General features: G+C 50.0%; 36 protein-coding genes and 1 tRNA gene (2 of these 37 only partly in view). 13 read left to right on the top strand and 24 right to left on the bottom strand.

The window, feature by feature from the left end; genetic code table 11:
• From SPK40_RS05800 to SPK40_RS05840, 9 genes are all read right to left on the bottom strand, one after another.
• Positions 1-654 carry the start of a flagellar biosynthesis protein FlhA gene (locus SPK40_RS05800; protein WP_330959731.1) on the bottom strand. Its footprint begins 1,380 nt before the window's first position, so the window shows 654 of its 2,034 coding nt (coding positions 1-654); it begins with the start codon at positions 652-654; its stop codon lies beyond the left edge, outside the window.
• Positions 655-677: 23 nt separating this feature from the next.
• Complete coding sequence (gene flhB, locus SPK40_RS05805; RefSeq protein WP_330959732.1) at positions 678-1,727, bottom strand: flagellar biosynthesis protein FlhB; 1,050 nt, start codon at positions 1,725-1,727, stop codon at positions 678-680.
• A gap of 10 nt (positions 1,728-1,737) precedes the next feature.
• The gene (locus SPK40_RS05810) at positions 1,738-2,520 is read right to left on the bottom strand and encodes a flagellar biosynthetic protein FliR (RefSeq protein ID WP_330959733.1); all 783 of its coding nucleotides are present in this window, start codon (positions 2,518-2,520) and stop codon (positions 1,738-1,740) included.
• Positions 2,517-2,780, bottom strand: coding sequence for a flagellar biosynthesis protein FliQ (gene fliQ, locus SPK40_RS05815; RefSeq protein ID WP_248139653.1), 264 nt, complete (start codon positions 2,778-2,780; stop codon positions 2,517-2,519). Before fliQ ends, SPK40_RS05810 begins: the two co-directional genes overlap by 4 nt.
• Position 2,781: 1 nt before the next feature.
• Positions 2,782-3,870, bottom strand: a complete 1,089-nt coding sequence (locus SPK40_RS05820) for a tetratricopeptide repeat protein (RefSeq protein WP_330959734.1) — start codon at positions 3,868-3,870, stop codon at positions 2,782-2,784.
• A 48-nt stretch (positions 3,871-3,918) separates the two neighbouring features.
• Positions 3,919-4,449, bottom strand: a complete 531-nt coding sequence (locus SPK40_RS05825; RefSeq protein ID WP_248139650.1) for a tetratricopeptide repeat protein — start codon at positions 4,447-4,449, stop codon at positions 3,919-3,921.
• A 214-nt stretch (positions 4,450-4,663) separates the two neighbouring features.
• Positions 4,664-6,355, bottom strand: a complete 1,692-nt coding sequence (locus tag SPK40_RS05830; RefSeq protein ID WP_330959735.1) for a radical SAM protein — start codon at positions 6,353-6,355, stop codon at positions 4,664-4,666.
• A 502-nt stretch (positions 6,356-6,857) separates the two neighbouring features.
• Entirely contained in the window at positions 6,858-7,988 is a 1,131-nt protein-coding gene (locus SPK40_RS05835; RefSeq protein WP_330959736.1) for an SPASM domain-containing protein, read from the bottom strand.
• 610 nt (positions 7,989-8,598) lie between these two features.
• Positions 8,599-25,068 carry an interleukin-like EMT inducer domain-containing protein gene (locus tag SPK40_RS05840; protein WP_330959737.1) on the bottom strand — a complete coding sequence of 5,490 codons (16,470 nt, stop codon included), beginning with the start codon at positions 25,066-25,068 and terminating at the stop codon, positions 8,599-8,601.
• A 483-nt stretch (positions 25,069-25,551) separates the two neighbouring features.
• Here SPK40_RS05840 and SPK40_RS05845 point away from each other — a divergent pair, with 483 nt between their 5' ends.
• Entirely contained in the window at positions 25,552-26,400 is an 849-nt protein-coding gene (locus tag SPK40_RS05845) for an iron-containing redox enzyme family protein (RefSeq protein WP_248139641.1), read from the top strand.
• Positions 26,397-27,041: a hypothetical protein gene (locus SPK40_RS05850; RefSeq protein WP_248139639.1), complete on the top strand. Its 645-nt coding sequence runs from the start codon at positions 26,397-26,399 to the stop codon at positions 27,039-27,041. Before SPK40_RS05845 ends, SPK40_RS05850 begins: the two co-directional genes overlap by 4 nt.
• A gap of 442 nt (positions 27,042-27,483) precedes the next feature.
• Here SPK40_RS05850 and SPK40_RS05855 read toward each other — a convergent pair.
• Both SPK40_RS05855 and SPK40_RS05860 read right to left on the bottom strand, forming a co-directional pair.
• Positions 27,484-27,574 (bottom strand) — tRNA-Ser (locus SPK40_RS05855).
• 150 nt (positions 27,575-27,724) lie between these two features.
• A complete protein-coding gene (locus SPK40_RS05860) occupies positions 27,725-28,624 on the bottom strand; it encodes a DMT family transporter (RefSeq protein WP_330959738.1) in 900 nt (299 codons plus the stop codon).
• Between the two features lie 105 nt (positions 28,625-28,729).
• Here SPK40_RS05860 and SPK40_RS05865 point away from each other — a divergent pair, with 105 nt between their 5' ends.
• Both SPK40_RS05865 and SPK40_RS05870 read left to right on the top strand, forming a co-directional pair.
• Positions 28,730-30,205 carry an aminotransferase-like domain-containing protein gene (locus SPK40_RS05865; RefSeq protein ID WP_330959739.1) on the top strand — a complete coding sequence of 492 codons (1,476 nt, stop codon included), beginning with the start codon at positions 28,730-28,732 and terminating at the stop codon, positions 30,203-30,205.
• Complete coding sequence (locus tag SPK40_RS05870; RefSeq protein ID WP_330959740.1) at positions 30,202-31,338, top strand: PQQ-dependent sugar dehydrogenase; 1,137 nt, start codon at positions 30,202-30,204, stop codon at positions 31,336-31,338. Before SPK40_RS05865 ends, SPK40_RS05870 begins: the two co-directional genes overlap by 4 nt.
• Before the next feature lie 36 nt (positions 31,339-31,374).
• Here the strand turns inward: SPK40_RS05870 and htpX are convergent, their stop codons facing one another.
• Entirely contained in the window at positions 31,375-32,253 is an 879-nt protein-coding gene (gene htpX, locus SPK40_RS05875; protein ID WP_248139632.1) for a protease HtpX, read from the bottom strand.
• Between the two features lie 298 nt (positions 32,254-32,551).
• Here htpX and SPK40_RS05880 point away from each other — a divergent pair, with 298 nt between their 5' ends.
• A complete protein-coding gene (locus tag SPK40_RS05880) occupies positions 32,552-32,707 on the top strand; it encodes a hypothetical protein (RefSeq protein WP_248139630.1) in 156 nt (51 codons plus the stop codon).
• Between the two features lie 144 nt (positions 32,708-32,851).
• Positions 32,852-33,511 (top strand): hypothetical protein, encoded by a 660-nt coding sequence (locus tag SPK40_RS05885; RefSeq protein ID WP_330959741.1) that lies wholly within the window; start codon positions 32,852-32,854, stop codon positions 33,509-33,511.
• A gap of 59 nt (positions 33,512-33,570) precedes the next feature.
• Here SPK40_RS05885 and bioD read toward each other — a convergent pair whose 3' ends face one another.
• From bioD to bioB, 4 genes are read right to left on the bottom strand one after another with little or no spacing between them, the layout of a single operon-like run.
• Positions 33,571-34,269, bottom strand: a complete 699-nt coding sequence (bioD, locus tag SPK40_RS05890) for a dethiobiotin synthase (RefSeq protein WP_330959742.1) — start codon at positions 34,267-34,269, stop codon at positions 33,571-33,573.
• Positions 34,262-35,089 carry a malonyl-ACP O-methyltransferase BioC gene (bioC, locus tag SPK40_RS05895; protein ID WP_248139624.1) on the bottom strand — a complete coding sequence of 276 codons (828 nt, stop codon included), beginning with the start codon at positions 35,087-35,089 and terminating at the stop codon, positions 34,262-34,264. Before bioC ends, bioD begins: the two co-directional genes overlap by 8 nt.
• Positions 35,058-36,254: an 8-amino-7-oxononanoate synthase gene (gene bioF / locus SPK40_RS05900; protein ID WP_330959743.1), complete on the bottom strand. Its 1,197-nt coding sequence runs from the start codon at positions 36,252-36,254 to the stop codon at positions 35,058-35,060. Before bioF ends, bioC begins: the two co-directional genes overlap by 32 nt.
• Complete coding sequence (gene bioB / locus SPK40_RS05905; RefSeq protein WP_330959744.1) at positions 36,244-37,293, bottom strand: biotin synthase BioB; 1,050 nt, start codon at positions 37,291-37,293, stop codon at positions 36,244-36,246. The genes bioF and bioB overlap by 11 nt, the downstream gene beginning before the upstream one ends.
• 146 nt (positions 37,294-37,439) lie before the next feature.
• On the opposite strand from bioB, the gene bioA reads away from it, so the two are divergent.
• On the top strand, positions 37,440-38,744 hold the full coding sequence (gene bioA / locus SPK40_RS05910) for an adenosylmethionine--8-amino-7-oxononanoate transaminase (protein WP_330959863.1): 1,305 nt from the start codon (positions 37,440-37,442) through the stop codon (positions 38,742-38,744).
• A 145-nt stretch (positions 38,745-38,889) separates the two neighbouring features.
• The gene (locus SPK40_RS05915) at positions 38,890-39,459 is read left to right on the top strand and encodes an LON peptidase substrate-binding domain-containing protein (RefSeq protein WP_248139617.1); all 570 of its coding nucleotides are present in this window, start codon (positions 38,890-38,892) and stop codon (positions 39,457-39,459) included.
• Positions 39,460-39,464: 5 nt separating this feature from the next.
• Here the strand turns inward: SPK40_RS05915 and SPK40_RS05920 are convergent, their stop codons facing one another.
• Positions 39,465-39,839 carry a thiol-disulfide oxidoreductase DCC family protein gene (locus SPK40_RS05920; protein ID WP_330959745.1) on the bottom strand — a complete coding sequence of 125 codons (375 nt, stop codon included), beginning with the start codon at positions 39,837-39,839 and terminating at the stop codon, positions 39,465-39,467.
• 101 nt (positions 39,840-39,940) lie between these two features.
• Positions 39,941-41,158: a sugar metabolism global transcriptional regulator Mlc gene (gene mlc, locus SPK40_RS05925; protein WP_248139614.1), complete on the bottom strand. Its 1,218-nt coding sequence runs from the start codon at positions 41,156-41,158 to the stop codon at positions 39,941-39,943.
• 275 nt (positions 41,159-41,433) lie between these two features.
• Between mlc and queE the strand changes: the two genes are divergently transcribed.
• The 5 genes from queE (at position 41,434) to SPK40_RS05950 (ending at position 51,401) form a co-directional block, all read left to right on the top strand.
• Positions 41,434-42,102, top strand: a complete 669-nt coding sequence (queE, locus tag SPK40_RS05930) for a 7-carboxy-7-deazaguanine synthase QueE (protein ID WP_248139613.1) — start codon at positions 41,434-41,436, stop codon at positions 42,100-42,102.
• Between the two features lie 189 nt (positions 42,103-42,291).
• Entirely contained in the window at positions 42,292-45,153 is a 2,862-nt protein-coding gene (locus SPK40_RS05935) for a hypothetical protein (RefSeq protein WP_330959746.1), read from the top strand.
• A gap of 212 nt (positions 45,154-45,365) precedes the next feature.
• Entirely contained in the window at positions 45,366-46,766 is a 1,401-nt protein-coding gene (asnS, locus tag SPK40_RS05940; RefSeq protein ID WP_330959747.1) for an asparagine--tRNA ligase, read from the top strand.
• Positions 46,767-47,222: 456 nt separating this feature from the next.
• Positions 47,223-48,767, top strand: coding sequence for a methyl-accepting chemotaxis protein (locus SPK40_RS05945; RefSeq protein WP_248139608.1), 1,545 nt, complete (start codon positions 47,223-47,225; stop codon positions 48,765-48,767).
• Between the two features lie 312 nt (positions 48,768-49,079).
• The gene (locus SPK40_RS05950; RefSeq protein WP_330959748.1) at positions 49,080-51,401 is read left to right on the top strand and encodes a YgiQ family radical SAM protein; all 2,322 of its coding nucleotides are present in this window, start codon (positions 49,080-49,082) and stop codon (positions 51,399-51,401) included.
• A gap of 103 nt (positions 51,402-51,504) precedes the next feature.
• Here SPK40_RS05950 and SPK40_RS05955 read toward each other — a convergent pair whose 3' ends face one another.
• The 6 genes from SPK40_RS05955 to SPK40_RS05980 form a co-directional block, all read right to left on the bottom strand.
• Positions 51,505-52,938: an aspartate kinase gene (locus SPK40_RS05955; RefSeq protein WP_330959749.1), complete on the bottom strand. Its 1,434-nt coding sequence runs from the start codon at positions 52,936-52,938 to the stop codon at positions 51,505-51,507.
• Positions 52,939-53,087: 149 nt separating this feature from the next.
• A complete protein-coding gene (locus SPK40_RS05960; RefSeq protein ID WP_248139602.1) occupies positions 53,088-53,483 on the bottom strand; it encodes an ectoine synthase in 396 nt (131 codons plus the stop codon).
• A gap of 11 nt (positions 53,484-53,494) precedes the next feature.
• Complete coding sequence (gene ectB / locus SPK40_RS05965) at positions 53,495-54,760, bottom strand: diaminobutyrate--2-oxoglutarate transaminase (protein WP_330959750.1); 1,266 nt, start codon at positions 54,758-54,760, stop codon at positions 53,495-53,497.
• A gap of 23 nt (positions 54,761-54,783) precedes the next feature.
• Positions 54,784-55,320 carry a diaminobutyrate acetyltransferase gene (ectA, locus tag SPK40_RS05970; protein ID WP_248139598.1) on the bottom strand — a complete coding sequence of 179 codons (537 nt, stop codon included), beginning with the start codon at positions 55,318-55,320 and terminating at the stop codon, positions 54,784-54,786.
• A gap of 352 nt (positions 55,321-55,672) precedes the next feature.
• Entirely contained in the window at positions 55,673-55,828 is a 156-nt protein-coding gene (locus tag SPK40_RS05975) for a hypothetical protein (protein ID WP_248139597.1), read from the bottom strand.
• Positions 55,829-55,841: 13 nt separating this feature from the next.
• Positions 55,842-57,671 carry the 3' portion of a sensor domain-containing diguanylate cyclase gene (locus tag SPK40_RS05980; protein ID WP_330959751.1) on the bottom strand. 105 nt of this gene lie beyond the right edge of the window, so the window shows 1,830 of its 1,935 coding nt (coding positions 106-1,935); its start codon lies beyond the right edge, outside the window; the stop codon is at positions 55,842-55,844.

Here is a 57,671-nt window from a genome sequence, read left to right on the forward strand (position 1 = left end):
CCCGTGCTGCGCGACCCCGACAGACACTCCCCCGATAATATCGATCAGAATGATAATAATGCCGGCAATCGCATCACCTTTGACAAACTTTGTGGCGCCGTCCATCGCCCCATAAAAGTTTGCTTCCCGCTCGATATTCGAACGCCTTTCCCGGGCTTCATGTTCATCAATCAGACCCATATTCATGTCGGCATCAATCGCCATCTGTTTACCGGGCATACTGTCCAGGGTAAATCTGGCCGCGACTTCCGCCACACGCTGCGCACCATTGGTTACAACAACGTACTGAACCACAACAAGAATGATGAAAACTATAAAGCCAATCACATAGTTTCCGGCAACCACGAATTCACCGATGGCGCCAATCACGTGCCCCGCTTCACCTTCACTCAGAATTAAACGCGTTGCAGATATGTTCAGTGAGAGACGGAACAACGTTGCAATCAGAATAATGGATGGAAACGTTGAAAAGCTGAGTGGCTTATCCGTACAAAACGTCAGTAACAGAATTAAGAGTGCAACGCTGAAGTTGATAATCTGAAGGAAATCCAGCACTCCAGGCGGAACCGGCAAAAATATCACCATCAGAATCAACACAACACCGATGATAAATAAATTACTATGCCAGTCCTTCAGCATATATTGCTTAAACAAGATGAGTTCCTTGGTTTATCACTTTATTGATGCTGAGTATTGAAATACCAGCGGTAAATCTCGGCAACCTGATCATATAACTCTGGCGGTATTTCAGCGTTGAGCTTCACTTTTTGATACAGCGCACGAGCAAGCGGAATATTAGTTTTCATCACAACCTGATGATGACAGGCTGTTTTCCTGATCTGATATGCAAGCTGCCCTTTCCCTTTGGAGACGACTTTGGGCGCGGTCATTGTTTTCGGATCGTATTTCAGTGCAACTGCAACAAAAGTCGGGTTGGTGATCACCATATCCGCTGAAGGAACGTTTGAAAGTGCGCCCAGTTTTCCTCGCAATTCTTTCTGAATCTGTTTCCTTTTCGACCTGATTTCCGGGTCACCTTCCTGGTTCTTATATTCATCTTTCACCTCTTTTTTCGACATCCGCATTTCTTTGCGAAAAGACCAGCGCTGAAATATCAGATCGAACAGGGTAAAAGGAACCATCGCCAGAATAAAAAAGACAATGGTTTGAATCAGCAGGGCATTGACCTTATCCAGTGTGCCTGACAACGAATAGCTGATTGAATCCGGTAATGTAAATATCTCATCATAGAAAATCATATACGCCAGTACCGAAACCAATGACAGCCTGAGCAGATTTTTCACCAGCTCAAACAAGGACTTTAAAGAAAATAACTTCTTAAACCCTTGGATCGGATTGATTTTCTTGATATCCGGTTTTATCGGATGAAAGCTGAAAATCCCACCCGTTTGTATGAAATTAACAATGACGCCAATTAAAATCGCCAACAGAAAAACAGGCATCGTGGCATAGATATAAGATTCAAAAATCTGCCCGATCAGCCAGCTGTCACTTTGTACCGATATGTCTGGCGCCATCAGGAAAACGTTTTGCATCACCGCCATCAGCTGCACGCCAATTTCTTTGGCAATAAACAGAACTGTGACCAATGTAATCAGCAAGCCAGCGAAAGCATTGACATCCATGCTCTTGGAGACCTGCCCTTTTTGCTTCGCTTGCTGCAATTTATACTGTGTTGCTTCTTCTGTTTTTTCTTCTGATGCCATCCCGTTGCCCTCAATAAAGCGAAAGCCAGTATGAAAAGACACCATCAAACAGCCTGTCTGTAATTTCACTGACATGTCTGGAAGAAATTCCGAGAATCAGGAAGGCGACAGCAGTTTTTGCGGGTAAACCAACAAAGTAAATGTTGATTTGAGGCATCATTTTATTACAAAGCCCTAAAAGCAGATCAACCCAAAAAATAGCAATCATCACGGGCAGTGCCAGGAGAAATGCCAGAACCATCTGTGATGAAAATAACGCGATCATCATGTCCAGCTGCGGTTCGCCGGGACCTGACAGGATCGGAAAAGACCGGATGGATGCTGCAAGTAACTCAATCACAGTGTAATGCGCGTTGGTGACAAAAAACATCAATGAGATAAAGATGATAATTGCCCGGGTCAGAATTGGTTCCGATTCCTGCATCGCCGGGTTAAAAATCCCCATCGGATTAAAACCTACCTGCATATCGAGCAATTTCAGAAACGTAAATATTGCACCGTAGGTGACAACCAAGGCGAACCAGAAAACCAGACCAATAAAGAGCTCGTTCAGGCACGCTACCGCCAATGCCGTACCCTCTAAATGCACAGCGCGTATTATTAAATTTTGATCGATGGTATGAGTAAAAATAATCACACCAATCACAACGGTGACCACCATTTTTATAAAAGGCGGTAACATCGATAATGGGTTAATACTCCTGAACACTAAAGCAGGCGTAATTCTTAAAAGAATCAGAAATAATACAATCGTATAAGATTGCCAGTCACTTAAAACAGCATTCAGTGTCACAAACTCGCCGCATAATCAAATATGTTGATTGCAAACTCCGTTAATACCCCAAGCATCCAATTCGACATCAGCATAATCACAAGTGCGACTGCAATCATTTTCGGCACAAAGGTTAATGTCATTTCCTGTATTTGTGTTACCACTTGCAAGATACTAATGATTAATCCAACGACCAATGCAACCAGCAAAATTGGACCACAAATAATAAAAGCCACATGCATTAATTCACTTAATAAGTAGCTGGCAGCATCTTTGTCCATTTTATGGCTGACGACTCAGGATTATTTTTGTCATCGCTTCCGACAGATTTTCAACGCTGAGGTCCGATTTGAATGCCATCAGTCCTGACATAATCGAGTCTGCCTCTTTGGTTTTCCCTTTCACCTGTAAATATAGCGCCCTTGCAAACAATGCAGACGGGCAATTGGCATCTAACTTCAGGGCCCGCTTCAGTTGTTCCTGTGAAACTGACCATTTTTCCCGGACAGCATTCACGATTGCCAGACCGCCATGACATTCAGCAAAATTCCGGTCTATTTTCAGACCTTCTTTGAAGCAGGATTCGGCACGGTCATAATCCTTCACCGAAAAATAACACCAGCCTAAGTTCACCCGACTGCCAACATGTCCTGGCATTTTTTGGCACGCCTTTTCATACCATTGAATTGCAGCATCGAATTGGTGGGCATACATGTATGACAGCGCCTTCATCGCCAACAGGCGTCCCATTTCCGGATGCTGTGCCAGTAATGGTTCCAGGATGATTAACGCCGTTTCCGTCTCCAGCCGGTACAGAGATAAACTAGCGCTGGTGATCAAAGCATCACACTGGCTGTTGTCCAGCTGCAACGATGTGCGGCAATGCTTTTCAGCCAGTTCATACTGCGCATCATCCAGATACAATAAGGACAGCAGTCCGTGAACTTCAGCGTGTTGTTCCGGCGTACACGTTGTGAGTAAACGATACGTTTCTGCAATCGCCTGCGAGTTATTTTCTAAATGCGCCAGGCAACGTGCTTTCAGCAGCGTATTTGCCACATCAAGTTCAGGAATCTGCGCCAGCAACTCATAAGCCGCTTCATACTTTCCGGTCTGAAAATAGGCCAGTGCACAATTAATTTTCAGACCCGGCTGAGCGTAACCGCGACGGAACAGGTCATGATAGGCCTGAACGGCGTCATCATACTGATTTAAAGCCAGACATAAGTGCCCCTTCCAACTCAGCAAATCTGCATGATCATCATTCAGTCCCAGTGACTGATCAACAATTTGCATCGCTGCCCGGAAGTCTCCCTGCTTCGCTAAGCCCCCAATCAAATCAAGGGCCAGCAACGCATTGGATGGATCCATTTCAAGAAATTCTTTTAATCGCTGAAGGGACATCGTCATCACTTACTATCAATGAACCTGGTCAAGTTTTTGGGTCACCGGTGTCGGCTCTTGCGACGCAGCCGAAATTTCCTCTAAAACACCGAGCGCTCGTTCCACGTAATAATTATCGCTTTCTGCTGTCGCGACTAATTGTTGCAGCAGTGATTTGGCCTGGACCTCTTCGCCGGTCAGGATGAGCAACAATGCTTTATGAAAAAGAACAGGTGGATAGTTTTCTTCAACGTCCAGCACACCGTCCCAACATTCTGCGGCTTTACCCAGCTCATTCATTTCCCGGTATACCATTCCCAGCTGAAATCTTTCATGCAGGCGGGAAGGTGTTCTTTCCAGCAATGCAGAATAATGCTCAACCGCTTGATGAAATAACTGAAGCTTTGCATAAACGCTGCCTAACATTGAATCCAACTCGTCTGATTCAACCTGATTATTTTTTAAATGCTTCAGCTTTTCCATGCCTTGAAAAAGGTTGTCATTTTCAAGATCAAGCGCAGCAAAAGCCAAAAGCTCTTCTGTAGAGAACATTTCAAAGTGCAGCATATTATCCTCACGCACGAATAGATAAATCAGTCTTTTCCTCAGACTATTTCAAAGATGATCTTATAGAAAAGATGAACGTCCCTCGAATTCTTCTATCACAAAACAGGATGTAATTATTACAATCAATTTCATGGAAAATAGATTTAACAATAAATATACAAGCCAAGAAAAATATCTTGCGCATTCACAACGTTAAATCAACACCAATATTCATTTATGCTTTCAATAAATGATTCAAATTTGTTAAATCTACGATCTCATCGTTAAATATCGTATCACTGATAACCCGTAATAAATCAGGAAAATGATCATGAGACCGATTTGCCACATCACGGGATAAATATTCATCTGTAGAGAACGTTCCCCAGTTCATCAATCGTGAAAAAAATGCGCAATCTGCATGGTATCTCTTGGCAAATTCAACAAAAGCAGGCATTTCATCATAGTTGTTCTGCTGCACGACAAAGCTGAATTTAATATAACCAAGTTCACCCCGCTCCTTTAACTCACGAATAAATGATAAGTTCTCCAGAAGTTTTGAGTAACTGCCCCCTCGCCGGTTGATTTCATAAGTTTCCTGACAACTCGCATCAATCGAAATCTCAACATAGTTGATTCTGTCACGGACAAAATCTGGCAATTTATGCCAGATAAACGAGTTAAACAGCTGGCCATTACAATGCAGCAAGATTGAATGCAGACTCGGAAAATTCTCCTCTTTCATCCGCGCGAGAAAATCCCGCGAGAACGGTGATCCAAAGGCGTCACCGGCGCCGGAGATATACAGCTCCTGCAAATCGGTACTGTTTGCCTCAATCTGACGCTCAATGAATTTGATATCTTCTGCTGCTTTCCCTTCTGCAAGAATCACATCATGCCGACACGACGGGCAAGACAGATTGCAGGAAGGGTCAAAACCATAGTTGATAAACTCAAATCCACTTTCTAAGTAACCGCTCTCTTGCAAGATGCCGTGTTGAACCACAGAGGGTAACTCTGTAAAGGTTTTCAGCTGTGATTCCGGATTGACCAGCTTTGGGCACACATCATGACGGCAATATCGATACGACCCGTCCAGAATCGATTTTCGAAATTCAGCTGCGTCTTCATTATTCCATAAGGTGTCGAGTGCTGCGTCTCTTGGATCTCCGACACTCGGATACCCATGCCAGGCACTACAACAAAAATAAGCGCCATCATTCACCAGAATCAGCTCACGAAATGGTGAAATACAGTAAAGGTTTTCACCATTTTGATTCTGAACCCCTTCAACCCAGTCCCAATCACGAAGGACAGGCTCATTTCTCAGATACAGTTGAATTTCTTCCAGCGCACTGAAAGCGTCCAGACTTTGCACATCATTCCATTGCAAAATTGCTTTTAATGACGCCGGATAATTCCGAAGCAAACGCAAAGTAATAAAATCTGAGGGTAGCCGATGGTGAATGACATCCGCAGTGTTATCGGTAAAAACCCTGCCATTCATGACATAGGGAAATTTATCCAGGCCATTGCCTCTGGCCCATTCAATAAAAGGACGGGCACTTGTTTTCTTCCAGGCACTAATAATGGTGTCATGCTCAGAAAATACCAAGAACTCCTGTTTCCTGAAACTTTCTTCAGGTTCAAACGTATACAGCTTCGCATGGTGTTCACTCTCAAAGTACTTGCGGATCAGCGCAGAAACAGAAGTTTCATTCGCATCCCATAATTGTCTGAGTTGCGAATTCAACCAGACACGAAGATTATTTTCTTCGTTGTCTGTGATATCCAGTACTTCTATTCTTTCCATACACCTATGACCGTGCTTAGCGTCTAAGCAACAGGTAACCTCTTTACATCCTTTGCCTGCATCATACCGACAGCATTTTGACACCACAATATTAATAATTAGATTTATACGCACCGTTCACATTATTCATTGCAACGCATTTGCAAAAGTTTTCATGTTCGGTTCCATTTATGGCAATAAAAAGTAGACTTTCTCATTTTACAGAGACTGCTATCACAAATTGTTATTTGTCTAGGCAATTTCAAAAGAAATACAATATTCCTGTGAAACATTTAACGACAGACAAAAGTTAAATATGAGTTAAATTCATGTGATGGTTTTTCACAGGGTTGATTTTTAATTCGCTCACTCAAACTAAAGCTGAAATAAATTCATACAAAAAACGCCAAAAAGATTCTCTATCAGCAAATTAATGACAAAAAAAAGCTCGATGATTATTTAAAAGGTATATTTGATTTATTTTTATTCAGAAATATAAATAAATCTCCAGGCGTGAAGAAAATTTCAGTGATTGCAATTCACCATCTTGTTGCAAAACAGACAGAGGGGAAATTTCAGGACAAATTGAAATGATACAGCTGAGATGGCTGAAGCCGTCAATCGTGAGAGATGAGCGCTACCAGGAAAAATCAATAAACACAGACTCACTGTAACCACTGACGATGCCATGTTTCTGGATGAAATCCTGAAACTCGCCGTGTAGCGGATGTGACCGGAGATGAATTGCCTCGTGGTCATAGCTCCCCTCAATGACATAGGCTGACTCTGACCAGGCTTGCAAAGGATGAATCACCAGATAGCTTGCCCCGAGTGATTTTCCCAACTCAATAAAAGCCGGTATTTCCTGATAATTGCTCTTTCGGTAGACCATCACCAGTGTGATTTCGTTAATTTCCCCAATTTGATGCAGGCGCTGAACAAATTTCAGGTTCTTCATCAGCCTCTCAAAACAGCCACCCCGTACTGTCGCATAGGTTTCAGCAGTGGCCGCATCCACTGAAATGCAGGCATAAATGGCCATGGAGCGAAGATAGGGATGAATGCGATACCAGTTCTTGTCTGTCCAAAGGAGCCCATTCGAGCGCAAAGTCACCATTTGTAGGTTCGGAAAATCATCGACCGGAAATTGATGGAGAAATTTTTGATACCAGCGACTGGCGAACACATCACCGGCACCATCGAATTCCAGAAATTCGATACCAGGCGTGATACTTCGCAAATTGCCATAAATGGTATCTAAACGCTGACTGCCCTTCTCTTCCATGTACAACTCATTGCGACATGAAGGACACTGCAAGTTGCAGGAAGGATCCATACCTAAATAAAGTCGGGTCGGCGGACTGACCAGGGCGCCGTCAAAGCTTTCCGGAGCATTCAGATAGTCGGAAAAATTACTGTTGAATAAGCCGGGATCTTTTTCGATTTCATCCACAGAATGAACCAAATTCCGAAGTGCCGGATTGTCTTTGTTGGCTGCCGCAGAACAGGTTTTGTCATTGCAGTATCTCAAACTGCCATCCACAAAGGACATTCTGAAAGTCTTGTAGATATCATTATTCCATATGTCCAGTGCATCCTGCTGAAGCAGGTTCCCGGCAACCGGCGTCATGTTTTGAATGTGCGACCCACAACAGATGTACAGATCGCCCTTCGGGTCGACGAGTACCTGATGAAAAGGCGTTTTACACAACAATGGTTCACTTGGCGTGATATCGACTATTTCGATTTTATTTTCGAATGGGTGCATGATCTGTCTCGCGATAAGTGATGCAGACATAGATTCGGTGTTGTTCACAATAATTTGGCTTTGTAAATTAAAAATGAATCTATACTCAATTTTGTTCGAGTAATAATTTCACCTCAATGAAAAAGACACTGATAAAACAGTCCTTGAATCAAGGATTATTTCGGAATAATGAACACACTTAACATTATCAGTAAAAAAGCGATGAGAATTGTTAAAATCAATAATTTCACACAGTGAAACACCCATCTCTTATTCAATGGATACTTCACTAAAGCATCAGCTGTATTGACATAATCAAACAACAAAAATACAGATGTTGGGATATGACAAGTATATATTGCTTTATATCTGCCCGGGTCGGTTTCTTTCATCATGAAACCTAAATAAACACTCAGGGCACATAGCGAAATGAGTGCCAACATACCAAGTAAGAATATAAAAAACAAAATAACACTCATTGCTGTCATTTATTCCTTCCAGTCGCCTTAAAAACCATTCGTAAACCATACTCACAGTCTATCATCTTTACGTCACCTTCTCGATTCTTGAATGATGCGCCCGAAATCAATCAGGCGCATTCTCATTTAAGCTAATTCATCTTTCAATCGTGTCATTTTAATCGGAAAAAATCAGCCACTGCATGGTAACCAGAATCTATTGTATCAATGACGTCATCACGATGAGTGTTGTAGAACTCATCTAATTGATAGTCAACATAAATTCCTGTTGCAGTGCCAGTGGCCAACGTCACTGCTGGAGCCGCGGGTGCAACTGTCATTGTCGTAATAGCTCCTGCGCCAGCCCCAACTGTGACACCTGCTGCCGTAGATACCATCCCGCTACCAAGCATTTGTATGCCATCAAGTCCTGTTGCAATCACAGCTCTGGAGCTAAATCCATCTTTTGCAAAGTTATTATAACTATCGGTCGTAAATTCAATGAAATCACCAATAAATCCTAAATTCTTACTAACTTTAAAAAATCTGGATTCCTCACTGATTAATCGTTGAGATCTTGATGTTGAGACATTTTCGCCATACGAACGCAGCATCTCGTAACCGTCTGGATCATAAATAGATGAATACGCTAAATCTGTCCTGACTTGAGATACTGATTCAGGCAGTTCCTTCCATAATTTCCAGCCAACTATTGAAGTATCCGAAATATTTTTCGAATAAGAGTTCAACTTTATACCATAAGCATCATAGGTGTCGTATAAATCAGCTGAATGCTGAATAACTTTTCCAACCTGCTGGCTAACATCTTGGAATCGGCTTGCTCCTCCAAGTACATGTCCCAAAACGGAAGGTACCTCTATTTGATCAGCCTGATGCTTCTCAAATACAGCGTCTAACCGTGTGCCATCTTCTGGGTAATGACCACTCTGCTTTGCTAATTCAATTTCTTGTCTTAATTTCTTGGATGCTTCCATAAAATTAAAACCAGTTTGATTACGGCCACTACTTTTTTCACCCGACATCCGGGAATCCAAAATTGCCTCATAATTCTTAATATCGGCAGCTTTCTTCAAGTTCACATCTTGAACTGCATTCATAACTCTTGCTGCATCATTCAACCGAATATCAAGTTCTTTCTTCGCGTTCAGCCTGTCATGAGCATCCATTTCCCTTGCGAGTGCATAAAGCTCCTGATCATGAGCTTTTTTACTCTGCAATTTCTGGTATCCATTCATACGATCAACGAGTGATGCTATTTGCTCCTGACGTTGTCTCTCCTGACGCTGCCCCCCCTGCCTCGCCACATTGGCCAGCGCATTGCCAAAGGCATCCGTCATCATCCGCCCGGCGTTATCTCTGAATGATTTACCCCGGATAGCATTTGAAACAGCCGCGCCTGCAAAGCCATTCAGGGTATCTCCCAGAATACCGAGATCTGACGTGAACTGAGCACTCCCCACACTGGCGACAGAACCGACGGCTGAAGCCGCAAAGCTTTTCCAGCTGAAGGATGCATCCATGCCGAGCGCTTTACTGCCAACATAGTTGGTCGCGTAGGACGCCGTACTCTGGACTAAGCCATGTGAGATTCTCGTTGAAAGCGGCACCGATGCAGCTTGCGAAGCATTTGTAGTCGAGCTGGCAGTCCCTGCATTCGCCGCACCATTGGCTGCATTTGTACCACCAGAAAGATACTGTCCAACCCCCGCTGTCGCAGCAGCAGCCAGTCCGCCTAACGCAACCTGGCTCCAGGAGAAGTCATCGACAACCCCCATGGCTTTACCAACCAGCTGAGAAGCGGCGGATCCAACAGCCCCACCAATTGCAGCTGCAGCCAAACCAGCGGTGACAGAGCCGGCCACGGTCGCGCCGCCCAGAACACCTAACCCTGCAGCACCGACTGTGGCTGCACCAGCTACACCAGTACCCGCCGCACTCATCATCGAACCAATTACACCGGCTGCTGCACCCGCGGTATAAATCGTCACCACAACTGCAATCACCACCATCACGATCATCGCAATCGGGTTACAGCTTTTCTTCGGTGGCGGCGGTGCAATCGGATCCGGATTAACGTTCCCCAGCACTTCACTTTCGTTGTATGGCTTGAAGCTTTCTGCCCCGTTAAACGTCTGCGTATGCTGATTTGGAATCACCAGTGATTTCCCTTCCACCAGCTTGTCGCTTGGTGACAGACCATTGGCATCCGCAATCAGGTACCAGTATCGGCTGTCGCCATAAACGGCCTGCGAAATGCGCTGCAGGGTATCATTGCCTCTGACAATGTATGCGCCGGGCTGAGCACCGGTGGCAGCCGCACTGTCGTTCAGTAAATCCGCATCCAGTTTGCTGTCGGTCAGTCGTGCCAGTGCATTCCCGGCCACCGCCAGTTCAGCACTGAGTTTACCGCCTTCCAGCTGTAATGCGATCTGGCCATTAAAACCAGTCAGCATCTTCCTTTCGCTTGCATCCTTGGTACTGTTGATCTGAGTCAGATGACCCGCCGAGTTGTAGCGGAAATCGGTGACCCCGGTTTTGTAGCCTTTCTGATCCCGGCTCGCAGTGATTTTAATCTTCTGGAAGCTCTCTTTTCCGCGATAGTCATAGACGTGCGTTTCAGTAAATCCTTCCCGAATCATATTGGTCTGTTGCTTCGCGAGCTGGCCCGAGAAATGGTACGTGAAAGCCAAGCTTTGTGTTGCGGTACCGTTCGTCACCACATCCTGCTGCTTGAGCTGTCCATCGCTGTACACATAGGTGGTTTTGGTCTGGTCCGTTTTACCCGAACCAGCGCGAATCAAACCATTCGTATGTTCATAACGGGTCGACAGCTCATTTTGCTCCAGCGCATGTCCGGTTCGCGAATTGGTCTGTGTCAGGAACCGGGTCTGATAACGTGCCGTACCGTTGTATTCATAAGACTGAATATTCTGTATATGGCCATTCACATCATAACCAAACAGGGTTTCCTGCTTGACGACAGCTTTCTTGCCATCACGCGTGACCGACGTCCAGACAATCTCTTTTTCTTTCTGGCCTGCGGCATTGTATTGAATCTGACGGCTTCCGGCTTTCCCTGCAAAACTCTGGGTCTCGGCAGCATTCTGATGCGACGCCACCATGCGGTTATCACCGTCGTATTGATACCAGCGGGTTTCGGACACAGTGCCCCGCTTGCTGACCACTTTCCGGCGGTTACCCACAGCATCGTACTGATAAGTCACACTTGAGTTTTCAAGTCTCTTCCCAAAACCTTTGGCTGTCGTTGTCCCAATCGACGCCAGTCTGCCATGACTGTCCCAATGACTGACCGTCACGAGCTGCTGATCGCCGTCCGTCAGGGTTCGCTGTGTTTCTTTACCATTTACGTCGTAGACATAGGTTTCACTCTTCGTGCCGGAAACCTGCTTTTTCAGCAAACCGTTGGTGAAATACTCAAAGCGGATATCCATACCGCCGCCGGTCTTGCGTGTCACCTGACCGAAAGCATCGTAGCTGTAACTGATCACACTGCCGTCGAGCAAAGTCTCGGTGAGCAAGCGTCCGGTTTTCGAGAACGTCGCACTCTTTCTGGCTTTTTCACTACCGCCTGCCAGCCAGGCTTCGCTGGTCTTGTTACCGAATGCATCATAGGTAAATTTCTGATGCTGGCCGCCGCCTTTGGTTTCCAGCACACGACCGGCCTGATCGAAACGTGTCCACTGGGTATACCCGGTTTCGCCCACCCATTCTTCGCTGTACCGCTGCCCGAGCTGGTCATAGGAATATCTGGCATATACTTCAGCAAACTTATCATCCAGCCGGAGCTTGGCACGGGTCAGCAACTGGCCATTATTGTTGTAGGTAAACATTTCACCCTGGCCCAGCGTGTTGATCCGGCCAACCATGTCACCACGGGCATCGTGATAATAGTGCGTCACCCCGCCGGCACCATTGATGTCTGAGAGCTTCTGCCCAGCCAGATCATAGGTGCTCTTCTGCCATTTTCCGTTCGCATCCTGAACGGCAATCCGGTTCCCGTTCAGGTCGTAGTAAATCTTAGAAACAGGCTTGCGCTTCGTGAGCGTTCCCTTGGTATCCAGAACATCCGTTTCAGGTCCCGTCTGTTCAATTACCTGATTGTTCTGGTTGTATTTGAACTGATAAACACTGCCATTCACGTTGCGGGTCAGCACGTTTCCGAAGCGATCCAGCACCTGCGTTGTGACCGGAGACTTGCCGTCAAAGCTCACGCCTTTCTCACTGGTCAGGTTGCCCATTTTGTCGTAATCGCGAACTACCACCCGGCTGCCGCCAGTCGTTTCACGAATGACTTTCCCCAGCCAGTTATATTGATAATTGGTCTTGATACCTTTGCGCTCTGCCGCGGTGACCTGACCGAAGCCATCATATTGATAACTTTCCTGCACCTCGTTATTGAGGCGTTTTTCAGTCACTTCACCAAAGGCGTTATACCGTGCCGTTTCAGTAATATTGCCGGATGAGGCGTTCACGGTTGTCGCCGTCTGACGTCCGGTTTTGTCATAACTGAAACGGGTCACTTTATCGAAACTGTAACTGAGCCCTCCCGTCGAGGAGACCTTCACCGTTTCCTGAACGACACGGTTCATCGCATCGGTCTGGATCTGGGTGTAGTTCCCCTCCGCATCTTTCCGGCCGGTGAGCTGGCCTTGCTGATTGAAATACTGGAACGTCGAGCGACCCTCGGTCATCGTGCTGACCTGATTTCCCTGGGCGTCGTAGAGATAATCGGTCCGCTGATGCGCTGACAGACGTTCAGGCTGACTGCCGCCGGCTACGGCAAGCGCCACACTTGAAACCACGTAGTCCCGTTTCTTGCCCCAGGTCGTGACCAGACGGCCCAATGCATCAAACTCATGCAGCACACGGTTAGCCGCAGTCGCATGATTGGCAGCCTCAACCGAATTTGCCTCCTGCACCGTCATATACATCCGGCCGGCATAATCGTGGTACGTCGTTGTGATCAGATTGCCGGTTTTCTCAGTAACCGTATTACCGTTATGGGCGTGGTAAACCACATGATGCCGCGTGGTCTGCGTCCGGTTCCCGCGGTGATCATAGCCGTAGCTCTCAAACCGTTGTGCATTTCCCTGCTGTTTCTGCCAAGCTTCAAGCGCCTTCAGGCTCCACTCACCGGTATAGCGGTTGGTGAATTCACGTTGTTCAACCAGCTGCCCCAGGCCGTTATAGCCATAAGCAGTGACATACCCTTCAGCATTCCGGGTCGCCAGCAGCTGACCCGTTAACGAGTACAGGTGCTGTCCGGTTGTGACTGATACGTTTTTCGCACTGCGCGTGGTGGAAACTTTTTCGCCGAATGCGTTATAAACCACGTCATCCCGAATAGTATCGCTGTTCACGCTGCTGCTTTGTGTCGCCGAAATTTCCTGTCCGCGCTGATCGTAGTTCCAGCTGATGGCACGGCTGGTGCCGCCACCGGCAACAAACTTCTCCAGCTCAGACAATGCAATGGCCGAGCCCTCAGGACGTTTCGCACTGAATGCGTTACTGTATCGGATCTGGGCTGTTTTCTGGCCGTAACTGTCGTAGCGGTATTCCGTCACAAAGCCCAGCTCATCGACATCAAAACGCAACTGACCTAACTGGTCGTAGACTTTATCCCGGCGACCGTTTTCAGCATTGATGTTGACTGATGCCAGGTTCTGTTCGTTGTAAATCACCGCATTGCCCGCCAGACCTTTCGCCTGCGTCTGATTCCCCATGACGTTGAATACAAAACGCTTGCTATTGGCCATGCTGGTTCCGGCAGCCGTGGTGCTGGCAATCACATTGCCCAGACTGTCATACTGATACTGGGTTTCAAGCCGCCCGATATGCTGAATCACTTTGCCGTCAGCCGTCACATCGGCATAACTGACAGTTGCAGACAGTTCAGAAATCAGCTGCCCGCGCGCGTCATACCGGTAGTCCGTATCATGGCTGACCGTTCCCGCATTGATCTCCCGGGCCACAGCCTGTTTCGACAGATAAACCAGTTGCTGGGCTTCGGAAAGTGTCGCTCCGGCCCGGTCTTTATAGGTTGTCGCGCGCTCCAGGTAAGCACTCACTTTACGATGCAGCGTCGTTGCAGCATCCAGGTCGGTATACACCTTGTTCAGATAACTGACGGTGGTATTCAGCTCACCTTTGGCTGTGTTCAGATCACCTTGTGCAACGTTCAGTTCTTTACGGGCAGCAACGACAGCAGCCAGCGCTTTCGCTTCATCAGATTTGGCAACATCCAGCAGCTGGCGAATCGTGACGATGGCGTTCTCAACCCCATCCATTTTTTCCCGGGCTTTTGCGAGATGGATTTCTGCCTGATCCATTGTCTGATGGGCATCGGCCACTTTCTGCTTCGCTGCCGTCAACGCTTGATTTGCTGAATTCAACGCGCTGGATGCGGCATTCACATCGGCTTGTGCCTGATCAACTTTGGTGGTTGCTGCGGCCAGCGCACTTTCTGTGGTCGTCAGATTTCCTTTCAGCCGGTTGACTTCACTCTGCGCTTTTTCAACTCGGGTCCGGGCAGCAATATCATCATTCAGTTTGGTACGAACATCAGAGACATACTTCAGCCCGCGTGCAGCGCGATCAGATTCGGCTTTAAATGCATTGATTTGCGCCTGTGTATAGGCGTTGGAAGAAACCCCTTCTTCATTGGTGTTTTTTGCCGTCAGAGAGTGCTTGTACTGGGCATAGAACTTATCTGCCAGAGACTTCACCTGACTCTGGTAATAGCTCTGCTGCTTCACCGCGGTATCAGAGAGCGCTTTACTGTCCGGCCCTTTGTAAATCGCCCCTGAATTTGACGTAAACTGCTGCTTAAAGCCGTTCATCAGGTCAGCTGCGGCCTTGCGGTCTCTGAACGCAGCGTCAATCTGAGCCTGCGTATAACCGACGCTGCCGCCGCCCTGTTCTTCGGAGAGCTTTCTGTATTTGTTGTTTAAGCGATGTTGATAAATCGCATCCATATCGCGGAAGTTTTCTTCTACCACCCAAACCGCATCGCCCCAGGAACGGAACGTTTTCACTGCCGTCGCTGTATTCGATTTATGGGTCTGCGCTTTTTTCAGTTCAGCTTCCGCATTCGCCAGTGCTTTCCGGGTTGCATCCCGATCCGCCTGACGCTGTTTGAGCACGGCCTGATTGCTGCTCAGGACGCTGTTCGCACTGTGATAGGCGTGTGATGCACCGGACTGAGCCTGCGTTTTGCTATTCAGGTTCAGCTCTGAAGCGCGGATCGTTTCAGCCCCGGTCCGTTTCGCTTCTTCCCAGGAAATAATCTCCAGCTCTGTAGTGAACCGCTGGTTGTTTTTTGCATTCAGATCACTGGCAATCTGCTCGGCCTTATCGCGGCTTTGCTGATGGGCAGCCAGTTTTTCATCATAGTTACGTTTTTGCTTTTCTAATGCGTTGCGTTGCTGCTCGATCCGATCCCCCAGCGCCGCAAGCTGACCTTTGAGATCAGTCACTTTCTGCTGGTTCACCAGCATGTCCCGTTCAGCCTGCGCTTTCACTGCATTCGCACTGTCCAGGCTGTCGACCGTTGCATGAATCAGCGAATCACTGTTCTTCCCGCCATCAGAGAGGGTTTTGAGCAACGCTGATTGTTCCTCAAGTGCTTTGTCCCTTTCCGTCTGTAATTGATTCAGCTTGCTGACTGCATCTGTATGTTCTTTCTGCGCAGCCTGCAGCGCTAAACGCGTTTCTTTTTCATACTGAACGACCGTCGCATCGCCGGCGGCATTGGATGACAGCAACTCAAGCGTTTGCTTAGCAGAGGCAATCGCATTTTCAGCCCCAGCCAGCCGCGTCTGCGCTTCCTCAATTTGCACGCCAGCCTGAGCAAACTGTGCTTCGGCCTGCTGGTAAGACTGAGTCGCACTATCGAGTTTCGATTTCGCAGCATGATATTGCGCCGAAATTCCTTCAAACTGGCTCGAGACTTTGTTCAGCGCATCGCGCGCAGTGCTCACTGTCACGAGTACAGCATTGTAATTCCTGGTCGCGGTATCAATCGCAGTGGCTGCTGTCGCTTTTGCCACTTTCAGCTGACTGATGTCATTCGACGCCGCATTTCGCTGAGAGACCCAGGCGTTATACTCATTCTCTCTGGCTTTGACCGCAGAGGCTGCACTGTCCCGTGCCGCTCGTTTGCTGTTAATTTCCGAAAGCGAAGTTCCCCATGAGTGACCCTCTTCATTGGTATGACGTCCGGCAACCGCTTTTTTGTAGGCCGCATCAGTATTGCTTAAATGCTGACGTGCACTGTCCAGTCGTGATTTCGCGGCATTGACTTCCGGAACGGCTTTGTTATACCGGCCTTCGGCCGCTTTCAGATCCTGGTTAATACTCGCCAGATTGTTCTGAGCTGCGGTTAACTCAGAGACTCTGTTTCGTTTATTCGCCTCAGCCTCATTGAGCTTTTTCTCCGCAGCCGTCTGTTCGCCGAGCCCCTTCTGATAATTGCTCAGAATCGAATCAAACCCGGCTTGCGCCTTCGCCTGCTCACTGACAAGCTTCGTCCGCTGTGCGGCAAGCTGTTCACGTAACGCTGTGGCAGTTTTCAGCGCCTGAGTCGCAGAAGCTTTTTCTGCGATCGCTGAATCATAGGCAGCCTGTGCAAGGTCGACCTGCTCTTGCGGCGTTGCTATCTTTTCCTCAAGCGTTTTCTTTTTCGCGGTTAACGTGGCCTCAGCAGCTTTCCACGTCTGAGTTGCCTTGCTGTATCGTGTATTGGCTGCAGAAATCGTACTTTTAGCCGTATTCAGGGTCGTTGTGGCGTTATCAAACGGCGTTTTTGCTGCATCAAGTGCTTTTGACGCATTGGCCAGTGCCGCATTCGCTTTGTCTGCATTGGCCTGTGCAGTATTTTTCTGTGTGGTCGCAGTACTGAAGTTATTCTTCGCTGCATTCAGCGTGTTCAGATACCCGGCCCGGGTATCCCACTTCGCTTGACGGGCACTGTAGGCTTTGTTGGCTTGATCAACCCAGGAATTATGTGAGTTGATTTTGCTCTGATAGGTTCGCAATTTTGCATCGCGTGTCGCCCGGCGACTGTTCAGTCCGGCGCTGGTTTTACCGCTCGGGTTTTCTTCGGTATACCAGCTGCGCTTACTGTAGGCGGTGTAATCCGCAGCCGCGCGTTCATAATCTTTCCGGGCAGCTTCCCGCTCACGCGAGGCTGCATCACGGTTTTTCACCGTATTTTGATAATGCGTATCTGCTTTCGACCATTCACCATGGTGATAGTTAAAATCAGACTGCGCTTTATTCAATGCAGACTGTTTTCCAGAAAGATTTGTGTTCGCAGAATTTAGCGCACTATTGGCACTGTTCGCGGCAGATTGCGCTGAGTTTTTAGCAGCAAGCGCTTTGTCATAGTTCGCTTTCGCCGTGTTAAAGGCGAGTTGTTTCTGATTCTGGCTGGCGAGGCTCGCATCCCGGTGCTTGATGGCAGCCTGATATTCTGCCCATGCGGTATCCCGGACTTTCTGAGCATCTCCGACTGCTTTTTTCGCTGCGCTAATCGCCGCCTGACGTTCAGCCTGAGCTTTGTTATAGGCCTCCCGGGCAACAGCATATTCTTTCTCACGTTGTGCCAGAGACACTGCCGCCAGCTCAACTTTTGATTTCTGTGCATCAATCTCCGCCGTTAAGATCTGGAGCTTCGACTTCAGCGCATCAATTTTATCGAGTGTTTCAGTGGTACTATTGCCCGCTGGCGGGAGCACAACATCATCGGTCGGCGTTTGCGGCAGAGAAGGTGCCGTCCCGGTGTTGTCGGCCGGTACCTTCGGATTGCTATTTATCGCAGCATTGGTCTCGTTTTGTTTCTTGATCGCTTCGGACAGGGTTTGCTTCGCTGCCTTCACTGCAAGTTCTGAATGCCGTACCCCTGAACGGGCGGTCAGATCTGCCTGAATATCTGCCGATAGCTTATCCAGAAATTCGATCGCAGAAATGACCTGATTCAGCTTATCTTTCGCCTGTGTGGCTTTTGCTGCATCCTGGCTGTTTAACGCCGCCTGATACTGCTTCTGCAGCGAGGTCTTTTCACTGTCCAGGGTATTTCGGTGACCTGAAATCAGAGACAGCGCGGAATTTCCAGCAGCATCACTCTGAACCGACGCATGAATTTTACCGCCCGTGGTTGTGTAATCGGCTTTCCATTCCGGATGAAGCGTGGTGAGCACACTGGCTTTCACAAGTGCCTGTACGGCTGCTGCAGTTTGCGCTTTGTGGCTGCTGGCCTCAGTGAATGCCTTGTCTGCATTCGTGACCGCTTTCTTCGCGGCTTCAACTTCCGCTGCATTCTGGCCTTTTAAACGGGCTTCATGTGTTGCAATTTCACTTTCTAACGCATCGATCTTTTCCTGCAGTTTCGCATGACGTACCAGCTCAGTTTTCACTTCGTTCTGCAAGCCGGATAACCGGTGATTCGCATCCTCGATGCTGATCCCCAGGTCATGGTTGGCGTTATTCGTGGCCGCAATCTGGCCTTCAAGCGTATTCAGTTCCTGAATCAGGCCGCTGATCCGTCCCTGCTGATGATTCAGCTCCGATAACTTCGCTTTCAGTTCCGCAGAAGCGTTGTCCAGGCTTTGCAGGCTCTCTGTAAGTTGCAGGAATACGGCATATTCGGAGGCCGTCGCACTGCCTTTACGAATGTCATTCAATGCGTTCCGGACAGCCGAGTTGTCGACATATTCTTTCTTCCGGCTCTTCTGAGACTGGCGGTTGTACTGGTATTCCACCAGGAAGCCATCGCCATCCATCGCGAACCGGAGGCGTCCCATCTGGTCATATACACTGAGCTCAGCGCTGACCCGGCCCGCCTCAACTTCCTGAGACAAATGCGTTTTCAGCGCATTTACGGACGTGGCTGAAAGGTCTGCCAGCTGGAAATCCGTGTTGTAGCGGATGGTATGGGTAATACGGCCTTCTTTATCGTAACCGCGTTCACTGATACGCCCCTGCGCATCGATCGCATACTGAAGACGACCATGGGCGTCGTAAACCGACTGACTGATCCGGTTGCCTGAAGCAGCCGTGTTCCAGTTCGCCTCTTTCACCGTTTTCTGGTACTGAGTGGTCGTAATTACCTGGCCGTTCGCATTATACAAATAGCCCGTCGCATACCCTTTTTCATCGATCTCGAAGGCAACCCGGCCTTCATTGTCATATCGGGTTTCGGTGCTTCTGTCTTTTGCCGGATCGGCAGCTATGGCTGCTTTCAGGCTCGCTTCCGTCAAGGACGACTGAGGTGCAACCGCTTTGCTGAACCGCGTTGTTTTCACCACCCGGTTCGCAGCGTCGTAGTCAAACTGGGTGACATAGTTCAGCGCGTTGATTTCATATCTGACCCGACCCAGCGCATCATAGACATACCGGGTCGTCGCACCGATACCGGTCGCTTTTTCCAGCACTTTCCCGGAGCCGTCGTAACGATACAACGTCGTCTGGCTGCTTGCCGAACCCGACCAGTCGGCCCCTGATTTGATTCGTTTCCCGGTCAGATTGCCGTTTGCATCGTAGCTGAACTCGGTGACCCGCTCTTCAAGCACCCGGTCACTGGCTGAGACTGCCCCTTCAACCGTTTTCAGCACCTGACCATTGGCGTCATAGGTAAAGAGGGTTGCCACACCCCCCTGCTCGACCCGGACTTTTCTGCCGTTGTTGTCATAGCGGATATAGATCCGCTGATCTTCGGTATTTTCCCAGACCCGCTGACCCTGCTTGTCGTAACCGTATTCCGTTGACAGTTTTTCACCGTCCGCGTCTCGGATCACTTTCCACTGCTGGCCAATCGCGTTATAGCGGTACTCGGTGCGTGTGCCTTCGGCATTGATGTCGAATTTCAGCAACCCAGTGGTGGCATCGTATTCTTTGCGGGAGAGGATTTCAGGCGTGGTACTGCCGGCGGCAATAAACTCTGAACGGAGCAGTTGACCCTGATGGTCGTAATGGAACAGACGGCGATGACCCAGAGCATCGGTGATCGATGTTGTTTCACCATGGGCATTCTTTTCAGTCACGGTACGAATGCCGCCCGGCGAGACTACCGTCACCTGATTTCTGGTATCGTCATACTCATAGCGCGTCGTCTCGCCCTTGCCATTGGCCAGTGACAACGTCCGGCCCAGCGCATCCAGTTCAATGCGCTCCTGCAATGCACCGGAAAGCTTGACCGTTTTCACGCGGCCACCGTGGAGGTAATCCACAATTTTCTCGCGACCTGCACCATCCAGTTCGCTCACCACACGGCCCATGTGATCATATTTCCGGGACCACTGCGCCTGATAACGCACTGTCGGCTGACGAACATCCGACAATTCATCCCCGCCGGAAATCCGGCTGCCTGCACGATAATCTTTGGCGACGCGCTGCTCGACCACATTCCCGCGCGCATCGTACCGGTATTGCGTGATTTCACGGGAAATATGATTGCCCGAGCCGGACAAAAACGAGGAATAAGCATCACTGACGTGTTGCTTCACCAGATAACCCAGCTTGCCCTGCTTGTTATACAGGTAACTGGTGACGGCTTTTTCGCCATCCACAGTTCGCAGCACCCGGCCCGCTTTATCATAGGCAAATTCAGATTTGACAATGCCAGCCACCAGCTGTTGTTTCACTTGCCCGAATGCGGTGTAAACCGTGCTCTTTGTATTGCCCAGCGCATCGGTTTGCTGAATCAGCCGCCCGGACTTGTCATATGCATAGCTCGTTTTACCGGTGGATGGATGATAGTCGCTGACTTTCCAGCCCATGGTGTTATAAACCGACTGACTGCCCCGGGCCGTAATCAACGCGGAAACATTAGCTGTTTTCCAGTCCTGACTGCCCGCGACAGCAACACGCCCGGTCAGCTCACCGAACTTGTTATAGTCCATATAGACAGAGCGGCTTTCTTTGGTATTCGCGCCGCTGATTTGCTGGCGAAGCAGACCCGTCACGTCATCGTACTGATAGCGTGTCTCAATGCCATGCTGATTGACGCTGGCAATAAGTCTGCCGGCTGCATCAAACTTGTCCCGGGAAATTTGCTGCGCACTGCCGGCCTGCTGCAGAATACTCTCGATTCCGCCCTGTCGGTTGGTCACTGCATTCGTGTAGCGGTAGGTGACCTTTTCCTTGCCGCCATCCAGATAGCGCGTTTCGGTCAGGAAGCCCTGTTCATCCAGAAGGTACTGCTGACGGCCGCGACTGTCATAGAAAACATTCGAACTGTCATAACTGTCCGACCCGCTCGTTTCTGCCGCCTTTTCTGAAAGCGCAACCTTACCAATACTGCCTGTGCCGCGGATTAAAAACGCGTTTACATGCAGAATTTTATTGCCCGGTTCAACCGCAGCCAGATCGGCTTCCAGATCACGGGTGACGGTATTCCACTGCCCGTTGTTAATGCTGCCGATGTAATGGTGCGCGTAGCCGTTCTTGATACTGCTGCTACCCGTCCCCGTATGGTACTGGATGTAACGATGTCCTTTCTCCGTTTGCAGGCTGATGTAAACCGTCATGTCCTGGGAATAATTCATATCCCAGCTCAACAGACGCATATCGGTATTTTTCCAGCTTTCGTTCGCATTGTTGTTTGCCAAGCGATAGCCATTTGACATCCCTGAACCACGGAGATCGATCACTTCGCCGCCGTAGGCAGCGTCGTATCTCGGGGTCATGGTCGCACCCGCAGGAGAATTGGCGTACACCTGCCATTTATCTAAATCGACTTCATGACCGTTCTGATAAACCCTCTCGCCGCGGGGTTTGTAAAGCCGGGTTTCAATCAGCTTGCCGGAGGCATCGTAACTGAAGCGCTTCACGAAACCGTCGGCGTCTTTCTGCTCCGTCAGTCGTCCTGCATTGTCATACTGGCTGCTCAGCACCCGGGCTGCGCTTGCATAGCCTTCGGTGTAATGACGCACCTGAATTTGCCGGTCCAGATCATCGTAGATGTATTCTGTCACCTGCTGCTCAGCATCAATTGTGCGGGAAAGGCGCCCCAGTGCATCAAACTCGCTGCGGATCACCCGGTGCGCCCGCATGGCATCAATCAGGCCAAGAACTTCTTTCCCACTCACGGTCAGCTGGCCGCCCGACAACCAGCTTTGTGTGTTCACACTGCTGTCGTACTGAATTTCACGGATAATCCGGCCTTCACTGTCCCTCTGATATTCCGTGATTTGCCCTGAAGCAGACACCGTGATCCACTGACGTCCCGCATCATCATAAAACACAGCGCTGAGACTGCCGTTGGCTTCCTGTGTCGCCACAAGCTGGCCGCTTTTGTTGTAGATGTAATGACGCTCACGGCTCGTCTCTCCGGCAGCACTCACGGTTTCTGAGATCAATTCGCCACGCTGGCTGAAAGTTCTTCTTGTCGTGACCCCATTCTCGGTGGTCACCAGCACCTGCCGGTTCGCATCCAGATACTGAGTCACCACAGTGTTCCCGGCGGCATCGGTGGTGCTGGTAATGCGATTTAATCCGTCAAAAACCTGAGTGGTGGTTGACTTCACATCCAGCCGGCCCGATTTGATATCACCGGTCAGCGTTTGGGTGCCAATCAGATTGCCGAAGGCATCATAGGTCGTCCGCACATGCTCGGCATTGGACAAGGTATAATTCACAGTGGATTCAGGGAAACGCGGGCGGTAATCTTGATGGGTCGTCACCCACTTGCCGTCTTTCGCTTCAGCAATCGCCAGGAAAGCACTGCGGGTTTCTGCATGCTTCAGGGTCTGCGCATTGATCCCCAGACCACTCAGCGCATTTTTTGCGTCCTGATTCAGACGGTTTGTCCATTCATCAGAAGAAGTGACAATGATCTGAAGACCGGCAGTGGTCGCTTTCAGCGTTTTCAGATGTGCCACAAGCTGTGCCGAGGCATCATCCTTGCCATAGGTATCGAAAGTTTTGGTCGAGATCAGCTTGTTACTGGCATCGACAACCGTGACCGTCAGACCCCGTCCGTTGCCGCCCACATGTTTGCCATCAATGGTCACGCCGCGGTTCGTTGTTCTGAATCCGGCAAAGTCATAGCCGGATGACGTGATTTGCAGATCATGAATCGTATCGCCACGGCCCGCGGTATCCAGCCGGTGATAAGTGGTTTGCGTGTGCAATTCACCCCGCTGATAGGTGTATTCTGTCAGCTCCGTCGATTGTTTATTTTGCTTGCTTGCCCAAGTCGTCAAAGCCGCCAGCTCAGGCAGTTTAGTCGCCTGCAAAGCAGTGCCCAGATAGCGCCGCATTGAGGTCCGCTGACCGAAGCCATTGTACTGGTATTCAGTCACGGTACCGGCTGAAGAGACTTCAAAACGCAGGTTTTGCTTGTCATACACAAAGTAAGCACTCGACGCCACCTTACCACCGGCATACTGATGGCTGGCGACCAGCAGATTATTTTGGTACTCATGTTTCAGGTACAGCACACCGTTGCGGGTCGATTCCGTTAAATTGCCCTGTGCATCGTACTTGTTCTGAATTGTTTTCCCGGCACTGTCCCGGACCAGAATCAGGTTATCCTGATCGTCATACTGATAGGTGACCTGTCCCTGTACCTGCCCGTTTTCACGCGGCAGATTATTCACATCTCCCTGATAATCAACCGCCGGAGACAACACAGACACCAGACGGCCTTTGTCATCATGCTGGTAAAACCAGACTTCACCATTGTTATCGGTGATTTGCAGCTGATGCCCGTTGGCACGGTTGGTCTGATAATTCAGTAAGGTCACAACACCGTTGTCATCAATTTTACTCAGGCGGCTTTTTCCGCCGACGGTCTGATAACTGAAACTGACCTGACTGCCATCGCTCTTTTGAATTGACTTCAGGAGATAACTGTTCGCATCCTGATAGGTATAAGTCGTGGTGAAAACTTTCCCGTCCGTAATCGACTTATCTTCAGGGGACAAGTCAACTTTGACCTGACTTAAACGGCCTTTTGAATCGTAGCTGTAGTGAACTTTGCTATGGGAGTGTGTCAGCTTGCCTTCAACCTGGGTATAGCTGTCCAGGCGGGTTAACTGGCCTTTACTGTTGTAGACAAAACGCAGTTCTTCGCCGCTGGCATTTGAAACCGCACTCAGCCGGTTGCCGCTGTAACGGTAACTCACCCGGTTACCATGTTTATCTTCAGAATGAATCAGTTTGCCGTCGGCACTTTGATAAGTTTCCTGAATCCCGCTGGTGCCTTCCGTGTACACCCAGTTGCTGCCGACTTTGACAATGGTGTCATGAGCACCGCCACCCGCCGCAGAAAGATATGAACCATCTTCCTGTTTTTTGAAAATCGCGACATGGCCGTCACCGGTAATCCGGTGCAGCTCTGAACCAACCATCCGGATCTGACGCTCAAAAGAAAAACGCCAGTTATCGGCATCAAAATCGTTTTTCGCGCCCTGGCTGTTGTAGGTGCGGGCAAGTGATAAATCCAGTCCCCGACTGACCAGTGTCTGATCGTTACTTTGAACAACCAGATTCCCTGTGGATGCATTGATACTCAACCCTTTGGTGCTGGACAGCTTAATCCCCGCTTGCCCAAGAACATCATAATGACCTAAACCTGCACCACCGATGACAACAGCCATAGCTAATCCCTTTTGATTACATTATCGACGCTCTCTAATGGACGGTTCTGCAAAGAAAAGTTAATTATTTTTCGAGGAAAATTAATTTTTACGTCCTTTGTCACCCTATTCGTGTAATAGCAACAAAGTCATTTGCATTTTGTGCCGAGGAACCTTGATAAAAGAGGTTATCGTTGAGAAAGGACATAAGGACTGAAAACGTTCGATGCAGTGGGAACTACACATGCATAGAGGGTTTGTATTGATTCAGTTATTGAATCATCACCAGTCATAAGATAGGGCAAGTGGACATTTTCTTCATTTTGAAAATCCCCTCTTTAAATGATGAAAGACTCAATTTTCTGCGGCGAAGTTCTCTTTGAAGCAAAAAAGTGCATTACATTTTCAATTGGGTTCCGACAGAATTCCAGAAAATATGACAGGAAAGTTCTTTGGCGTGCCGGCAAACATAAGATGTTCTTAAATTCACAAGGAGCACTAATCATGTCTATTCAATCTTATGACGAAATCCAATCAAAATTTGACATTTTATCTGTCCTTCATCACGAAGAGGAAACGGTAGGAAAATTAAATAAGCTAACATCAATATTAGATAATCTTTCCGAAAAACAAATTGAGGAAGAAACACTAAAACTTAAACAAAAAATGCATAACTCTTCAGGTTTCACTAAAAGAATCATTGAACATGCAACATCTTTGCATCAAGAATATGTAAGTCTAGTAAATCAGCTCTCGTTATCTGGAAAAGTTAACACGGAATCCTTATCAAATTACTTTATTCAAGGATGGTATCACACAAGTTACACAACCCGTTTTGAACACATGTTCACAGCTTTACTCAACGAAGAAAAGCTCCAAGACACAAACAGCCATGGGAATAAATTCACAAAATTAATCGAGCATGGTATTGATGAAGAGGAGGGACATGAATTATGGGCACTACAGGATATTATATCTCTTGGTGTAAAAAATGATATCGACCCACTTTATGATGTTTTTCCTGAAACAAAAGCAATCGTCTGGTCACAACATGATCGCCTAACTCGCTTACCCGCTATTGGATTTTTGGGGTACTCATTTTATTTGGAGCTCCTCATTGCGACTGAATCATATGGTTTATTAAATGTATTGAATAAGTGCTTAAACACCACACCCAAAGATCATAAATTCATTTACTACCACTATCTTGTAGATCAAGGCCATGCCATTGACAATATTGAACTATTTGATCGTATTGTACACACAGAAAAAGATTTTAATGAAATTATCGACAATATGAACTTTATTCACACAATGTATTACAGACTTACCGAAAAATCGTTTCAATCATGAAATTAAAATTTATCACCTCAAATTATGATCAAGAAGAATACCAAATTGGTCATAGATTAGCAAAACGTGTCTATCAAAGGGCCTGGGGGACAAAATCGCTATCAGATGATCATTCAGCATCAGTTATAGCGATGTTAAACAGCGAGGTTGTGGGAAATTTATGCATTCACCTTAGAAACCAAAAATTACCATGCGAAAATTATTTTCATTTCCAAAATGAGATAGAAAAAGATGTACTTGTTGCTGAACTTTGCAGTCTTGCTATTGCAGTTGAAACGCCAAAACAAGTAAGAAATGATATCCTCTTAGGTTTGATTTCAGCAGTAAATACTTTTGGTATTGTTCACAACATTTCTAAATATTACACCATACAACGGATAAGTTTATTGTCTAGATTAAAAGTCAAATTAAATTATCCATTTCATCAGGTTGATGAAGCAATACCAATTACTGCCGCTCAACCGAATGATAGCTACTGGAGAAACAATCAAACACCTAAATTATACTCTATTGATAACACTGATCCGCAAACGATGAAATCTAGTTTACAATCTATCGCCTTTCTTAACCGACGAGGCTGTACTTGGGTTGATCAAACAAGGAAATCAAATGATTTTCAGAAGATTATTAAAGTGGCATGATGATAAAATATTAAACGACTGGCAAAGGACTTCAAAAAAACAGTGCCTTTTCCTCATTACGATCACAGCTTTAGTTTATTTATTGGTCATACTATTTCTTAACTCCAGATTAGAAGTATCTCTTATGACCTTTGCTTTAGGACTGGTTTTTGGAGCAAACTTTGAGAAGTTAATTCAGCTCAGAATGAGAGAAAAAATAAAGAATTAAACGATTAATTCTTAACGATAAGCCACCCAAAACGGTGGCTTAAGTTGTTACACATTGACCTGACTGATGTAAGAAATCAGTGCTCGTCGATCCGCGCCCCTGCGGGCGTTGCCTAAAGGCAACGTGGTCTCGCTTTGCTCGGCTGAACCCTCACTAGGCTTCTTCACTCTATCTCTATCGTGCCAAGGTTCAGATGAAAAAAAACCGCTGAGAGTTCAGCGGTTTTTTTAAATGTGGCGGAGAGATAGGGATTTGAACCCTAGATACGCTATTAACGTATGCCGGTTTTCAAGACCGGTGCTTTCAACCACTCAGCCATCTCTCCGTAAGTGGTGCGCATAATACCCAGCCGATTCGATGTTGTAAATACCCCACTGAACTGACTGCGCAGATGATCGCCAATCTGATACAACCCATACCAATTTGCTGTGGTTTTCATCAGAAACGAGCTTCTTCTTGCACCTCTCCCAGCCCCTCACCGGGCAGATGCCAGGGCTTTTTCCGGTGTGAATTTGCTTTTGGGTTTTCGCATCACCAAATAAACCGCCATGGCTGCCAGCAAAAAACCCAGCGCGCTGAATGCATCAAAGGTTTCATTGAACACCAGCCAGGCTTCCAGCGCAGTGACCGGCGGCACCAGATAAAACGTCGACGCGACTTTTGAAGCTTCCCCGTGCTTCACCATATAAAGCAGCAGCCAGACAGCGGTGACCGAAACACCCAACACCAGCCAGGCCAGTGTCAGAGAAAACGTGAGGTTCCATTCTATCTGCATGGTTTCGGCAGTGAGCATTACTGGTGCAAACACCATAGCCGCCATCATGTACTGATAAAGCGAACCGCCGACTAAATCGACCTGACTGCAATAGCGCTTCTGGTACAGTGTGCCCAGCGTGATCCCCAGCAAGGCCAATCCGGCACAGGCATAAGCCGCCAGTTGATGCGAGTCCTGCTGCCAGCTCATATTGCCCTGTAAAACCAAGGAAATACCCAGAATTCCCAGACACAACCCCAGCCATTGCGACAGCACCAGACGTTCCTGCCCCAGAAGCATCAGTATGATTGCCGTTAACACCGGTTGTAACCCGACCAGCAACGCACACAAACCCGCAGGCATCCCGAGGTAAATCCCGTAGTAAGTCCCGCCCAGGTACAGTCCGTGAATCAGCATCCCTGTCATGAAGCAATGGAACCGGGCTTTGCCTGTCGGCAGTGAAGACTTCAGAAACAAGGCCAGCACAGCGAAAATGGCGATATTTGCCAGCATCCGGACGAACAGGAAGGTTGCAGGTTCCGCATAGGGCAAACCAAAACGGGCACCGATAAAGCCGGTACTCCACAGCAATACAAAAATAAAAGGAATCAATCGGGCCACGCGCACCTCTGTCTGGCGGAATCCATCATATTTCACTACTCTATTTGGGTACAGACACAGTTAGTAGTGACAGTTTTATAAATTTATCAGGGTACAGATAAGCGCGTGGAAGCCAGTCATCAGCGATCAGACACCAAATATCAGCAGGTCATTGCAGAGCTTGAATTACGTCTTGAGCAGGGCGTTTATCAGGCCGGAGATAAGCTCCCTTCCATCCGGCAATTAAGCGGACAGTTAGGCGTCAGTAAAAATACGGTCATCCGGGCCTATCAGGAACTTGAAGCGAGCCTGAAAATCGAAGCGCATCCGCGTTCGGGGTATATCGTGACCGAATGTCCGCGTCTGGAAACTCAGCCGATTCAAACGCCGGGTTTTGTCGATTTGTTATCCCTGAGCCGGACGGTGTTACAAGACTCCCTGTCCCCCGCGTTGCTTCCAACCGGGAGTGCGCATCCGAACACCCACTTTCCGGCCATCACCTCGCTGTATGCTGAAATTGGTCGTCACAGCCGCTATCAGACTCACGTTCCCAGCCATTATCTGTTACCCCCGGGAGACGAGCAGCTGAGAAAACAACTGGTGACCGTGAATCAATGGCATGGCATCACAGCCTCCGCCAGTGAAATATTAATCACTCACGGTGCACAGCAAGGGATCAGTATGGCGCTGCAGGCCCTGACATCCCCGGGGGATACAGTCGTCATCGAATCGCCCTGTTATTTCGGTAACTTACTGTTGCTGGAATCACTGGGTCTGAAAGTGGTGGAAATCCCCTCCAGCCTGCAATCCGGTATGGATTTGCACCGGCTGTCACAGGCATTACAACAATGGCCGATTGCAGCCATACTGCTCAACCCGAGTTTTAATAACCCGACCGGCTCTGTCATGCCGCTCGCTGCCCGGCAACAATTACTCGCCATGACCCAAGGGATTCCGATTATTGAAGATGATGTGTTTGGCGATCTGGCCTACACCGGTCGGCCACCGACTTTGTACAGCATGGATGACAGCCATCGGGTGATTTACTGTAATTCTTTATCGAAGACGCTGGATTCCCGCCTGCGCATCGGCTGGCTGCTCGCCGGACGGTACCAGCCACAGATCGAAAAACGCCTGCTGGCAGACAATATGGGAAGCCTGAACCTGATGCAGTCGGCAGTGGCTGAATTTCTGAAAACCGGTAAGTACCGGACCCATCTGGGTAAAATCCGGCGCTTTTATCATCAAAATCAACGCCGGTTCAGCCAGTTACTTTGTACTGCACTCGATCGCTATCCATGGCTGACCGGTCGCTATCATCTCAATCTGGCCGATGGCGGATTTCTGTGCTGGCTGACACTCCCTGAGCAGGCAGACAGCGATATGCTTTATCAGCAGGCGCATCTGGCCGGTATCAGCATTTTGCCCGGCACGATGTTCAGTACGCTGGAAAACTATTGCCATTGCCTCAGGCTGAGTTATGCCGCTTTTGAAGACAACAAACGCTGGCATACAGGTATCGGGCAGCTGGCTGAGATCATCGCAGCTCACTTAAAACCGGGCAGCAAAATGGATGCAACACAGAAAAGGATGATGCAATGAAATCGTATCCCTTCACCTTCGCAGTCACCACAATCCTCCTCTGGACCCTGTTCAGCCTGCCGGCTCTGGCTTTCGGGCTGAAAGCCAAGGGAAGCAGTGAAGGCATGGCATATCAGATCGAACAAATCGCCGATGGCCTGCCGATCCCCTGGGGAATGACTTTCATTGATGACAACACGCTGCTGGTCACACTCAGGGAAGGCAAAGCCGTGCTGCTGGATGTCCGTTCCGGCCAGAGAAAAGCTGTCAGTGGTCTTCCGGAAGTGTACGCCCGCGGTCAGGGTGGCCTGCTGGATGTACAGCTGTCGCCGGATCCGGCAGCAAAAGAGTGGCTCTATTTCACCTACACCAAGCCCGTTCAGGGAGGTGGTGTCACGACGCTGGCCCGTGCCAGACTGTCCGGGCAAAGGCTCACTCAGTGGCAGGATTTGAAAGTCACCCGCTCACTCAGTGACACCAACCGGCACTTTGGCAGCCGGATCGCTTTTGACGGCCGGGGCCACGTTTTCTTCTCTGTCGGCGACCGGGGTCACCGCCCCAACGGGCAGGACCTGACCAACCACGCAGCCACTGTCATCCGGCTGAATCTGGACGGCAGTGTGCCGGAAGATAACCCGTTTACAGGCAGAAAGGATGCGTCTGCTGAAATCTGGAGTTACGGCCATCGCAATCCGCAAGGGCTGGCATACGACACAGCCAATCAGCGTTTGTGGGAAATTGAACATGGTCCGCGCGGCGGTGACGAAATCAACCTGATCCTGCCGGGCCGTAATTACGGCTGGCCGATTACCTCCCATGGAAAAGAATACTGGGGCCCGCTGGCAGTCGGTGAAGCCAGAGAAAAGCCCGGGATTGAATCGCCGGTCAAAGTGTATATTCCGTCCATCGCCCCCGGCAGTCTGTTGCTCTATCAGGGCGAGGCGTTTCCCGGCTGGAAGGGAAATCTGTTTGCAGGCGCACTGGTGTTACAGCATCTGAACCGGATCGTTCTGGATTCAAAAGGCAAACCAGTGAAAGAGGAAAGATTGTTTGAAGAGATAGGAGAAAGGATCCGCTCTCTGGTTCAGAGCAAAGAAGGCTATCTGTATTTTGCGACTGACAGCGGCAATCTTTATCGTATTCTGCCCAAATAAAAAAAGCCCCGGTTAACCGGGGCTTCATTCCATCCGTTACAGATGTTCACCACGACGCAGCGCGTCAATGCGCTTTTCCAGCGGCGGGTGGGTCATAAACAGTTCGGACAGTGATTTGCGGCCGTTAATCCCAAAGGCCATCATTGAGCCTTCCAGATGTGACTCCTGACTGACTTTCAGTCGCTCCAGCGCGGCAATCATTTTCTCTTTGCCAACCATACGGGCTGAACCTGCATCCGCCTTGAATTCACGATGGCGGCTATACCACATGGTAATGATGCTCGCGAGGAAACCAAACAGCACTTCCATGATGGTGGAGACAATGAAATAAGTCATGAAGCTGCCGCCTTCACCCTCTTCGTTGTTATTGTTCATGCCGCTGACGGCACCCGCAATAATCCGAGAAATGAAAATAACGAAGGTGTTCACCACCCCCTGAAGCAACGTCATGGTTACCATGTCGCCATTGGCAATATGGCTGACTTCATGTGCCAGCACCGCTTCTGCTTCATCAGGCGACATGCTGTGCAGTAAACCTGTTGATACTGCGACCAGCGAATCATCACGTTTAGCACCCGTAGCGAAAGCATTGATGTCGGGTGAATCATAAATCGCCACGGTCGGCATGCCGATGCCAGCCTGTTTGGCCTGCCGTGCAACGGTTTCTACCAGCCAGTATTCCGATTCATTGCGCGGATGTTCAATCACCATGCCGCCAACCGAACGCAGAGCCATCGATTTCGACATGAAAAGGGAAATCAGGGAACCACCAAAACCAAACAACACAGCCATCACCAGCAAGCCATTCAGGCTGCCCGGTTGCAAGTCTGTGACTGCGTACACAATATTGAGCACAATACTGAACACAAACATGACGGCCAGGTTCGTCGCCAGGAACAAGGCAATTCGTTTCATACCTTTTTATCTCCAACAAAGGTCAAAATGTCAGTTACTTATACGCTTTAAGACATTCACGTATCAGTGATATACCCAAGTGACCTCAGAGACTTGGGTATAACGTTATTTATAGTATGGTCGTTTAATCTGAAAACAAGCGAAAGCGGGAAATTGTTACTTTTCGTAAGTCGCTGCGGACCCTGGTTTTTCATCCTGACCCGCGAACGTCTTAGACTTTGGTCGTATTGTTTAAAAGGGTGCCATTCACTATTGTCATGAGGTATATGATTTCGCTCAGTATCTGAAAGGAGGCAAGATGGCTGACCATGAAAATTACCAAGTTGCAATTGATATCCTGCGCTGTCACCTTGGCATGACTGCAGAAGAAGCCTGCGCTGAACTCGGTATCGATCCTGCTGCTTCGCAACCTGCCGAAGCCATTGCCCCGCTCTCGGGACTGAACGCAAACTAATTCCTGTATTAAGTGCTAGATCCAAAGCCTCCTTTCCGGAGGCTTTGTCATTTTTACGCCATAATGATGTAAATACAGTTTCCATTCAGAGTGATTGTGTGATACTTATCCCAAAAATTATTTTGAACACTGTACAGGTAAACTATGAAAAAGCTCTATTCGCACACTCTGGATAGTGCACAATCGCAGACCAACACACGTCCGCTCCTGATCACAATCGCGCTCTTTATGGCGGTTGCCGTGATCACGGCGGTGGCGGCTTTCATCATTCAGATTGAGATTTTGCAATTTAGCGGCAACCTCGGTGAAGACTCCCTTGTTGAATACGCTCAGGAACTATATCTCGCACTCAGCAGCGGTCTCTTTGCAGCAGTTGCCGTCAAAAAAAGTGACATCCGTGGATTTGCACTCCTGGTTGCTGCATTTTTCATGGTTCTGCTGATTCGGGAACTGGATGGCGTCTTTGACCTGATTCGGCATGGTTTCTGGAAGGTACCGGCGGTCTTGGTTGCAGTCGCAGGCATTGCCTACGCCTATCAGCATCCGCAAAGTACGCAAACACCTCTGTCTAAATACAGCAAGCATGCCAGTTTTGGACTGATGATTGGCGGTATGGCCACCCTGATGGTTTTCTCACGTTTGTTCGGAATGAGCGAACTCTGGCAAACCGCCATGCAGGATAACTACGTCCGGGAAGTGAAAAATCTGGCTGAAGAAGGAGTTGAACTTCTGGGTTACAGCCTGATTCTTGCCGCCTCGGCCTGGTACTGCCTGCCGAAACTGGTCCGCAAAAAACAAGGCTGACAAATACAGGGCATATCATTGTGCCTGAATAATAAAGCCGCCTGACGGGCGGCTTTATTTCACAAGGTTGCGGATGCAGGGAAACCCAATAGGTCCAGATTCAGATATTCGGTTAAATCTCTTTTTGCAATATCGGGCAGATGCGGGATCTCACCCAGCTTGGGTGCAGGCAGCATTGCTTCCAGATACTTCAGATTCTCGTCATAACAGCTGGTCTCCGGATCAACCAGATTCGCGATCCAGCCCACCAGCGTCAATCCATCTCGTTCAATGGCTTCCGCTGTCAGCATCGCATGATTCAGACATCCCAGCTTGACGCCGACCACCAGAATCACCGGCAGATTTTCCTGCTTCACCCAATCCGAGAATTTTGTGGTCTCAGACAACGGAACCCGCCAGCCGCCCGCGCCTTCGACAAACACCAGATCCGATTTCTCTTTCAGACGGTGCAAACCGTCAGATAAATTGTCCGGAGAAATCGCCACACCAGCCTGTTTCGCTGCAATGTGTGGTGCAATCGGCGGTTCAAAGGTAAATGGATTCACCTCTTCATACGCTAACTCCGGTTTGGAAGCAGCCTGTAAGTACAGCGCATCACTGTTTCTCATGCCGTACACGGTTAATGTACTGCCTGATGCAACAGGCTTAAAACCAGCCGTCCGGTAACCAGACTTCACCCCGGCAGCGATCAATGTTCGCGTCACCACCGTTTTTCCGGCGTCGGTATCTGTTCCTGTCACAAAGAAAGCACTAGTCATTGTTCAAGACTCCAAAACAAACCTGATATGTGGCTGGTAATTGACCTGTATGGTCACGAAATTTGGCATAGGCCTGCTCTATTAAATTCAGCGTCGTGCGTCCGAACAAGCCTTGACGGCGATGCTGTGATAGATGCGTCGCTCCGATGCCTTTCAAATCTTTCATCAGTGCCATTGCGCTGTCGTAATGCATCACCACAGGCGCCACAGCCAGCTGAAAATCCGTAAATCCGGCCCGTTCAACCGCCTGAATCAGCACAGATTCACTTTCGTACTGATTGACATGCAGCCCCTGATCAACTGCCTGCCAGGAATGCTGCAGCTCTGACAGAGAACCTTCCGCCAGGGTTGTAAAACCAATCACGCCACCGGGTTTCACCACGCGCTTCAGTTCTTGCAAAGGCACAGTGAGATCACGGCACCACTGTAACGCCAGGCTGGAGAAAGCTGCGTCAAACGTATTGTCCGCAAAGGGTAATGCTTCCGCATCGGCATGCCGGAACTCCCCCAGCCCCTGGCAACGTGCCTGAGCCTGTTCCAGCATTTGAGAAGACAGATCAACCGCCGTCGTCTGGTACTGCAATGCCTGTAACTGCCGGGTGAAATAACCGGTTCCGCATCCGACATCCAGCCAGTGACTGGCGTGAGCAAAGACCGGCAGTTGTTCCAGCAACCGATGACCGACCAGTCGCTGAAATGCCGCAGACTGATCATATTGTCTGGCCGCCTTACCGAAACTGGCTGCAATCGCCTGTTTTTCCGCAGACGGGTTCACCGGATTCAAAGGTTCAACCCGGCTGTTCTGACGGATTTGCTGCATCCTGTACCTCTTCAAAAGACGCATTCAATTGTGTCGCGAATTCTCTGACCTGATCTTCATCATGCCTGGCTGTCAGTGTAATTCTCAGCCGGGCCTGATTGACCGGCACTGTTGGCGGGCGTATCGCCGACACCCAAAAACCTTTTTCTGCCAGTGAAGCGGATAAAGTGAGCGCCCGCTCACTACTGCCCATCAGGACCGGTTTGATTGGCGTTGCAGTCGAGACCAGCCCGACTTCCGGCAGCAGGGTTTCTTCCAGAATGGCGCCCAAAGCCAGCAATTTTTCCCGGCGCCAGTCGCCAGCCTGTACCAGATCGCAAGCCGTACACAGTGCATGCGCCTGCGCAGGTGGCATCGCTGTCGAGTAAATATAGTGACGGGCAAACTGAATCAGGTATTCGGCAACCTCCTGGCTGCAAAGCACGGCTGCCCCCTGCATCCCGAAGGCTTTCCCAAAGGTCACAATCAAGATGTCCGGCTGAATACCGGCTTGCTGACAGCTGCCGCGTCCTTCATCACCGAGAATGCCGCACCCGTGCGCATCATCGACCATGAACCAGCTCTGGCTGGCTTGACAAAGCGCTGAAATATCGGCCAGCGGTGCCTGATCACCATCCATACTGAACACACCTTCAGTCACCACCAGCCGGGCAGATGCTTCATTCGTGTTTGCAGTCAGCATTTTATGCAGTGCAATCACATCATTGTGGGCAAATCGGCGCATGTTCGCCGGAGACAGCATGCCGGCTTCCATCAAAGAAGCATGATTCAGCTTATCCTGAATCAGGAAATCCCCTTTCTCGAGCAATGCAAACAGTACAGCCTGATTGGCACTGAAACCTGTGCTGAACAGCAGGGCCCTTTCAAAACCCAGCCATTCAGCCAGCCGGGTTTCCAGCGCCTGATGCGGTGTATGATGTCCGGTCACCAGCGGTGAAGCGCCACTGCCGGCACCATACTTGGACAGTCCCTGTTGCCAGGCTGCGATCAATGCCGGGTCTTGTGCCAGACCGAGGTAATCATTACTGGAAAAGTTCACGCTGGGTTGTGTGCAGTCCGTCCACCGGACTGAAGACGCCTGTCTTGTCAGGATCTTCCGCTGGCGATACAAGCCCTGCGCCTGTCGCAGGTTCAGGGCCTGAGTGATACGAGACTTAAGAGGCATCGTAGAAGAGATCACCGGCAGCCGGACGCGAAGCAACGCGCTGAGCGACCTGACCTAACAGTTCCTGTGCCTGTACTTCATCCGGCTTCGCTGCTTTTTCCTGGCGGTTAATCCCCAGTTTTCTGAACAGCTGCATGTCTTTGTCTTCTTCCGGGTTCGGCGTGGTCAGCAGCTTACAACCGTAGAAAACAGAGTTGGCTCCCGCCATAAAGCAAAGGGCCTGAGTTTCTTCACTCATACCTTCACGGCCAGCCGAAAGACGCACGGCAGACTTTGGCATCATGATCCGCGCGACAGCAATAATGCGGACAAAATCGAGCGGATCCACATCGTCCACATTCTCCAGCGGTGTGCCTTTCACTTTCACCAGCATGTTGATTGGCACACTTTCCGGGTGAACCGGCAGATTGGCCAGTTCAGCCAGCAGACCAGCGCGGTCACGGGCACTTTCGCCCATCCCGATAATACCGCCGGAACAAATCTTCATGCCCGCATCACGGACATGAGACAACGTGTCGAGACGGTCTTGATAAGTACGGGTGGTGATGATGTTGCCGTAATACTCCGCCGAAGTATCCAGGTTGTGGTTGTAGTAGTCGAGCCCGGCTTCAGCCAGTGTGTTGGCCTGGTCGCCGGTGATCATGCCCAGCGTCATGCAGGTTTCCAGCCCCATGGCCTTCACGCTACGCACCATATCCAGCAGATAAGGCATATCGCGCTCTTTCGGGTTTTTCCAGGCCGCTCCCATACAAAAACGCGTGGCGCCGGAGCTTTTCGCTTTCTGCGCAGCATCCAGTACCTGCTCAACTTCCATCAGGCGTTCACGATCGACATCAGTACGATAGTGCGCGCTTTGCGGACAGTACTTGCAGTCTTCAGGGCAGGCACCGGTTTTAATCGACAGCAGGGTACTGACCTGCACTTTGTTGGGTTCATGGTACTGACGGTGAACCTGCTGTGCTTCAAACACCAGATCCATGAATGGCTTTTCAAACAGCGCCTGAACTTCCGCAATGCTCCAATCGTGTCTCACTTCCACGTGTAAACCTCTTTCGTTGTTCTTATGGCCCGGAGAATTGCAGTGATAACCGCACGGATTCAACGGGTTTCAATGTTTGCAAGTCTACTTTGAGCAAGTACACTGTCAACCATAAAGAAAACACAAGGTTTACATCTGTGCAAAATATCAACACAAAACAAAACACCTCCAACCAGTTTTCAGCTTCGGAGACGGATCTTGAGTACGATCGCCAGCATGTCTGGCATCCCTACACCTCCACCCTGACCCCTTTGCCCTGCTATCCGGTCAGCCACGCGGAAGGCGTCCATTTGTATCTGGAAGACGGCCGCCAACTCATTGACGGTATGTCTTCCTGGTGGGCAGCAATTCACGGTTACAATCACCCGGTCCTGAATCAGGCCGCCAAAGATCAGCTCGACAAGATGTCGCATGTCATGTTCGGCGGCATCACGCATCAGCCTGCGGTTGAGCTGTGCCGGAAACTGGTCGAACTGTCACCGGCGCCGTTGCAGCAGGTCTTTCTGGCCGATTCCGGTTCTGTTTCTGTGGAAGTCGCCCTGAAAATGGCCCTGCAGTACTGGCATGCCAAAGGTGAGCGCCGGGCAAAATTCCTCACCCTGAAACACGGCTATCACGGAGATACCTTCGCGGCGATGTCGGTGACCGATCCGGATAATTCAATGCACAGCCTTTATAAAGGTTTCCTGCCGGAGCACATTTTTGCCGAATCACCCGAAACGGGTTTCCATGAGGCATGGAACGAAAACGATATCTCCGACTTAGCCGCTAAACTCGAAGCACATCATCAGGATATTGCCGCAATCATTCTGGAACCTGTCGTTCAGGGCGCCGGAGGGATGCGTATTTATCACCCGACTTATCTGCGCCGTGTCCGCGAGTTGTGTGATGACTTCGGTGTCTTACTGATTGTCGACGAAATCGCGACTGGCTTTGGCCGTACCGGAAAGCTCTTTGCTTGCGAACATGCCGGGATCAGCCCGGACATTATGTGTGTCGGGAAGGCTCTGACCGGCGGTTACATGACACTGGCGGCAACACTAACCACCAAGCAGGTTGCAGATACGGTGTGCAGCGGTGAAGCCGGTTGCTTTATGCATGGCCCGACCTTCATGGGCAATCCGCTGGCCTGCGCCGTTGCCAACGCCAGCCTGTCATTGCTGGAAACGGGTGACTGGCAGCATCAGGTCAGCGGGATTGAACAACAGCTGTCGCAATTACTGCCCCGGGTCGGCCAGTCTGAGAAAGTCAAAGCCGTCCGCTGGCTGGGTGCCATCGGTGTCGTTGAATTATATGAGCCGGTGGATATGGTCCGGATTCAGAAAAGTTTTGTAGACAATGGTGTCTGGATTCGCCCGTTTGGCAGACTTATCTACATCATGCCGCCTTTTGTAATTGATAATCAGCAGCTTGAGAAACTGGTTTTCGCTATTTTGCAATCGCTGCAGTAATATCGAAAAACAGACAAGGCATCACCTTTGAACAGATATACTCATAAAAAGAGCCAAATCAGGGCTGAAACCCGTAATTCTGAAGACATCCCGTCCAGAAAGACAGACAGCCCTATCAAAGTTGACGTCATAAAGGCTAAGTATTATGCAGTTACCCCTTTTCCCGCTCCGGCTTTATGTATTACCGGGAGGTGTCAGTAAGCTGCGGATTTTCGAACCTCGCTATACCCGGTTAGTGACGCTTGCGATGTCCTCAGGAAATGGTTTCGGCCTGTGCATGAAAGATGGTGATTCACTTTGCCATTTCGGAACGCGGGTCGAAATCACCGATTTCGAACAATTACCTGACGGGTTGCTCGGCATCACCATAAAAGGGGTAGAGAAATTCGTGATTAACAATCACTGGCAGGAAAAAGACGGCCTGAGATTTGGCGAAGTCAGCTTGATCAAAAACTGGGCCCCCAGCAGCGCACGGTTTATTGATCGCCACATCGCCAACAGCCTGGAAGCCCTGTTTGAGGAATATCCGGACTATGCGGAGAACTACCCGGATCCGGATTTCGCCAACATGGCCTGGGTCTGCCAGCGCTGGCTGGAAATTCTGCCCCTGGAAACCAACCAAAAGCAATGGTTTATGAGCCGGAATGATCACCGTGCGGCTTTGTCATTCCTGCATAATGTCATCGACGAAGAACTCAGACACGAAGATCTCTGACGATTTCAGCCACGGCCCTCACGGGCCAGTCGCTGATCGACCATACGGCGATAGATAGCCGATAACAGATGACGGATCCCCGGCAGTCCCATCAGAAATGCAACCGGCCGGAGCCACCATACCTGATTCAGTAACAGCATGTAGGCATCCATTTCCCGGTGAACAATCCCCTGCTGATCCTGTACATGCAATTCCCGTAACGCTTTTTCCGGAGATATGCCCAGCGCTTTCAGTGCTTCATCCTGGCCGGTGATGTCATACCACTCCACCAGTTCCGGATGACGGCTGAGCCAGGATTCATACCATGCCCTGTCCCGCACACAGCTTGGGCAGGAACCGTCATAAAAAACCCGAATCCGTTTCATGTCTTTGACCTCCAAGCCATGTTCCTTCTCTAAGTCTGGCTGAACCCAATAAAAAACGCAGCCATCGCTATCGAAATAAGCAGTGGCTGCGCTGCATGATTCGTGTCAGGAAAAGTTTATCCTTCCTCGATCAGTTTCAGTAACAGATGTCCGTCATACATTGCCTGCTTCACCAGAGCCGCAGCCGGCATGGTGGCCTGGGTGTAAAAACTGGTTTCTTCAATCCGCAGATCCTGGTTATAAACCGGCAGGGACTGACTCTTCACACATTCCATAATCGCCGGATACAGAACACTTTTCGCCTGATTGAACTCTCCGCCAATCAGGATCTTCTCCGGATTAAACAAGTTCACCATAATGGCAATTGCCCGGCCAAGGTTGAAACCCAGTTCGGTGATGACCCGGAACGCCAGCGGATCCCCCTGCACTGCCGCCTCACAGATATTTTCGATGGTCAGCGCCTGCCCATAGAGCACAGAAGCTTCACCCAGCGTTAACCCGGTTTTAACCTGATCTCTCACCGCCTGCAAACTGGCGACGGTTTCCAGACATCCTTTATTCCCGCAATGGCAAGGCAATCCATCCGGTTTAATCTGGATATGACCAAGCTCACCAATATTACCGATCCGGCCCTGAAGCACCTGATTATCAAGGATAATGCCTGCCCCGACGCCGTGATGTACTGAAATCAGAATCGAGTTTGCCACATCATTCGCATTGCCAAATAACTGCTCCGCCAATGCCCAGGAACGGGTGTCGTTACCGATGAAGACCGGCAGTCCCGTGGCCTCATGAATGGCAGGTCCCAGCGGCAGGTCTTTTACCTCGTAATGAGGCATCTGCAACACCAGTCCTTTTTCCGAATTCACCAGCCCCGGCAGAGAAACAGCAATGGCGGTGATCCGATCCAGTAACTTGGCATGCCGGGCAAAGAATGAATCAATCTCAGACAGCAGCTTATTCAGGACATCATCCTGTTTCAGCTCCGCGATGTCCTGTCTCTCTTCGAACAGAATATCGCCGCCCTGCTCGTGCAGAGCAATCGTCAGATAACCGCGACCCAGCCGGATGCCCAGAAACTGCCAGCCATCATTATCCGGGACCAGACCGATTGCCGGGCGCCCCCGGCTGCCGGATTCCAGAATTTCAGCTTCTTTGATCAGGTGGCCATCAAACAGCTCACGGGTAATTTTGGTGATACTGGCGGGCGCCAACTGACTTTTCTTCGACAGTTCAATCCGGGAAATCGGGCCGTACTGATCGATGAGTTTGTAGACGCTGCCGGCATTATTTCTTTTGATGTGATCGATGTGACCGGGCTGAGCGACATACATGCGCGGACTTCCTCTGACAATATATAGGTATGAAGAGTATGGAATTTTTTTACAGTGCGAACTAATTGTGAAGCGACTTATGCCAAGGGCGTGAGCCCAGTCACGACAAACGTATACCTTTTCAGCCCATCTCTGCCGTTGTCACTGTGCTGCTTCAAATACAATGGGAATGGAGACAATCCGTTCAGGTTTTGACATAATACGCGCCCTTCAGCGTTCAGGGTACCTGAAACTGCCCGTTTTCACGTTAATTAGTCAGATGTTTTGAGGTCGTCGTGTACAAAATCAATGAAATCTTTGAAACCATTCAGGGAGAAGGTGTTTTCACTGGTGTGCCGGCCATTTTTGTCCGTTTACAGGTCTGCCCGGTTGGCTGTGCCTGGTGTGATACCAAGCAGACCTGGAGTGCCGAGCCTCAGGACGAAGTGAACGTGCAGACCATGATCGCTAAAAAAGAAGACGCGCCGACCTGGACCGCACTGGATGCCGGCGGCATTGTGCAGGTCCTCAAAGATCAGGGCTACACCGCCCGGCATGTGGTGATCACCGGCGGAGAACCTTGTCTGTACGACCTGCGCCCGTTAACTGAAGCCCTGGAAGACCATGGATTCCGCTGTCAGATTGAAACCAGCGGCACCTATGATGTTCTCGCCACTGAGGCAACCTGGGTCACCGTTTCACCGAAGATCAATATGAAAGGGAAACTGCCGGTCCTTGTGTCAGCACTCGAACGTGCCAATGAAATCAAACACCCGGTCGGTACCCAAAAAGACATAGACCAGCTTGATGCGCTGCTGGCAGGCGTCAGTCTGAAAGAAGATGTTACGATTGCGCTGCAACCGATCAGCCAGAAACCCCGAGCCACTGAGTTGTGCATTCAGACCTGTATTGCACGGAACTGGCGCCTGTCAATTCAGACACACAAATATCTGTCGATTGCCTGATTTTTCAGGCATCACCCGGTTCCCCCGAATCGCTGTCTCAATTCTCAGACGCTGTCTCAAGGGCTGAGACAGCCTGTCTGGTTTAACAATTACCTACTTCCGCCTTACCTATACTCACCCCAAACACGAAACCAAACGCACACCATGTTTGGTCAAAAAATACAGCATTTATCGTTCAGGGGAAGGATTATGCGCGCCTATCTGATGATTGGCCTGAGCCTGCTATTGGCTGGCCTGCTTTCTGCGTGTGGTGGTGGCAGCGGCGAGGCTGGCATCAAGCCTGCCGAATTACCACCCGTCAAAACCAGTTTCACCGTCACGGTTGATCTTCCCGCCGGCCTGAATACCGCTCAGCAAGGGAACCACTGGGATCTGATCAGCAAGGCCTATGCGGCGACGCCCACATTGTTACAGGACAACTTCGCAGTGCTGATCCTGAACAGCCAGGGCAAAGTCATGGGACAGACTGAGATTACGGATTTCCAGCAGGATGACAGCAATTACACCATCACTGTCCAGAGCCCGCTCCTGCTGCAGGGCGTTCTGGTGCTTGATCTGGATGGCCCGCCTCAGTTTGCCATCGGTGATCGCCTGCCAACAGATTTGTTCCTGACCCCGCTAACCGATACTGAAATCGCGCTGTCTCTGAAAACGACCCTCGCCTATCAGGCACTGGTGAAACGGGTGGTGAAAGATGGTAACTGGGGAATATTCAGCCAAACGGTCAGCAATCCGGGAAACCTCGACGTCCGGAATGCGGGGGATTTTATCAATGAGCTGGCCGATGAGCTGAGTGTCACGCTGATCCCCAAACTCGGTCTGAACGGTGTCAACCTGAGCACGCTGATGTCGCTGACTGTGGTCAATGACATTCTGGAAGGGGTCATGACCCGTAAGTACACAGAAATGACCGCACAGAAAGACACCATCCAGACAATTTTCAATGCCGGTTTCTGGCGTCTGCACAGCCAGAGTTCCCTCGATGGCAGCAAACTTGAAGCCGATATGATGGACTTCAACAGCCCGGATACAGCAACCAATGAAACACGTCAGGTCGACTGGCAGTGGCAAAAAAATGGTGACAACGATGTCAGCCTGACGGAAGCCTTTACGTATTTCAGTGAACAACCGCTGGTCCAGTTCGATCAAAAAGAAGACGCCATCCAGGGTCAGATTCTGACTGGCTCCGGCTGGAAAGACCTTTACGAATATTTCAAAGTACTGATTTCTTCCAGCAACACCGCAATTGTCACCGATGCCGGTCTTGAAGAAAGCGATGACCGCAACGTGACGATCCGGGTCAATTCTTATCCCCTGTCCGGGCAAAACATGCATGATTTTCTGACCACAAAAGAAAATCACTTCATGACCCGCTATGTGCCGGGTACCGCAGCCTTTTCAGACGGTGCGATGGGGTATTACTTCACCTGGAGTCCGGACACCACCCGGATGCTGCTCTGCAAAACCAATGTCAGCGGAGACCAATGTACCGTAGCGCCCAAAGGGAACCCGACTGTGCCTTACACCACGCTGGAAGACATGGTTGCCGTTGAAGATGCCGGCAGTTTTGAGCAGGTGAATGGCTACCATCTGACCGACAATGTGGTGCTCGAATTTGTCTTTAACAATACCCATCGCGTCAATTACTGGGTCAATGTCGGCGGCGATGGCTGGATGGTGGTTGAAACCGGGATATGGTCGCCTGTCACCGTTCTGGAAAAACAAATGTTCCAGTTTGCCGTCCCAGATGTCATTCAGCAGTTGGCAAACCGCTATCCCTTCGACACACCATACTTATTCCTGGTAGTCGACAATGGTGCAGTCCATCAGGGAGAGGCCATTCTGAAAGATGATGATTTCCATTTTGCCGGTTTCAACCATGCCGCCAAAGAGCAGATCTACGCAGTTACCTCACGCGCGAACTTACCGCCTTTCGGCGACTGTACATTCGGCGATACTGCACCGGCAACCGAAGACCAGTTCCTCAATGCGGTCACGGAATGTGGCGGGGATGACCGCTTCACCACAGATGGTGTCAACGCCATGGTCAATCAGCATCTGGTGCAAATCTCAACCGAAGCAGACAGCCTGGGTGAACTGGAAGCAATCATCCTTAAAAGTGACAACACCTGGGAATATTACCTCAATACAGTACTTCAGCCCGGCACGGCCAACCGGCAGTGGCAGCTCAATGAAAATGGCTTCCTGCGCCTGACTGAAGACAGCACGGACAGCTTCAGCGACTACCAGCTCTGGGCAATGACACATAAAAAGAATGAGACTCGTCCGATCCTGGCCGTGAAAACCTTCAGCCAGAAAGACATGGGCGGCGCAAATGAAACAGAAATCAGCCATCTGATGACCAAGCAGTATGTGCCAAACACCCTGGCGGCCTGTACGGCCAGTGACTCCGGCTGGAACACCAGTACCCAAATGCCGTCATCCGCAAAAACCAAAACAGAGTACGAGAGCCAGTCGGCCAGCTGTGTCGTCAGTTGGGAAAGCCGGACACCCCGCTTCACGCAAAATATGCTGGCCGGAAAAGCACTGGTCTTCAACAGCGACACGTCCCGTCATCTGATTCTGAACAACCAGGCGGACAGTCAGGCCGGATTCAATACGGGCAGCTACAGAGACAGTGACGGCTGTGGTTTCAGCATTCCGGTTCGGTGGAAACTGGAAGCCGATGGCACCCTGTATTACGAAAATGCCATGGCACAGGCTGATATTGATGCCACATTCAGCAACGGCGCGAAAAAATTCCCGACCGGTGATTTCCGGGAATGGCTGAAAGTCTCTGACACCGACGGTCGAACTCTGACCATCAAAGGGTTCAATCACTTCACGCGCTGGGAAAGTGCCAGCCCGGCCCTGAGCGCCGAACAGGGGGAAATGTGGAGCGATGTCGTCACCCTCATCCCCGCCGGGGATGCCCCTGCCGTCACAGTGCAGGAACCGACAGACCCGCCGCAACCCGGCAGCCCCTTCCCGGGCACTGTGCTCCGCGACGGACAAACGTGTAATCTCACACCACCGCCGGCGACACCATAACCCCCGGCTCCGGCAGTCATGCAATGGCTGCCGGACTTATTTTGGGGCACTCAGTGATTACTAAATCAACACAAAAACCGGCACAATGTGATTATTTCCCATCATCACATGCATCAAGGCTTGATGCCTGAGACGAGACAGGTAATATTGCTGTTTTGGACTGTAAATAAAGCACAGCACTCAGTCGTGCCTCAACGGAGAATAATTACATCATGACTTACGCGCCTGTTTCAGACGTACTGAGCGGTAAAATCGCGGTTGACAGTGAAATCACTGTTCGCGGTTGGATTCGTTCACGTCGGGATTCCAAAGCCGGAATCTCTTTCCTTGCCATCTATGACGGCTCTTGTTTCGACCCGATTCAGGCCGTGGTCCCGAATGAACTGAATAATTACCAGGAAGAAGTTCTGAAACTGACGACGGGTTGTTCAGTAGAAGTCACCGGTAAGGTGGTTGAATCTCCGGCACAGGGCCAGGATTTCGAACTGGCAGCAACGGCTGTGAAAGTGGTGGGCTGGGTTGATGACCCGGATACTTACCCAATGGCAAAAACACGCCATTCCATCGAATACTTACGTGAAGTGGCACACCTGCGTCCGCGTACCAACGTGATTGGTGCGGTTGCCCGTGTGCGTAACTGCCTGTCTCAGGCGATTCACCGTTTCTACCACGAGCAGGGTTTCTTCTGGACTTCAGCGCCCCTGATCACTGCTGCTGACGCAGAAGGTGCCGGCGAGATGTTCCGCGTATCGACGCTGGATCTGGAAAACCTGCCTCGCACCGAGCAAGGCAAAGTTGATTTCAACGAAGATTTCTTCGGTAAAGAAACCTTCCTGACCGTCTCCGGCCAGCTGAACGCCGAAGCTTATGCCTGTGCGCTGAGCAAGGTTTACACCTTCGGTCCGACGTTCCGTGCTGAAAACTCCAATACCAGCCGCCACCTGGCCGAGTTCTGGATGGTTGAACCGGAAGTTGCATTTGCAGATCTGAATGACGTCGCCAAACTGGCGGAAGACATGCTGAAGTATGTCTTCAAAGCCGTACTGGCAGAGCGTCGCGACGATCTGGAATTCTTCGCACAGCGCATCAACAAAGAAGCCATCACCCGTCTGGAGCAATTTGTTGATTCTGACTTTGCACAGGTAGATTACACCGATGCCATCGATATCCTGAAAGCGTCCGGCCGTGAGTTCGAATTTGACGTTGAGTGGGGTATCGACCTGTCTTCTGAGCACGAGCGCTATCTGGCGGAAGAACACTTCAATGCACCGGTGATTGTGAAAAACTATCCAAAAGACATCAAAGCCTTCTACATGCGCCTGAACGAAGACGGCCGCACTGTGGCAGCGATGGATGTTCTGGCACCGGGTATTGGTGAAATCATCGGTGGTGCACAGCGTGAAGAACGTCTGGATGTTCTGGATGAGCGCATGCGTGCAATGAACATCGATCCGGAAGACATGAACTGGTACCGCGATCTGCGCCGTTACGGCACAGTCCCACACGCGGGCTTCGGTCTGGGCTTCGAGCGTCTGGTGTCTTACGTGACGGGTATGGCGAACGTTCGTGACGTGATCCCATTCCCGCGTACACCACGTTCTGCCAACTTCTGAGCCGTTTTCCTTCCAGCGCTCAGCTGTTCTTCAAAGCCCTGCTGTCGCAGGGCTTTTTACTATCCCTGCTCTTGCAGATGGTACAAGAAATGAACAATCACCCACAACCTTCAAGGTTTTATACTTCCTTCCTAAACAATCAGTCAAAATTGACGCATTAGCTTTACAGCTTGGACACGCTGACGCTTTGGAAAAGTGTTGCGCTTCAGAATGGAATACTGCCTGTAACTATCGATAATAATCGCTCAATTTAGCTTTGCTTACTTTTTGACACGCTAAATGTCTATTTTTTGAAGCGATTCAAATCCCCGTCAATTGCAGTATGTCACTCAACACCTGTCATCTAGAGTTGAGTCAGACGTGTCACAAAAAAAAGCAGCTCACTGCCCCAGAACGTCTGACCAAAGACGTCTTACCCAATACACATGCTACATGCGTTTCGAAGAGGGATGATTCATGCGTAAAAATCGCCAGATTACTGATCGTGAGGTCGTGCTTGACCCTAATGCTCAGTTAGTCACAACAACGGATCTGCAAGGTGTAATTACCTACGCCAACGAAGAATTTGTCGCGATCAGCGGCTTCAGCAGTGACGAGTTGGTTGGCCAGCACCACAATATTATCCGGCACCCGGATATGCCCAGAGCAGCTTTCGGCGATTTATGGAGTCACCTCAAAGCGGAAAAACCCTGGCGCGGCATTGTGAAAAACCGCTGTAAAGACGGCAGCTACTACTGGGTTGATGCCTATGTCACCCCGCTTTATGAAAATAACCAGGTTTGCGGTTATCAGTCTGTGCGCCGTAAACCAACCCCTGAAATGATCCACACCGCGACAGAGATTTACCAGCAACTCAATCTCAAGAAAAATCCTTATGGGATCCGGCTATCCAGTTGGGCAAAACTCGGTATCACTGCCTTTTTTACCGCCCTGACTGTCGGTCTGACCCACACTTTCATTCCTGACTATGATTACTTTTCCGCTGTCATCCCATTTATCTTCATTGCGATCCTTTGCCGGGGTGAATTTTTCGCAGTACCCCGATTTTTTAAGCAGCTATCCGAAGACTATGATGCCCTGACCCGCATCGTCTACAGCGGTAACGGTCCGACATCTGTGGCTGATTTTCACCTGAAACTCAATGATGCCCGGCTGAAAACTGTATTGGGGCGCGTTGACGATGCCGCCACCACCATCAGGAATGTCACCGATGAACTGACCGACGTGACCATTCATACCCGGGACTCCATTTCCAATCAGGATAAAGATACCCAGCATATAGCCACATCGATCAACCAGATGTCATCCGTTGCCACAGAGATCGCCCAGAATACGCAGCTCACGACTGACAAAGTTCTGATCGCTCAGCAAAAATGTGCTGAGACCACCAAAGTTCTTCAATTAACTCAGGACAATATTAACGATCTGGCACGGGATTCGGAGAAAGCCGCCGAAACCGCACAATCCCTGGTCAAGGTCTCAGAACAGATTGAGACCATGATGATGGAAATCCAGGGCATTGCTGAGCAGACCAACCTGCTGGCGCTGAATGCTGCAATAGAGGCTGCCCGCGCCGGGGAGCAGGGTCGTGGCTTTGCGGTTGTGGCAGATGAAGTGCGCGCCTTGTCGCAACGGACTCACGGCGCGACCGAAAATATTCAGGCCAGCATTGTGAACATCAATGCCACGCTGAACCAATGGCAGTCGACCTCAACCGAGAGCATTGATAAAACACAACAGTGCGTCGCGCACACCAATGACACCGCCGCCAGCATTATGGAGGTCGTGAGCATGGTGGACGAAATTGCCGAAATCTCAACGCAAATCGCCACAGCCGCTGAAGAACAAGGTACTGTAGCCCAGGAAATCAGTAACAACGTTCACCAGATCTCTATTTCCTCTTCCAACAATCTGACCATGATGGCGCGGATGGAAGAAGCTTCGGCGCAAATGCGTGAAAAAGTTGCATTATTGGAAGGTTTGGGCAAATCTTTCGGATAGATCCTTTCAGTTCCCCCTGAAACCGCAGTGAGTTTCATGCCACTGCAACGAATCTAAAGGCCGCACACGCGGCCTTTAGTCTCTGAAAAGCTTTTTCCTGGTCAACACAAATCAGGCAAACCCCAGACTGAAATCAATTCGATCGGCAATTTCCGGGAATCTGCCCGTCAGTCATGCAATCGACTTTCATTTTGCTATGCTTTGGTGTGCCGTTTTTCAACCCGACAAACTATTCTGCTGCCTCATTTGCAAGGCTGGCAAGTGCGGTGGGGAGTCGTTATAATCCCCGCCTCCTGAACCTGAGGCCAATATATGCACACTGACGTCACGCCAATTAACCGCTATTCAAAGTACTGGGCTGAATGCTACGGCACAGCGCCATTCCTGCCGACCACCCGTGAGGAGATGGACGCGCTGGGCTGGGATAGCTGCGACATTATTATTGTGACCGGTGATGCCTATGTCGATCACCCAAGTTTTGGAATGGCAGTGATCGGCCGTGTGCTGGAAGCACAGGGGTTCCGGGTGGGCATTATTGCCCAGCCGAAATGGGACAATAAAGATGCCTTCATGGCGCTGGGCAAGCCGAATCTGTACTTCGGGATCACTGCAGGCAATATGGACTCGATGATCAACCGTTATACGGCGGATCGTAAACTGCGCCATGACGATGCCTACACCCCGAATAATGAAGGCGGAAAACGTCCGGACCGCGCGGTGCTGGTGTATTCTCAGCGCTGCCGTGAAGCCTATAAAGACACCCCGATTGTCTTGGGTGGCATTGAAGCCAGCCTGCGTCGTTTAGCCCATTACGACTACTGGTCGGATAAAGTGCGTCGTTCAGTGCTGTTCGATGCCAAAGCAGACATTCTGCTGTTCGGAAACGCCGAGCGTGCATTGGTCGAAGTGTCACACCGCATTGCTGCAGGTGAAGACGTCGCCACCATGACTGACATCGCAGGCACTGCGGTCATCCTGAAAGAAGCCCCGGCGCATTACAAAATCATCGACTCCACCCGGATCGACAAACCGGGCAAAGCGATGGTGATGCCAAATCCGTACGCGACCGAAGAAGTCTGCGAGACCAACAAAAGTAAAGCAGAAGAAGAACCCGTCAAAGCTCAGACAGTTCAGATTCAGCCGTCGCGTCACGATGCCTTCACCAGCGCTGTGCGTTTGCCGTCTTACGAAAAGCTGCGCAACGACCGAATTCTGTACGCCCACGCCAGCCGTGTGATGCACCTGGAAGCGAACCCTTACTCTGCCCGTGCGCTGATTCAGCTGCACGGCGACCGTGAGCTGTGGGTGAATAAGCCGCCAATTCCGCTGACCACAGAAGAGATGGATTTTGTCTTTGGCCTGCCTTACGCGCGGGTGCCTCACCCTGCATACGGGAAAGCCAAGATCCCGGCGTACGACATGATCAAAACCAGTGTGAACATCATGCGGGGCTGTTTCGGCGGTTGTTCATTCTGTTCAATCACAGAACACGAAGGCCGGATTATTCAGAACCGCTCGCAAGAATCGATTCTTCAGGAACTGGAAGACATCCGCGATAAAGTCCCGGGCTTTACCGGCACGATTTCCGATCTGGGTGGCCCGACGGCAAACATGTATCGTCTGGGCTGTTCTGATCCGCGTGCGGAGAAAAACTGTCGCCGTCCATCGTGCATCTTCCCGAAAATCTGCGAGAAGCTGGATACCGACCACAAGCACACCATCGACCTGTACCGCAAAGCGCGTGAGGTTGAAGGCATCAATAAAGTAATGATCGCTTCCGGGGTCCGCTACGATCTGGCAATCGAGTCTCCGGAATACATCAAAGAGCTGGTGACGCACCACGTTGGCGGTTATCTGAAAATTGCCCCGGAACATACCGAGAAAGGTACCCTGGATCTGATGATGAAACCGGGAATGGGTACTTACGATCGCTTCAAAGAACTGTTTGAAAAATACAGTGCCGAAGCGGGCAAGAAGCAGTATCTGATCCCGTACTTTATTTCAGCGCATCCGGGTTCCACGGATGAAGACATGCTGAATCTGGCGCTGTGGCTCAAGAAACATGATTACCAGTGCGATCAGGTCCAGAACTTCTATCCGTCTCCGATGTGTAACGCCACGGCGATGTACCATTCGGAGACCAACCCGCTCAAACGTGTGAAATACAAGCAGCGCGACGATCTCTTTGTCGCAAAAGGCGATCGTCAGCGCCGTCTGCACAAGGCACTGCTGCGTTATCACGATCCGGCCAACTGGCCGCTGCTGCGTGAAGCCCTGGTCAGCATGGGTAAGAAACATCTGATCGGTGACCGCCCGGACTGCCTGATCCCGGCAGAAGGCAGTGAAGCCGCGCTCACCCCGGCGAAACGCCGAGGTTCCAGCCGTCATGGTGCCAAACGCTTTGCGACCAAGCACCCGAATCAGCCGGATATCCGGAAAGACGGCACCGCGAACCGTCAAGGCTCAGGCAAGCCAAAAGCCCAGGGCACAAAAGCTCAGGGGACGAATGCTCACGGAAAAGGACGCAACCCGAGCAGTCAAGGCAAGCCGCAGGGCAACGGCCAGCGTCCGGCACCGAACGCAAAGCCACAATCGCGGGGCAAGCCGGCAGCCAAACGCGGAGCACGCGCCTGACGGCTACTCGGAACTGCTGACCTGCAACCATGATCAAAAAAGGCAAGCGCATCGCGCTTGCCTTTCACTTATCTGAAGAAGGGAAACTTCAGCCGAGTTCGGGTTAAGCAACCACTTTTTCAGCCGAAACCCTTGAGACATCTTCACTCATGAAGCTCTGATGCAAGGCACAAATCGCGCCCTGATAATCGCTGTCTTTCACCACGAACTGGACATCCACGTTCCGCAGGGACGCATGTGCCGCTTTTGGACTGATCGCCTGGTCCAGCAGTGCCAGCACCCCCTGACTCATGGTTTTATTGGTATCAATCGCAGAGCCAATCACGGAAATCAGCGCGACCATTTTTCCGGTGATTTTGGCTTTCGGATAGCGCTTCTCGGCTTTTGACAACACCTTGTTCTGACTCGAGGTACTGCCATCCAGATAGTAAGTCACAGAGTTCGCGTTCATCTCTTTACTGATCAGCTGAACATTCTCTTCACGGATGATTTCCATCAGTTCATAGCTGACATCCTCGACCTGCCCGACCATCGCCTGATCAAACAAATGCAGCGCAAACACCTTGTCTCGACCGGCAATGATTTCAGCCCTGTCTGTCTCCGGATGATAGTCCTGAGAAATGACCGTTCCCGGATGTTCAGGCTCGAACGTATTTTTTACCGCAAGCTCAATTCCGGCGCGACGCAGACCGGATGCAGCATTCGGGTGAATCGCTTCCATCCCCAGATTCGCCAGTTGATCCGCCACATCATAGTTACTCTTGCCAATCGGGCGCACATGCTCCGGACCGACGATACGCGGGTCAGCACTGCTTAAATGATACTCTTTGTGAATCACCGCCCTGCTAGCCTGGCTCAATACCGCCAGACGACTGAAGGTCATCTCACTGTACCCCCGATCGTAGGTTTTCATCAGGCCTTCTTCACAGTGAACATAACCGGTGACAATCGGCAGTTCTTGGCTCAGATCAATATCTTTAATGGCATCCAGAATGACGGCATCCAGATCGCCCTGAACATTGTTCTCTGCCCCCCAGCCGGACAAATCGACAAAGCGCGAATTAATCCCGAGGTTGTTCAGCATCAGCGTTGTATTGAATGCAGAATGCGCTTCACCAATCGAAGACAGAAACTCACGGATCTGCGGCAGATAACTTGCCAGTGAAAACTGACCGTACTGACAGGTTTCCAGAATATTCTCAATACAGGAGATCGCGTTCGCAATCCGCTCTTGCACGAAGTTGTCAGCCCGGTTCCGGCAAAACAGATCAGGGAACATAGTGTCATTAATCAGCAGCATCCGCTGCTCCAGCGCTTTCAGTTTTTCACGCCAGATATCATTACGTTCGGCAATATAGCGGAAGATACCGGGCTCACCGGTACGCTTGCATTCCAGCAAAGCGTCTGTGATACCGCCGTAAGCTGAAACCACAAAAATACGCTGATAAGGGTTGTCCGGATAGAGCAGGATATTATCCATCACCGCATCAAACGCAGACATGGAAGTACCGCCGATTTTTTCAACGGTATGAGTCATGGGAACTCCTTTTTCTTTTCATCAGCAGAGAAGCACACCTCTGACTTGATGGGATTGAAAGGCGGCTTACACCACCTTTCGTTTGACCCTCGGGTTGATGACGCAAGGAGGGTCATGTACTTGCGGAAATCAGGCTGCCCCGGTTTCAGTTACTCAGCAGCGGGATAGACGCCGTCTGCATCGTGTACTTCCATCCCCGTCAGCGGCGGATTGAATACACAGGCCATCACCATATCCACCCCTTTGTTCGCACGCAGCTGATGTTCATCGTGCTTGTCGAGAACGTACAGGGTGCCGGGTTTGATTTCATAGGTTTTGCCGTCGGCGGTTGTCTGAATTTCGCCTTCACCGGAGACACAATAAACAGATTCCAGGTGGTTCTTGTAGTGAATATGGGTGTCGGTGTTCGCATAAATCGTCGTGATATGGAACGAGAAACCCATGTTGTCATCACGCAGCAACATGCGAACACTTTCCCAGTTCCCGTTTTCTGCGACAACGCGACGTTCGCTGTCACGGCACTCATCCAGGGTGCGTACAATCATTCTTATTCTCCTTAAGACGCTTTCTTCAGTTCAGACTTCGCAAATTCGGCCACAGCTTGTTCAAAAATATGCAGCCCTTTCTCCAGTTCGGCCTCGCTGATGGTCAGCGGACAGAAGAACTTCAGCACTTCATCGTCCGGACCGGCCGTTTCGATAATCATGCCGTTTTCGAAACACAGCTTCCCGATGGCACCGGCAAACTCACCTTGATGACAGGCAATGCCCTGCATCAGACCACGGCCTTTGATCTTCTCAAAGACTGCCGGATACTGTTTCAGTAATTTTTGCAGGGTCACATTCAGCTGCTCTGCACGGGCATGGATGTGCTGCTCAAAATCGTCATTCTGCCAGTAGACTTCAATCGCAGCCGCTGCGGTAATGAATGCATGATTGTTTCCGCGGAAAGTACCGTTGTGCTCACCCGGCAACCATTTATCCAGTTCTGGCTTCAGCAGAACCACAGCCATCGGAGAACCGTAACCACCGATGGATTTTGACAGCGTTACCATGTCGGGTTTGATGCCCGCAGGTTCAAAGCTGAAGAAGGTACCGGTCCGGCCACAACCCGCCTGAATGTCATCGACAATCAGCAGAATATCGTGACGCTGACAGATGCCGCTCAACCGTTGCAGCCACGCGTTTGACGCAACGTTCAGACCGCCCTCACCCTGAACGGTTTCCAGAATGACAGCAGCAGGTTTATCCAGGCCGCTGGAGTTGTCGGTCAGCATGGTTTCGAACAGCGCCAGACCATCCAGATCTGCGTAACCTTCATAAGGCAGACGCGTAACGCCACTCAGAGCCATACCCGCACCACCCCGGTGGTGCTGGTTACCAGTTGCGGCCAGTGCACCGTAAGACACACCGTGGAAGCCGTTGGTGAAGGCGACAATGTTCTGACGACCTTTGACTTTACGAGCCAGTTTCAGTGCTGCCTCAACGGCATTTGTGCCGGTCGGGCCTGTGAACTGTACTTTGTAATCCAGACCACGCGGGGTCAGGATGAAATTTTTCAGGTTTTCCAAGAAAGCCGCTTTGGCTTCTGAATGCATATCCAAACCGTGCGTAAGGCCATCCTGATCGATGTAATCCATCAGTGCTTTTTTCAGCACCGGGTTATTATGGCCGTAGTTCAGCGCACCGGCGCCTGCCAGGAAGTCCAGGTAGCGATCACCCTCACGGGTGTTCAGCCAGCAGCCCTTCGCGGAAGAAAACACCACCGGGAAATTGTTGGCATAACATTGAACATTTGATTCCTGCGCATTAAAGATATTCATGACTTATCCTGTTTTATCGTGAGTTATTGTTTCAGTGGAATGCGATAGAGATATTCCGAGTCATGTTTACCGTCGAAATGTTTCTCTTCATCAAGGAACAGCGACACTTCGCCCAGGTTCCCGTTCGCCTGATCCACTTTCTTAAACAACGCCCAAGAGGCTTTATTGAGGCGGGTGATCGTCGTTTCGATATTCCGGATATCGCTCAGTTCTTCACGCGCCAGCAGTTGTTGAATCATCTTAAAAGCGAGCCCTTGACCACGTGCTATCTCACTCACGGCAACCTGCCAGATAAAGAGGGTCTGATCTTTCTCCGGAACCCGGTATGCCGAGATAAAACCTGCTAACTCCTCATCAAGTTCAGCAACAATACATGTGTCTTTGAAATGAGTGGTCTGCAGGAAATTGCAGTATGAAGAGTTCGTGTCTAGCGGGGGACAAGATTCGATCAGTGAATGCACTCGATAACCATCTGAACGTTCCGGTTTTCGAAAAACAAACTCTTCCTGAGTCTTGCTCGATGTTTCTTGGGCTAATGCCCATGGTGCTGATGTAATCATTGATCGCCACATTGTTTAGTGCTCTAATGAATTCAGAAACAATTATAGGGTCCAAACTTGGAATATCAACCCCATAAGTTTGAATCGATGACATAAAAAAAGCACAAGAGTCTGATTTAAAAAGAATTAAACAGGAAAAATAATTACAAAACAAATAATTATAGAACTAATTATATTTTTGTCATCTTACCGACATCCGGATCATCTATGAAATGACGCACAACAATGAATCTCCCGGCAGACGGCAGATTCACCCTGAACAATCACGATCAGCGGAGCAGCTCAGAGGCCACTGACAGTCAGTGGCACGAAAAAGGAAGAAGGGATATTGCGGAGATAGAAGAAGCGGAACTTATCTGGCCAGTTCCACAGCCATAAACACAGCGGTAGCAATCACGGCGCAGATCAACATACCAATAAATAAGGTTTTCTGTTTCTGTTCATCCAGGTAACGCGCCAGAAATACGGCAACCACGATGAGCAACACAATCACAACAAATTTAAGCATGTTTTTCCCCTGCTCAGTCGTCAATCCTGGTCAGTGTCTTCGATTGACGTATCTCAGAAAATGGCTGTTTGTGCTTCAACTTAGCACGATTTACCGAATGGGTCTTGCCGCACATTCCTGATGAAGACTCCGTTGACTGGTGTTCAGCATAAAACACTTGGTTTTTCCCCTGTGATTTCACACGGTACAGTGCTTTGTCTGCCTGAGAGATCGTGGACTCCATGCCTTCTTCAAGCAAAGCAAAACCGATACTGACCGTAATGGAGCAGGACTTGTCTGCCACGCGGATTTTCTGGCCTTCTACACTGGTACGAAAGGCTTCCAGCCGTTCCCGCGCCACTTCACAATCCGAGGCAGACATCAGTACGGCAAACTCTTCCCCGCCGTAACGGCACAAGACCGAATTGGCCCGGAAACTTCGCTTCATCAAAGCCGCAATCATCAGAATCACCTTATCGCCGAACAGATGCCCGTAGGTATCATTGATCGATTTGAAGTCATCAATATCAATCATCGCCAGATAATAATGATCTTGAGTCTCCGCCAGCCGCTGTTCCATCTGCTTTCTGAGATAGTTTTTATTCTTCAGCCCGGTCATTTGATCTTCACTGCGTATATGCTGGGTCAGAAGCAGCTGATTCAGCGCATTCAGCGTGTAATTCACAATCATTTTGACAAAAAACCGGTATGCCAATCCGGGTTTGCAGATATACAAAATGCCAACAAGCTGATTGGAGGGAAAGTGGCCTGAACGAGCGGTATTGACCAAAGGCAGCCGGATACAAGGCGCGCTGGAAGCAATCTGACTGACAATACCGTCCTGTTCCGGCTGGCAATCCCGGCCAAGCTGCTGGCATCCGGACAAACGGCAAAACAAATCTGTTGGCACCTCTGCCCGCAATTGGTGATGCGGCTCTTCCAGGATCCCTTCTTTTTCGTTCATCACGAAAAGATATACTCGGCTGCAGCCAATCGTATCGCTGAGCAGCTTCGACAGCTGACGGTGCAGATCCTCAAACTCCAGAGCATCCAGCAACCGGCCACCCAGCTGATGAATCCGGCTGTGCAGATAACCCACCAGCAGAATAAAAAACAGCAGCGCCAGTAATGTTCCCCCGACAACCCCCAGTTTGAGCGCATTTGCGGTAATTTCCTGATTTCGGGTCCCGGAAAGCAATACCCAGCCAAAACGCTGATTCGTCTCATACACACTGAATTTGTACTGGTCCTGATAGGCATAGGAAGGGATTTCTCCGGCTTGTTCACCCTTCAGAATCTCATCCAGTATGGTTGGCGTCAGGCTGACTGATGCCGTCCCCAGCCGTGACGGGTCAGGATGAATCACAACATGACCGCTTTCCGATTCAACGGCAAAAACATACCCGTCTTTCATGGTTTTCAGGCCGGATAAGTCTTGCGACATTGCACTGGCATCCAGTTCAATGACGATTCTGACATCCTCCTTCCCCGGTATTTCAAGCGTCCGGGTCAGAGCAACACACCACTTCTTTGTGCTGTTACTGCGGTAAAAAGGGGATAAAAACGTCACACCAGACTGCTGTGCCTTGTCATACCAGGGACGTCGCCGGACTTTGTCAGCAATCTCTTCCAGCTTCAGCTGGTTCGTCCCGTAATACGTCGAATCAATCAGCAGCCCGACTTCCTGAAACTTATTCTGATGATCAACCACATACTGAGCCGCTGTCAGAAACGTGGGAATATCTTCTTCATCCTGCAGAATTTCCGACAGTAAGTAGAGCTGGTTATTAGCCGCTGTGTAGTGCTGGTTCAGATATTCCTGAGCCACGCTGATGTTGGCCCTTGCCTGGGAATATGCACTGTC

Source organism: Photobacterium sp. 53610 (assembly GCF_036409375.1).
GTDB lineage: Bacteria > Pseudomonadota > Gammaproteobacteria > Enterobacterales > Vibrionaceae > Photobacterium.

Coding starts and splice junctions, on each gene's coding strand:
- flhB (WP_330959732.1), bottom strand. CDS start 1,727: ATGGCATCAGAAGAAAAAACAGAAGAAGCAACACAGTATAAATTGCAG.
- fliQ (WP_248139653.1), bottom strand. CDS start 2,780: ATGGACAAAGATGCTGCCAGCTACTTATTAAGTGAATTAATGCATGTG.
- SPK40_RS05820 (WP_330959734.1), bottom strand. CDS start 3,870: ATGGATCCATCCAATGCGTTGCTGGCCCTTGATTTGATTGGGGGCTTA.
- SPK40_RS05825 (WP_248139650.1), bottom strand. CDS start 4,449: ATGCTGCACTTTGAAATGTTCTCTACAGAAGAGCTTTTGGCTTTTGCT.
- SPK40_RS05835 (WP_330959736.1), bottom strand. CDS start 7,988: ATGCACCCATTCGAAAATAAAATCGAAATAGTCGATATCACGCCAAGT.
- SPK40_RS05840 (WP_330959737.1), bottom strand. CDS start 25,068: ATGGCTGTTGTCATCGGTGGTGCAGGTTTAGGTCATTATGATGTTCTT.
- SPK40_RS05845 (WP_248139641.1), top strand. CDS start 25,552: ATGTCTATTCAATCTTATGACGAAATCCAATCAAAATTTGACATTTTA.
- SPK40_RS05850 (WP_248139639.1), top strand. CDS start 26,397: ATGAAATTAAAATTTATCACCTCAAATTATGATCAAGAAGAATACCAA.
- SPK40_RS05870 (WP_330959740.1), top strand. CDS start 30,202: ATGAAATCGTATCCCTTCACCTTCGCAGTCACCACAATCCTCCTCTGG.
- htpX (WP_248139632.1), bottom strand. CDS start 32,253: ATGAAACGAATTGCCTTGTTCCTGGCGACGAACCTGGCCGTCATGTTT.
- SPK40_RS05880 (WP_248139630.1), top strand. CDS start 32,552: ATGGCTGACCATGAAAATTACCAAGTTGCAATTGATATCCTGCGCTGT.
- SPK40_RS05885 (WP_330959741.1), top strand. CDS start 32,852: ATGAAAAAGCTCTATTCGCACACTCTGGATAGTGCACAATCGCAGACC.
- bioD (WP_330959742.1), bottom strand. CDS start 34,269: ATGACTAGTGCTTTCTTTGTGACAGGAACAGATACCGACGCCGGAAAA.
- bioC (WP_248139624.1), bottom strand. CDS start 35,089: ATGCAGCAAATCCGTCAGAACAGCCGGGTTGAACCTTTGAATCCGGTG.
- bioF (WP_330959743.1), bottom strand. CDS start 36,254: ATGCCTCTTAAGTCTCGTATCACTCAGGCCCTGAACCTGCGACAGGCG.
- SPK40_RS05915 (WP_248139617.1), top strand. CDS start 38,890: ATGCAGTTACCCCTTTTCCCGCTCCGGCTTTATGTATTACCGGGAGGT.
- mlc (WP_248139614.1), bottom strand. CDS start 41,158: ATGTATGTCGCTCAGCCCGGTCACATCGATCACATCAAAAGAAATAAT.
- SPK40_RS05935 (WP_330959746.1), top strand. CDS start 42,292: ATGCGCGCCTATCTGATGATTGGCCTGAGCCTGCTATTGGCTGGCCTG.
- asnS (WP_330959747.1), top strand. CDS start 45,366: ATGACTTACGCGCCTGTTTCAGACGTACTGAGCGGTAAAATCGCGGTT.
- SPK40_RS05945 (WP_248139608.1), top strand. CDS start 47,223: ATGCGTAAAAATCGCCAGATTACTGATCGTGAGGTCGTGCTTGACCCT.
- SPK40_RS05950 (WP_330959748.1), top strand. CDS start 49,080: ATGCACACTGACGTCACGCCAATTAACCGCTATTCAAAGTACTGGGCT.
- SPK40_RS05955 (WP_330959749.1), bottom strand. CDS start 52,938: ATGACTCATACCGTTGAAAAAATCGGCGGTACTTCCATGTCTGCGTTT.
- SPK40_RS05960 (WP_248139602.1), bottom strand. CDS start 53,483: ATGATTGTACGCACCCTGGATGAGTGCCGTGACAGCGAACGTCGCGTT.
- ectB (WP_330959750.1), bottom strand. CDS start 54,760: ATGAATATCTTTAATGCGCAGGAATCAAATGTTCAATGTTATGCCAAC.
- ectA (WP_248139598.1), bottom strand. CDS start 55,320: ATGATTACATCAGCACCATGGGCATTAGCCCAAGAAACATCGAGCAAG.
- SPK40_RS05975 (WP_248139597.1), bottom strand. CDS start 55,828: ATGCTTAAATTTGTTGTGATTGTGTTGCTCATCGTGGTTGCCGTATTT.